The sequence below is a fragment of the Limnohabitans sp. JirII-29 genome (assembly GCF_003063395.1).
Classification (GTDB): Bacteria; Pseudomonadota; Gammaproteobacteria; order Burkholderiales; family Burkholderiaceae_C; genus Limnohabitans.
Window position 1 is genome coordinate 1 of record NZ_NESB01000002.1, and the last position, 51,807, is coordinate 51,807.

Here is a 51,807-nt window from a genome sequence, read left to right on the forward strand (position 1 = left end):
AAGAGATGGTGATGCCAGGTGACAACGTGTCGATCACGGTGAAGTTGATCCACCCGATTGCGATGGAAGAGGGCTTGCGCTTTGCTATCCGTGAAGGTGGCAAGACGGTTGGTGCCGGTGTGGTTGCTAAGATCATTGCTTAATTGAGGAATCACCATGTCCTCTAAGCAAAAAATCCGCATCCGCCTCAAAGCATTTGACTACAAGCTGATCGACCAGTCGGCTGCTGAAATTGTTGACACGGCTAAGCGCACAGGTGCAATTGTCAAAGGTCCTGTGCCTTTGCCAACCCGCATGAAGCGTTTTGACATCTTGCGTTCACCGCACGTCAACAAGACCAGCCGTGACCAGCTCGAAATTCGTACACACCAGCGTTTGATGGACATCGTGGACCCTACGGATAAAACCGTGGATGCTTTGATGAAGCTCGACTTGCCAGCAGGTGTGGACGTCGAAATTAAGTTGCAGTAATGCATTTTGGGGCAGGTCTAAAGCCTGCCCCAGCAGTCGCACACAAGGGTAGTTGCCCTTGGTGCGACTTTCGCGATATACTCGCGGGCTCTGCACATATTGTGTGGGGATTTATCAACCGTCTTTCACATCAAAACGTGGCTGCCAATTGAAGTGGCTACGGTGAGAGTTTTGGAGAAAACAATGAGTCAAAGCATCCGTTTGGGGTTGCTGGGCCGCAAGGTGGGCATGATGCGTCTGTTCACTGATGATGGGGACGCAGTTCCTGTCACGGTGTTGGATGTGTCCAACAACCGCGTGACCCAGGTGAAAACCCAAGAAAACGACGGCTATGTGGCCTTGCAGGTCACATTCGGTTCGCGCAAAGCTTCGCGCGTGACCAAGCCTATGGCTGGCCACCTTGCGAAAGCAGGCGTCGAAGCCGGCGAAATTATCCAAGAATTTCAAGTGTCCGCTGACACCGCTGCCAAGTACGCCATGGGCGCCACTGTGCCGGTGACAGATGTGTTTGCTGTGGGCCAAAAGGTGGACGTGCAAGGCACGACCATTGGTAAAGGATTTGCTGGCACCATCAAGCGTCACCACTTCAAGTCACAGCGCGCATCGCACGGTAACAGCCGTTCGCACAACGTGCCTGGCTCGATTGGTATGGCACAAGATCCTGGTCGCGTGTTCCCAGGTAAGCGCATGTCAGGCCACTTGGGCGCCGACATCGTGACCACTCAAAACCTCGACGTGATTCGCATTGACGAAGCGCGCCAACTGTTGTTGATCCGTGGCGCTGTCCCTGGTTCGGCCGGTGGCTTCGTGACTGTGCGTCCTGCCGTCAAAGCTAAAGGAGCGAACTGATGCAGCTCGAACTCCTGAACGACCAAGGTTTGGCCGCTTCCAAAGTGGATGCGCCTGAAACTGTGTTCGGTCGTGAATACAACGAAGATTTGGTTCACCAGATCGTGGTGGCTTACCAAGCGAATGCGCGTCAAGGCACCCGTGCCCAAAAAGACCGTGAGCAGGTCAAGCACTCCACCAAGAAGCCGTTCAAACAAAAAGGTACGGGTCGCGCTCGTGCTGGTATGACGTCTTCGCCTCTGTGGCGTGGCGGCGGTCGGATTTTCCCGAACAGCCCCGAAGAGAACTTCACCCAGAAGATCAACAAGAAGATGTACCGTGCTGGTATGGCTTCGATCTTCTCGCAGTTGGCCCGCGAAGGTCGTCTGGCTGTGGTGGATTCGCTCACAGTTGATGCCCCCAAAACCAAATTACTGGCGGCCAAATTCAAGGCGATGAACCTTGAGTCGGTGCTGGTGATTGCTGATGAAGTTGATGACAACTTGTACTTGGCCTCGCGCAACCTGCCTAACGTGCTGGTGGTTGAGCCTCGTTACGCAGACCCTCTGTCTCTGGTGCACTACAAAAAGGTGCTCGTGACCAAGGCTGCCATCGACAAACTCAAGGAGATGTTCGCATGAGCCACGGACACAAAAAAACCAAGTTTGACGAAGGTCGCTTGATGCAAGTGCTGGTCGCACCCGTGGTGTCTGAAAAGGCCACCACGGTTGCTGAAAAAAGCAATGCCGTGACGTTCAAAGTGCTGCAAGACGCCAGCAAGCCCGAGATCAAAGCAGCTGTTGAGCTGATGTTCAAGGTCGAAGTGCAAGGCGTTTCTGTGGTGAACACCAAAGGCAAAACCAAGCGTTTTGGCAAATCCATCGGTCGTCGCGACAACGTGCGCAAGGCCTATGTAACGCTCAAAGCCGGTCAAGAACTGAACATCTCTGGGGAGGCCGCTTAATCATGGCAGTCATCAAGATGAAACCTACCTCACCAGGCCAACGTGGCGTGGTGAAGGTTACCCGTGATCACCTGCATAAAGGTGAGCCCTACGCTCCGTTGCTGGAACCCCAGCACCAAAAATCGGGTCGTAACAACAACGGTCACATCACCACCCGTCACAAGGGCGGTGGCCACAAGCACCACTACCGCGTGGTGGATTTTCGTCGCACAAAAGACGGCATTCCTGCAAAAGTGGAACGCATCGAATACGACCCTAACCGTACTGCCCACATCGCTTTGGTGTGTTATGCAGACGGCGAGCGTCGCTACATCATTGCTCCCCGTGGTTTGGAAGTTGGCGCATCGTTGATGAGCGGTTCGGAAGCCCCGATCCGTGCAGGCAACACATTGCCCATCCGCAATATTCCTGTGGGTTCCACCATTCACTGCATCGAATTGCAAGTCGGCAAAGGCGCTCAAATCGCCCGCTCGGCAGGTACTTCGGCCACTTTGTTGGCGCGTGAAGGCACTTACGCTCAAGTGCGTATGCGCTCAGGTGAAGTCCGCAAAATCCACATCGAATGCCGCGCCACCATTGGTGAAGTTGCAAACGAAGAACACAGCCTTCGCCAATTGGGTAAAGCAGGTGTCAAGCGCTGGATGGGTATTCGCCCAACCGTGCGTGGCGTTGCTATGAACCCAGTCGACCACCCACACGGTGGTGGTGAAGGTCGCACCGGTGAAGGCCGTCATGCAGTCGATCCGTGGGGTAACCTGACCAAAGGCTACCGTACCCGTAACAACAAACGCACACAAGTGATGATTGTGTCGCGTCGCAAAAAGTAAGGGGTAACAAATGACTCGCTCTCTCAAAAAGGGTCCGTTTGTTGACCATCACTTGGTGGCCAAGGTCGACAAGGCTGTCACCAACAAAGACAAAAAACCAGTGAAAACTTGGTCGCGTCGTTCCATGATCTTGCCCGAGTTCATCGGCTTGACCATTGCTGTGCACAACGGCAAACAACACGTCCCTGTTTACATCACCGACCAAATGGTGGGCCACAAGCTGGGCGAATTCGCCTTGACGCGCACCTTCAAAGGTCACCCCGCGGACAAAAAAGTCCAGAAGAAATAAGGAAAGACCATGGAAACACGTGCAGTCCTTAGGGGCGTCCGTCTGTCGGTCGACAAAGGCCGTCTGGTAGCCGACATGATTCGCGGCAAAAAAGTTGACCAGGCTCTGAACATCCTGACGTTCACGCAGAAAAAAGCTGCAGGTATCGTCAAGAAGGTTTTGGAATCTGCGATTGCCAATGCTGAACACAACGATGGTGCTGACATCGACGAGTTGAAGGTGAAAACCATCTACGTCGAACAAGGTGCCACGCTCAAGCGCTTTACCGCCCGCGCCAAAGGCCGCGGCAACCGTATCAGCAAGCCCACGTGCCATGTGTACGTGACGGTTGGCAACTGAAAGGTATAGAAAGACATGGGACAGAAAATCCACCCCACAGGCTTTCGCCTTGCAGTTAGCCGCAACTGGGCAAGCCGTTGGTATGCCAACAACCGTGACTTCGCCGGGATGCTGGCTGAAGACATCAAAGTGCGTGAGTACCTCAAAGCGAAGTTGAAAAACGCCGCTGTGTCTCGCGTGCTGATCGAGCGTCCTGCCAAAAACGCACGCATCACCATTTTCTCGGCTCGTCCGGGCGTGGTGATCGGCAAGAAAGGCGAAGACATCGAGAACTTGAAGAAAGAACTCGCCATTCGCTTGGGCGTGCCTGTTGCCGTGAACATCGAAGAAGTGCGTAAGCCTGAAATCGATGCTCAATTGATTGCTGACAGCATCACCCAACAGCTCGAAAAGCGCATCATGTTCCGTCGCGCCATGAAGCGCGCCATGCAAAACGCCATGCGTCTGGGTGCCCAAGGCATCAAGATCATGTCGGCAGGTCGTTTGAATGGCATTGAGATCGCACGTACCGAGTGGTACCGTGAAGGTCGCGTGCCACTTCATACCCTGCGTGCAGACATCGATTACGCTACTTCTGAAGCTAAAACCACCTACGGCATCATTGGTGTCAAGGTGTGGGTTTACAAAGGCGATACCCTGGGTCGTAATGATCTGCCGGCCGCCGTGGAACCCCGTGCTGAAGAAGAGCGTCGTCCTCGCGGTCCTCGCCGTGATGCTCGCCCCACAGGCGATCGTCCAGCACGCAGCGGCGCACGCCGTCCTGCAGGGACCAATGCCGCACCAACGGATGGCAGCGATAAACCCGCTGAAGCCGCTGGTGCCCCTACAACTGCCGTCAAGCGCGTCCGCAAGGTTGCCGCGCCCGCATCCACTGGCACGGCTGCGGACGGAACAGGAGAATAAGCATGCTGCAACCAGCACGCCGTAAATACCGCAAAGAACAAAAGGGCCGCAACACCGGCATCGCTACTCGTGGCAACACCGTGGCATTTGGTGATTTCGGTCTGAAGTCCACCGATCGCGGCCGCTTGACGGCCCGCCAGATCGAGTCCGCACGTCGTGCGATCTCACGCCACGTCAAACGTGGCGGTCGTATCTGGATTCGTGTGTTCCCTGACAAACCGATTTCTCAAAAGCCTGCTGAAGTGCGTATGGGTAACGGTAAAGGTAACCCCGAGTACTACGTGGCAGAGATCCAACCCGGCAAGGTCCTCTACGAAATCGTAGGCGTTCCTGAAGAGTTGGCCCGTGAAGCCTTCCGTTTGGCCGCTGCAAAGTTGCCCTTGCGTACCACGTTCGTGGCTCGCTTGATCGGCCAGTAAATTCAGGAGAAATAAGAAATGAAAGCTGCTGAACTGCGCCAAAAAGACGTTGCAGGCCTCGAAGCCGAAGTCAAAGAGCTGCAAAAAGCCCATTTCGGCTTGCGCATGCAAAAAGGCACGCAACAACTCAACAACACGTCACAACTGCGTTCTACCCGTCGCAGCATCGCACGTGCCAAAACCATTCTTGCTGAAAAGCAAGCCGCCAAGTAAAGGAGCCCACATGACGGAAGCTAAGAAATCCCTCAAGCGCACCTTGATTGGCAAGGTGGTCAGCGACAAACGTACGAAGACAGTGACTGTGTTGGTCGAGCGCCGCGTCAAGCACGCGCTCTACGGCAAGATCGTTGCCAAGTCGAGCAAGTATCACGCGCACGACGAAACTGGTGAATACCATCTGGGCGACCTGATCGAAATCACCGAAAGCAAACCCATCTCCAAAACCAAAAACTGGGTTGCGACCCGTTTGGTTCAAAAGGCTGCTGCGGTTTAAGTCTTTAGGACCTAGGTTCTGCAAGACCTCTGAAAGCGACCCACAATGTGGGTCGCTTTTCTTTTTCCTGATCCCATTTCAATTGATAGGAGCATCCCATGATCAAAGTCGGAGACACCATTCCTCACACCACACTGATGGAATATTCTGAGGTAGAGGGTGAGGGCTGCAGCATTGGCCCCAATGCAGTGGATGTTGCCAAAGCTACTGCTGGAAAAACCATTGCATTGTTTGCATTGCCAGGTGCCTTCACGCCGACTTGCTCAGCCAAGCACGTGCCTGGTTACGTGGAAAAATTTGACCAACTCAAAGCAGCTGGCGTCGATGAAATTTGGTGCGTGAGTGTGAACGACGCATTTGTCATGGGTGCATGGGCGCGTGATCAAAAGTCCAACGGCAAAGTTCGCATGTTGGCCGATGGCAGTGCCGATTTCACCAAAGCAACAGGGTTGACGCTGGATTTGTCTGGACGCGGGATGGGCTTGCGTAGTAATCGTTATTCGATGCTGATCAAAGACGGCAAAGTTGCTGCACTGAATGTAGAGGCACCTGGTAAATTTGAAGTCAGTGATGCTGACACCATGCTGAGTTTGGCAAAAGCTTGAGTCCTGGTGCCCCAATAAAAAAGCCGCGCAATGCGCGGCTTTTTTTCATTCACTAAGGACTCAGCCGCCAAGCTGCACAAGTCGGTAGACAGCATAAGCACAAGCAACCAAAACACCAAGAGCAAATGCGCGTGACGTGATGCTGTCGCGGGAAGGGTGCGTGGTGCTAGGCAGTTGCTTATCACCGTCAATCATGGGCGTAATCAGATCTTCGTTTTTGAAAAATTTATAAAACAAAATAGAAGCAACATGCAAAACTAGTAGAAAAATAAGCAAAACTTTGCCGACTTCCGTGTGGTAATTCGTAGCAAAGGATACCCAGGCACCAGACACGAGTGACGTCAATGGTCCTGATATTGAAATCTCATCATCACTGATCAGCCCACTCGCTACTTGCAGCAACAAGATGGTCAACATCGCCAACACGGACAGTGCTCCCAGCGGGTTATGGCTGATGGACTTAGGCTGTTCTTTGCGGCGCAATGCTGCAACATAAATTTCCACGAGTTGTGGCGAAGGAAAGAAATTGACAAACCGAGACCAATGGCCACCAAACACTCCCCAGACGATGCGAAAGAAAACCAGGGTAAGAACCACATAGCCTAGCCAAAAATGAATGCGCATGGCGTCACCACCAACTTCGCCAGTGATGATGAGTCCAACGACTGACAAACCAAGGGTGAGGTGAAAAAGGCGTGTGGGCAGATCCCAAATCCGAACCGCTGATGTGGTGTGATTCATGGCAATTACCATTCCTATGTGCGCATAAGACAAAACGCCACAAAGTCCGTAAACTTAGTGCCGTCGAGCAATCCCCTATTTTGAACCTAAAGGATGACACCTATGAAGAAGTTGACCCTCGCTCTGTTGGTAGTAAGCGCCGCTACATTCAGCGTATCTGCCGCAGCACAATTTGCAAAACCGGAAGATGCCATCAAGTACCGCAAATCAGCCTTGACGGTGATGGGGGCCCATTTCGGTCGTCTAGGTGCCATGGCTCAAGGCAAGGTGCCTTTTGATGCCAAGGTCGCTGCAGACAATGCTGATATTGTGGCGAGCATGGCCAAACTGCCTTGGGCTGGCTTTGTGGAAGGATCTGACTCAGGCGATACCAAGGCCAAACCAGAAATCTGGAAACAATCTGCTAAGTTCAAAGAGGCCGCAGACAAGTTGCAAGCAGAGTCTGTGAAATTGGCTGCTGCTGCACACTCAGGAAAAGAAGATGCATTCAAATCTGCATTTAGCGCAACAGCAGGCACTTGCAAGGCCTGTCACGATGATTTCAGAGCTAAATAAACAGAGTTTCAATCATCACAGCGTAGCGCAGTCCAAGAGTACTTGCGTGAGCTCCTGCGGGGCACTGACCATTGGGTCGTGCCCCGTTGCCATTTCAACCGTACGCGAACCAGGTAACCACAACCCATCCCAAAACGCGGGATCCGTGACACGAGGCCAAATGGCATCCATTGTTGCCAAGCTCGGTTTCGTACAGCGAATGTAGGTTCGTGGGACAGAAGCGACCCGTTCGGGTGAAAAGTTCAAGACGTCGGTGTAAGGATGACCAGGATGGGGTGTTTGTCGACGACCGACCCAATCGGCGTCATCGCCACTCAAACCAAACAACTCAGGACCTGGGGCAGGAAAGCTATAGGTCGGGCTGGCTTTGGCAGCAGCCAAGCGGCCTTCACGCGTGGCACGCGTGTGTGTCGCACTCCAAGTTTCTCCTGGCTTGGGAACCATGGCGTCAACATACACCAAATGGCGCAGACGCTCATGCATGACATCTGCAACGCCAGTCCCCACCATGCCGGCATAAGAGTGAACCGCCAACACAACATCGTTGAGCTCTTCGGTGTCAATTGTGGACACGACATCTTGAATATGTGTGCTCAGGTGGATGTCCGGCGTTAACAAATGCGCGCGTTCACCGACACCTGTCAATGTGACGGCGTGGACACGGTGCCCTTGTTGTGTGAGTCGCTCTGTCACGCGTCGCCAGCACCAGGCGCCATGCCAGGCACCATGAACCAAGACAAAATTTGCCATGGGTGTACCTACTTCAAATGATGTGTTTGTTACGCAGCGTAGCCAACTCATCGGCGCTCAGATGCAGAACCTCTTGCAACACCTGCTCGGTGTGTTGTCCCAGCAAAGGTGGAGGCATGTCTCGGCGCACGGGCGTTGCACTGAGTTTGATAGGGCTCGATACCAACTCAACTGGACCGCTGGCGGGGTGTTGCCACGTGGTCACCATGTCTCGCGAACGTACATGGGGATCGGCAAATACTTCAGCCAAGTTGTTGATGGCCCCACAAGGAACTTTCGCGGCTTCTAGCGCGCTGAGCCAATCGGCTTTGCGGCGCGTCATGAAAATCGCTTCCAGTTGTGGGACCAAGATGTCGCGGTGGCGCACGCGATCTGCATTTTTAGCAAACCTTGGATCACTGGCCAATTCCGGATGACCCGCGACAGCACAGAACTTGGCGAATTGACCATCGTTGCCGACAGCCAAAATCAAATGGTCTTTGTGGCCATCTTCGGCGGGGGCCACTTCAAAGACTTGGTAGGGGACGATGTTTTGATGTGCGTTGCCAGAGCGTCCTGGTACTTTGCCTTCCTTTTGTCCGGCTACCAAATAATTGGCGCCCAGATTAGCCAGCATCGCCACCTGGGTGTCGAGCAAGGCCATGTCAACATACTGACCTTGCCCTGTCTTTTCGGCATGACGCAATGCAGCCAAGATGCCCACGGTGGCATACATGCCAGTGAACAAATCGGCAACAGCCACGCCTACCTTTTGGGGCCCACCGCCCAAGTCATCACGCTCGCCCGTGATGCTCATCAAGCCGCCCATGCCTTGTACTGCGTAGTCGTACCCTGCGCGCTCACGATAAGGGCCCGTTTGGCCGAAACCTGTCACGCTGCAATAGACCAAACGCGGATGCAGCTTGGACAACGAGGCGTAGTCCAGCCCATAACGCGCCATATCGCCCACTTTGAAGTTCTCGATGAACACATCACAAGACATGACCAGCTTGCGGATCAAGGCTTGCCCTTCAGGGGTGGCGATGTCACAGGTGACCGAGCGCTTGTTGCGGTTGGTACCCAGGTAATACGCAGCGTCTCGGGTATCCGCACCCGATGGGTCCTTGAGGAAAGGCGGGCCCCATCCACGTGTGTCATCGCCTGCGCCGGGGCGCTCGATCTTGATCACGTCTGCGCCTAAATCGGCCAAAGTTTGTGTGCACCAAGGACCCGCGAGTACGCGCGACAAGTCCAAGATGCGAATGCCTTCAAGTGAGTTCATGTGCAAATTGTCGGGCAAATTTTGTTTTGTCGGCTCTCAGCAGTCTCACATGTCATCTTTGAGCAGTTGGTTGTATCACTCGCACCAGATAATGTGCGCTATGACAAAAAGTTGGGTTTACTTGCTATGTGCCATGGCTGTGTGTGTTTGCACCGCCTGTACTCCGGCTTTGAATTGGCGTGAGGTACGGTTTGACGCAGGGGATGTCGTCGTGTTGATGCCATGCAAACCGGATCAAGCCGTGCGCAATATTTTGTTGCAGTCAGGACAAGATGCCCTTCCAGCCAGTCTGCAACTGCAGGGGTGTGAAGCCAGTGACTTGCAATTCACTTTTGGGCAAATCGCATTGCCCGCAGGAGTTTTGCCAGACGTGATGTTGAACGCCTGGCAACAAGCCAGCCTGACACCTTTGAGTGTGCGTACACAGGACGCGCTCACACAGCCCTGGGCTTTGGCTGGCGCCGTATCAGCGCCTCAGGCGGTACGCAGTCGGGTCAAAACAGCCGCGCTTCAAGTTGAATTTGGATGGTTCATGCATGGCAACAAGCTGTACCAAGTAGCGATGTATGGCGCGGCCAAAACGAAGTCGTTCGACGAAACCGCAGACGTTTATTTTTCAGGAATTAAATTGCAATGAACAACGATGTGTTGCCGCGTCGTGCGGCTGTCTGGGTGTTTGTGGCGTTTGCATCGGCTTACTTTTTGTCAGCGCTCTTGCGTGCGATCACTGCCACACTCTCGCCTGGACTGACCGTTGAGTTTGGCCTACACGCCCAAGACTTGGGGTTGTTGGCTGGGGGCTATTTCTTGGGCTTTGCTGCCACTCAGTTGCCGATGGGGCATTGGTTGGATCAGCGAGGACCCAAAAAAGTCGTGCAAGCTTTTTTGGGCGTTGCCGTGCTCGGCTGCCTGGCGTTTGCCTGGTCAACCAGCTTTAGCGGTTTGTTGTTGGCGCGTGTTTTGATTGGCGTTGGTGTCAGCGCCTGCTTGATGGCGCCTTTGACGGGCTATCGACGCTGGCTGGTATTGGACAAACAACAACGAGCAAATTCTTGGATGTTGATGACCGGCTCTTTAGGCATGTTGGCCTCTACTTTGCCCGTGCAGTGGTTGCTGCCTTTGACCGGATGGCGCTGGATGTTTGTGGGGTTGGCTTTTTTGCTGGTGCTCTCCATGTGGTTGATGCGCTGGCAAGTTCCCGAGTGGCGCACGGCACCGTCGCATACCACCGATGACCACGCTGCAAGTCGACCCGCGTCCAAAGGGATCTTGGCGAGTTATAGCCAAGTTTGGCAGACGCCTTATTTCAGAAGTTTGGTGCCCATGGGCTTTTTTAGCTACGGCGGGTTGATTGCAATGCAAACCCTGTGGGCCGGGCCTTGGATGGTCAAGGTCGCAGGCTACACCCCTTTGGAAGCCGCAACAGGTCTCTTTTGGGTGAACGTCTCGATGTTGGTCACCTTTTGGTTGTGGGGGTTGGTGACACCGAGTCTGTATGCGCGTGGCTTTACGGCCAATCAACTCATGACTTATGGCGTACCCATCAATTTTTGCGTTCAGCTCTACATCATCTTGTCTGGCGCAGATGCAGGTGCTTTGTCCTGGGCCTTGTTTTGCATCAGCAGCAGCTTCGTTGCGCTATCCCAACCTGCCGTGGGCATGTCATTTCCCCCGGCATTGGCTGGACGTGCTTTGTCAGCTTATAACTTGGTGTTGTTTTTGGGCGTCTTTGTTGTGCAATGGGGGATCGGCTTGATGATCGATGCATTCAAGTCGGGCGGCCTCGATGAGCCACAAGCGTTCAGGGCATCCATTGCAGTTTTTCTGGTCTGTTGCATTGTTGCTTATGCGTACTTTCTTAAACATAAGTCAGACCGTCGATAATCTGTTGTAACCGTCTATCTCGTTTATGAGCAACAGCATTTTTATCATCGCGCACGCACCCCTGGCTCAGGCCCTGCGTGATTGTGCTTTGCATGTGTATCCGGAGTGCGCTCAATCGGTGATTGCCATTGATGTGTTGCCCAACGCCGAGCCGGAAGAAACCTTGGTGGCCGCTCGCAAAGCACTTGCTGATGTTGCAGACGAGGGCGTATTGGTGTTGACCGATATTTTTGGTGCGACGCCTGCCAATGTGGCGCAAAAGCTGGTGGCGGGCAGCCATGCCAAGCTCATTGCCGGTGTGAATTTGCCCATGCTTTTTCGAACCGTTTGCTACAGGCATGAGCCCTTGGATGCTTTGGTGGCGCGTGCCTTGACCGGTGGCACCCAAGGCGTCATGCAAGTGGCCATCACCGCCCCTCAGAATCAGAATCAGAACCGTAGAACCCATGATCACAACCATCGCGACCATCAGCAATAAATTAGGCTTGCATGCCCGTGCGTCTGCCAAGCTCACCAAATTGGCCGGTAGTTTTCCGTGCGAGGTATGGATCAGCAAAGGCGACCGCCGCGTGAATGCCAAAAGCATCATGGGTGTGATGATGCTTGCTGCCGGAATAGGCAGCGAAGTGGAGCTCGAAACCGACGGCGAGCAAGCACAAGAAGCGATGGATGCTTTGTTGGCTTTGATCAACGACAAGTTTGGTGAAGGTGAGTAAGGTTCTCGCATGACATTTGCCATTCACGGTCTTGCAGTTGCACGCGGCATTGCCATTGGACGCGCCGTTCTTGTGGCGTCGAGTCGTGTGGATGTCGCACACTATTTCATTGAACCTACGCAGGTAGACGCAGAGTTGCGTCGTTTGGCCAAAGCACGCATGGCGGTGCAATCTGAGCTGCAAACCCTGCACGACACCTTGCCCAAAGATGCGCCACCAGAGCTGGCGGCTATCTTGGAGGTACACCTCATGTTGCTGCAAGACAGCATGTTGGCTGAGGGTGTTACACACTGGGTCAAAGACCGGCTCTACAACGCAGAGTGGGCTCTGACCTCGCAACTGGATGTGGTGGCGCGTCAGTTTGACGAGATGGATGATCCGTACTTGCGTGAGCGCAAGGGTGATTTAGAACAAGTGGTCGAGCGTTTGTTGCGGCACATCAAAGGCGTGGCACATCACGTGGTGCCTACGGTGGCACACAAGCGCCAAGGTGCATCGCGGCAACAAGACTTGCAGCTTGAAGACAGCATGGATGTGCCATTGGTTTTGGTGGCACATGACTTGTCGCCGGCTGACATGCTGCAATTCAAGCAAAGTGTGTTTACCGGATTCGTAACCGATGTGGGCGGTAAAACATCGCATACAGCCATCGTTGCGCGCAGTTTGGATATTCCTGCCGTGGTTGGTGCGCGTACTGCCAGTCAGTTGGTGCGGCAAGATGACTGGATCATCATCGACGGTGACGCGGGCGTGGTGATCGTCAATCCCTCGCCCATCATCTTGGCTGAATACGGCTTCAAGCAACGCCAGGCAGAGTTGGAGCGCGAGCGCCTTTCCCGGTTGCGACATACGCCTGCTGTGACCCTGGATGGGCAACGGGTGGAGCTGTTGGCGAACATTGAAATGCCCGAAGACTCTCCGGCTGCGCTGGATGTGGGTGCTGTGGGCGTGGGCTTGTTCCGCAGCGAGTTTTTGTTCATGGGGCGAGTCGGATCACTGCCTGATGAGCAAGAGCAATACCTGGCCTACCGTCGTGCAGTAGAAGGCATGAAGGGATTGCCCGTGACCATTCGAACCGTAGATATCGGCGCGGACAAACCCCTGGACCGATCGTTGAAAGACGAGTCGCATCTCAACCCCGCCTTAGGTTTGCGTGCTATCCGTTGGAGCCTCGCTGATCCAGCGATGTTTTTGACACAACTTCGCGCCATTTTGAGGGCTGCGGCACATGGGCAAGTGCACTTGTTGATTCCGATGTTGGCGCACGCCCGCGAGATCAAGCAAACCTTTGCCTTGCTTGAGCAAGCACGCGCTCAGTTGGATGCCCGCGGCGAAGCGTTTGGTCCGCTCAAGGTGGGGGCCATGATCGAAGTTCCCGCCGCCGCACTGAGCGTGAAAATGTTCTTGCGCTACTTCGACTTTTTGTCGATTGGCACCAATGACTTGATTCAATACACCTTGGCCATCGACCGTGCGGATGAGTCAGTGGCTCATTTGTATGACCCGCTGCATCCGGCGGTGCTGCGGCTAGTTGCCGACACCATGGCCGAATGCCGCGTTCAAGGAAAGAGCGTGAGTGTGTGCGGCGAAATGGCTGGAGACCCCGCACTCACTCGTCTATTGCTAGGTTTGGGGTTGCGCAGCTTTTCAATGCATCCCACCCAAATTCTCGCGGTCAAGCAAGAAGTGCTGCGTGCAGATACTAGCCGCCTGCAAGCTTGGGCTCAGCAAGTGCTCGCCAGCGAAGAGCCTGCAGAGTTGATGGGTGTCTAACGTCGCTGCACAAGCTCTTTTTAAACACCCGCTGCATGCGCTTGTTGGTCCGCGTGGTAACTCGAGCGGACCATTGCGCCTACGGCAGCGTGGCTGAATCCCATTTCATAGGCTTTGGCTTCAAACATTTTGAAAGTGTCTGGGTGCACATAGCGACGAACGGGGATGTGGCTGGTGCTGGGCGCTAAATATTGGCCAATCGTGAGCATGTCGATGTGGTGGGCCCGCATGTCTTGCATGACTTGCAAGATCTCTTCATCGGTTTCTCCCAGGCCCACCATCAAACCGCTTTTGGTAGGTACATGGGGGAACAAGGCTTTGAACTTCTTGAGCAAGTTCAGGCTGAATGCATAGTCGCTGCCGGGGCGCGCTTCTTTGTACAGACGCGGCACGGTTTCCATGTTGTGGTTCATGACGTCGGGTGGCGCAGCTTTCAAAATCTCTAGGGCACGGTCATCGCGGCCTCGGAAGTCAGGCACCAAAATCTCGATCTGTGTTTGAGGCGAGAGCTCACGTGTGCGACGAATGCAATCCACAAAATGCTGACTGCCGCCATCGCGCAAATCGTCACGGTCGACACTGGTGATCACCACGTATTGCAGTTTGAGTGCTGCAATGGTTTTGGCCAAGTTCTCAGGCTCACTCACATCCAATGGGTCTGGGCGTCCGTGGCCGACATCGCAAAATGGGCAGCGTCGTGTGCATTTGTCGCCCATGATCATGAACGTTGCCGTGCCTTTGCCAAAGCATTCGCCAATGTTGGGGCAGGAGGCTTCTTCGCACACGGTCACTAATTTGTTGCTACGCAACACGTCTTTGATTTCGTAAAAACGCGTGGAGGGAGAGCCCGCTTTGACGCGAATCCAATCCGGCTTTTTCAACACTTCACCTGCTTCCACCTTCACCGGAATGCGTGACAGCTTGGCTGCGGCTTTTTGTTTATCGGATGCGTTGTATGTGTCGACGCTTTGTACGTCGCGCACGACGCGGTTGTCAGGGGTGGGCATGGCAGTAAACCTGTTGTCAGGCCCGGTTCATGGGGCCAAGTAAGTGGCGAGTTTTTGACTCAAAACATCAGAGGCTTCTTGCCAACTGACCGATACGCCGATTGTAGAAAGATCGACTGTTTGTAGGCCCTGATAGCCGCAAGGGTTGATGCGCAGAAAAGGGGAAAGGTCCATGGCCACGTTGAGGGCAACGCCGTGGTACGTGCAGTGACGGCTGACTTTAATGCCTAGGGCTGCAATTTTTCCAAGGCCTTGAAAGTTGGGGGGCTGCGCGGCGTCTTTTTGAGGGCGCTGTGGTAAGAGAGCGTGACTGGCTGGGTCGTCGATGCGTACGTAAATACCCGGCGCTCCCGTCACGCGATGGCCCGTGACCCCGAAGTGCAGCAAACTTCGAATGACCGCTTCTTCAATGCGGTGGACATATTCTTTGACGTAATAGCCTGCACGTTGCAAATCGATCAATGGATACGCCACCACTTGACCCGGGCCATGGTATGTGACCTGCCCGCCCCGATTTGTTGCCACGATGGGGATATCGCCTGGTGCCAGTAAGTGACTAGCCTGTCCGGCCAAGCCTTGGGTGAAAGTGGGGGGGTGCTCGCAAACCCACAGAGTGTCTGGCGTTTGAGCGGTGCGGGTGGCCGTGAAGTCCTGCATGGCCTGGTAGGTCTGCAGGTAGGGCGTCAGGCCGCGCATGTCGATTTGCATGAACTAGGGGTGATGTTGGTTTTATAAAGCGATCTTGACCATGGGGTGCGTGGACAGCGTGCGGTACAACTCATCAAGTTGTTCGCGGCTTGTTGCGGTGATCATCAGGGTGATCCCTAGGTAATTGCCGTTTTTGCTATCGCGCAACTCCAACGTCGAGGCATCAAAGCTGGGGTCAAATTGCTCAGCAATCTGAGTCATGGCGTGGACAAATCCGTCCACTTTGCTACCCATGACTTTGATGGGAAAGCGGCATGGGTATTCAATCAACGAGTCTTGGCGCGAGGTGCCCGGGGGCAAGGGAGGGGATGTCATGTACTCAATTATCCTCTCTGGTGTGTTTATCCATCAAAACGTATGTGTTATCACGTACAATGGCAGGCTTTGCAGTATCGCGTGGATGTAACCTGGGCGTAAACAAACATGACCAGAATGCTTCCCGAAGATGAAGAGAATGCAAACCAAGAAGTGTTCGAGCCGCTAACGGCTGAACAAGTCCAGCAGTTACGGGAGCGTCAGCCTCTCTTGTCCGTGTGGCGAGTGGTGGGTGTTCAGGCGGTGGTGGGTGTCTTGGTCGCGCTATTGGCTTGGTGGATCTCTGGTCGCCAGGCGGTCGCTTACTCGGCGGCTTGCGGCGCGTTTGCGGTCATTCTTCCTGCTGCGTTGTTTGCCAGGGGCTTAACCAGTCCGGTGGCATCGGTCAACGCGGGAGCTGCAGTGTTTGGTTTTTTCCTGTGGGAGTTGGTCAAAATTGGCCTGACGCTTGCAATATTGTTTGCGGCCCCTCACTGGGTGAAAGATTTGAGCTGGCCTGCCATGTTGGTGGGCTTGGTGGTGACGATGAAGGTGTATTGGTTGGCACTTGGCATGCGCCGGGTGTTTTATCCAACGAGTCCAACTTAAAAAGAGCGAACGAATGTCAGTTGAACATGGTCCGACCGCTGGTGAATACATAGTTCACCACTTAACCCATCTGCAAAACAAGCCGATGGCTGGCGTCATTGACTTTTCTGTGTACAACCTTGACTCTATCTTCTGGTCGGTTGTGCTGGGTCTTGTGGCTAGCTTTTTCATGTGGAAGGCTGCGCGCGGCGCAACGGCTCATGCGCCGGGTCGTTTCCAGGCAGCTGTTGAAATCTTGGTCGAAATGGTGGACAGCCAGGCCAAAGGCATCATTCACAGTGCGGAGAGTCGCAAAATGGTGGCGCCTCTTGCTTTGACGGTGTTTGTCTGGATTTTCCTGATGAACGCCATGGACTTGTTTCCCGTGGACCTGTTTCCCAAAATCTGGGAAATGATTTACGGTGCCGCAGGGCATGATGCGCATCATGCGTTCATGCGCGTGGTGCCTTCGGCTGACCTGTCAACGACCTTGGGCCTGTCAACTTCGGTGTTATTGGTTTGTGTGTTTTACAACATCAAGATCAAAGGCATTGGTGGTTGGGTCCACGAACTGTTCTGTGCTCCCTTTGGTGCGCATCCCCTGTTGTGGCCTGTGAACTTCATCATGCAGATGATTGAATTTGCGGCCAAGACCGTTTCGCACGGCATGCGACTCTTCGGCAATATGTACGCTGGTGAGCTGGTGTTCATGCTGATTGCCTTGATGGGGGGCGCTGCGGCGGCCACTTTGCCGGGGGTATTGTTGCCTATCGGGCACGTCATCGCTGGTTCTATCTGGGCCATCTTCCACATCATGATCATCACATTGCAGGCCTTCATCTTCATGATGCTGACGCTTGTGTATGTGGGTCAGGCGCACGACGCCCACTGATTTCCTTTTCTTAACTTTCTCACTCATCCATTCATAGGAGCAACAAAAATGGAACACGTCCTCGGTTATGTCGCACTCGCAGCCGGTCTCATCATTGGTCTAGGCGCTATCGGCGCTTGTATCGGTATCGGCATCATGGGTAGCAAATACCTCGAAGCAGCCGCTCGTCAGCCTGAACTGATGAACGAATTGCAAACCAAAATGTTCTTGCTGGCTGGTCTGATTGACGCGGCTTTTCTGATTGGCGTTGGTATCGCCATGATGTTCGCTTTCGCGAACCCCTTCGTCCTGAAGTAATCCAGCAACAACCATAAGAAAGGTGTTGCCGTGAGCATCAATGCAACCCTGTTCGTCCAGATGATCGTATTTGCGGTTCTGGTGTGGTTCACGATGAAATTCGTGTGGCCCCCAATCGCAAACGCGCTTGACGAACGTTCAGAAAAAATTGCCCATGGATTGGCTGCGGCCGAACATGCCAAGATTGAACTCTCCAATGCACACAAAGAGGTGGAACTCAAGCTGGCTGAAACCCGCAATGAATCCACTACTTTGTTGGCTGACGCTGAGCGCCGCGCGCAACACTTGATCGACGAAGCCAAGGCTCGCGCCTCGGAAGAAGCGAAGAAAATTGTTGCTGCTGCTCAGGTGGAAGCCGAGCAACAAGTCGTGAAAGCCCGTGAAGCCTTGCGTGAGCAAGTTGCCGTGCTGGCTGTCAAAGGTGCTGAGCAGATTCTCCGTAAGGAAGTCAACGCCAGTGTCCATGCCGACTTGTTGGGCCGTCTCAAGACTGAGCTGTAAGAGGAAGACATGGCCGAACTTGCCACCATTGCCCGCCCTTACGCGGAAGCCTTGTACAAAGCTTCGCTGTCTGACTTGAGCGCCACTGCTGTTTGGCTTGATGAGCTGGCAGCGATTGGCGCCAACGCTCAGTTGCTACAGTTTGCTGACAATCCTAAAGTGACCGCTGAGCAAGTGTTTCAGCTGATCTCTGGCATTGCCAAATCCAAACTGCCAACAACTGCGCAAAACTTTTTGCGTGCCGTGATCGACAACGGTCGATTGAGCGCATTGCCAGAAGTCGCAGCTCAGTTCCGCGAGCATTTGAACAAACAAAATGGTTCATCAGATGCCGTGGTTTACAGCGCATACGACATCGATGCAGCCTCTCTTGCTCAAGTGAGCGACGCTTTGCAAAAGCGTTTTGGGCGTGCTTTGAACGTGTCCGTCAAGCTGGAGCCTGAGCTGATTGGTGGTATTCGTGTGGTGGTGGGTGATGAGGTGTTGGACACTTCTGTCAAAGCCCGTCTGGATCAAATGAAAGTGGCGTTGACCGCTTGAGCCGCCGGCTTCAGGAGCGTCAACCCTAACAAGAAAGAAGGAAAGAGTCATGCAACTCAATCCCGCAGAAATCTCTGAACTTATCAAGACCCGTATTGAAGGTCTGACGTCGAGCGCCGATGTTCGCAACCAAGGCACCGTGTTGTCGGTGACCGACGGTATTGTCCGTGTCCACGGTCTGTCTGATGTGATGCAGGGCGAGATGTTGGAGTTCCCAAACAACACTTTTGGCCTGGCCCTCAACCTTGAGCGTGACTCGGTGGGTGCGGTGATCTTGGGCGAGTACGAGCACATCTCCGAAGGCGACACTGTCAAATGTACCGGTCGCATCTTGGAAGTGCCTGTTGGCCCCGAGCTGATTGGCCGTGTGGTGAATGCATTGGGTCAGCCTATTGACGGCAAAGGCCCCATCAACGCCAAGATGACCGACGTGATTGAAAAAGTGGCGCCTGGTGTGATCGCTCGCGAATCAGTGAGCCAGCCCATGCAAACGGGTTTGAAGTCCATTGACTCCATGGTTCCCGTGGGTCGCGGTCAGCGCGAATTGATCATTGGTGACCGTCAGACTGGTAAAACCGCTGTCGCGATTGACGCCATCATCAACCAAAAAGGTCAGAACATGACCTGCGTTTATGTTGCGATTGGCCAAAAAGCCTCATCGATCAAAAACGTGGTGCGTGCCTTGGAACAAGCTGGCGCGATGGAATACACCATTGTGGTGGCGGCCTCGGCCTCTGAGTCTGCTGCCATGCAGTACGTGTCAGCCTACTCAGGTTGCACGATGGGCGAATACTTCCGCGATCGTGGTGAAGACGCCCTGATCGTGTACGACGATTTGTCCAAACAAGCCGTGGCTTACCGCCAAGTGTCTTTGCTGTTGCGTCGTCCTCCAGGCCGCGAAGCTTACCCTGGCGACGTTTTCTATCTCCACAGCCGCTTGCTGGAGCGTGCTGCCCGTGTGAACGCCGACTACGTCGAAGCTTTCACCAAAGGTGCAGTCAAAGGCAAAACAGGTTCATTGACGGCATTGCCTATCATTGAAACCCAAGCCGGTGACGTGTCCGCCTTCGTGCCAACCAACGTGATTTCGATCACTGACGGTCAAATCTTCTTGGAAACCTCGTTGTTCAACGCTGGTATCCGCCCTGCGATCAACGCCGGTATCTCGGTGTCTCGTGTGGGTGGCGCGGCTCAAACCAAGCTGATCAAGAATTTGTCCGGCGGTATTCGTACCGACTTGGCGCAATACCGTGAATTGGCCGCGTTTGCGCAGTTCGCTTCTGACCTGGACGAAGCCACACGTAAACAGCTCGACCGTGGTGCGCGTGTGACTGAGCTGCTCAAGCAAGCTCAATACAGCCCGCAACCGATCAGCTTGATGGGTGCCACGTTGTTCGCCGTGAACAAAGGCTTTTTGGATGATGTTGAAGTCAAGCAAGTGCTGCACTTTGAACATGAGTTGCATGCTTACCTCAAAGACAAGCATGCCGCTTTGTTGGCCAAACTCGAAGCCGACAAAGCCATGGACAAAGACGCTGAAGCTGAATTGAATGCAGCTGTTGCCGCATTCAAGAAAACTTTTGCTTGAACTTACCTGACCATACAAGGAGCCTCTGATGGCAGCAGGTAAGGAAATACGCGGCAAGATCAAATCGGTGGAAAACACCAAGAAGATCACCAAGGCCATGGAAATGGTGGCCGCGTCCAAAATGCGAAAAGCGCAAGACCGGATGCGTGCTGCGCGTCCGTACAGCGAAAAAATTCGTCACGTGGCCGCCAACCTGGGCAAAGCCAATCCTGAGTATGTGCATCCATTCATGGAGATCAACCAAGCTAAGGCTGCAGGCCTGATCGTGGTGACCACAGACAAAGGCTTGTGCGGTGGTTTGAATACCAACGTGCTGCGCGCTGTGACGCACAAGTTGCGTGACTTGCAAGCGGAAGGCATGTCAGCACAAGCTGTGGCCATTGGCAACAAGGGCTTGGGTTTCTTGAACCGCTCAGGCGTCAAAGTTGTATCGCAGGCCACTCAATTAGGCGACACGCCTCACTTGGACAAGCTGATTGGCCCCGTCAAAGTGTTGTTGGATGCCTATGTGAACGGCGAAATCAACGCGGTGTACCTGTGCTTCACGCGTTTCATCAACACGATGAAGCAAGAGTCCGTTGTTGAGCAATTGCTGCCTTTGTCTGCGGACAAACTCAAGGTGCACGAAGGCCAGCGCAGCTGGGATTACATCTACGAACCCGATGCACATGTCGTCATTGACGAGCTGTTGATTCGCTACGTAGAGGCCTTGGTTTATCAAGCCGTGGCTGAAAGTATGGCGTCCGAGCAGTCGGCACGCATGGTGGCGATGAAGTCCGCGACCGACAACGCTGGGAACGTGATCAACGAACTCAAACTGGTTTACAACAAGACGCGTCAAGCAGCGATCACGAAGGAACTCTCCGAGATCGTCGCTGGTGCGGCTGCTGTCTGATTTTAATTTTTGGAGCAAAGAGTATGGCTCATGAGACCACCCACATGAACGCTGGCGTTCAGGGCAAGATAGTTCAATGTATTGGCGCTGTGGTGGACGTCGAGTTCCCACGCGACCACATGCCCAAGGTGTATGACGCACTCAAGCTCGAGGGCACGGCCCTGACGCTGGAAGTGCAGCAGCAACTGGGTGACGGTATCGTCCGTACCATCGCACTCGGAACCTCTGATGGTTTGCGTCGCGGTTTGATGGTCACCAACACCGGTGCTGCGATCACGGTTCCTGTGGGTAAAGCCACGCTGGGCCGCATCATGGACGTGTTGGGTAACGCCATCGACGAACGTGGTCCTGTTGACATGACGCAAAGCGCGTCGATCCACCGCAAGGCACCTGCTTATGACGAACTCAGCCCCTCGCAAGAGTTGCTTGAGACCGGCATCAAAGTGATTGACTTGGTTTGCCCGTTCGCCAAAGGCGGTAAGGTCGGTTTGTTTGGTGGCGCCGGTGTGGGCAAGACCGTGAACATGATGGAGCTCATCAACAACATCGCCAAAGCGCACAGCGGTTTGTCCGTGTTCGCAGGTGTGGGTGAGCGTACCCGTGAAGGTAACGACTTCTACCACGAGATGGCTGACTCTGGCGTGGTGAACCTGGAAAACTTGGGTGAATCCAAAGTGGCCATGGTGTACGGTCAAATGAACGAGCCACCTGGTAACCGTTTGCGCGTGGCCTTGACGGGTCTGACCATCGCCGAGTCCTTCCGTGACGAAGGCCGCGACGTGTTGTTCTTCGTGGACAACATCTACCGTTACACCTTGGCTGGTACCGAAGTGTCAGCATTGTTGGGTCGTATGCCTTCTGCTGTGGGCTACCAGCCTACATTGGCAGAAGAAATGGGCCGCTTACAAGAGCGTATTACGTCTACCAAAGTGGGTTCGATCACGTCCATTCAGGCCGTGTACGTGCCAGCTGACGACTTGACCGACCCATCGCCTGCGACCACCTTTGCTCACTTGGATTCAACGGTTGTGTTGAGCCGTGACATTGCTGCACTGGGTATCTACCCCGCTGTGGATCCTTTGGACTCCACCAGCCGTCAGTTGGATCCGCTGGTTGTTGGTGAAGAGCACTACGCCACTGCGCGTGCCGTGCAAGGCACCTTGCAACGCTACAAAGAATTGCGTGACATCATTGCAATTTTGGGTATGGATGAGTTGGCTCCCGAAGACAAGCTGGCCGTTGCCCGCGCTCGTAAGATTCAACGCTTCTTGTCACAGCCTTTCCACGTCGCAGAAGTGTTCACTGGTTCGCCCGGTAAATACGTGACTTTGGCTGAAACAATTCGTGGCTTCAAGATGATCACCAACGGCGAGTGTGACCACCTGCCAGAGCAGGCCTTCTACATGGTCGGCACCATCGACGAAGCCTTCGAAAAAGCTAAAAAGATCTGAGAGATCCTATGAGTACCATCCACGTAGATGTCGTCAGTGCAGAAGAGTCCATCTTCTCTGGCGAAGCCACTTTTGTGGCTTTGCCAGGCGAAGCTGGCGAGCTCGGTATCTATCCGCGCCATACGCCACTGATCACGCGCATTCGACCCGGTTCGGTGCGCATCCAAACGGCTGATGGTGGCGAAGAATTCGTGTTCGTGGCTGGTGGCATTCTTGAAGTGCAGCCTGACTGCGTCACGGTCATGTCTGACACTGCGGTGCGCGGCAAAGACCTGGACGAAGAAAAAGCCAACCTAGCCAAGCAAGCGGCAGAAGAAGCCATCAAGAATGCAAAAAGCGATGTCGATATGGCGCGTGCGCGTTCTGAATTGAGCATCTTGGTTGCTGAGCTGGCTGCCTTGCGTCGCTATCGCGGCAAACGATAACCGACCTCAACGCTGAATATGAAAAGCCCCCGTCTTTGGACTGGGGCTTTTTTTCATGGAGGCACGAAATCAAGAGACAATTTGAGCTATGCCCAAAGCCAAATTACGCGCAGCCACAGTTGGCGGTTCTGCCGATGAGATCGAATCTTCGTTCTATGAGGCGCTGCAAACCGGCGACCTCGACAAACTCATGGCTTGCTGGTCCGATGACGATGACATCGTCTGTGTTCACCCCGGCGGGCCGCGTTTGATTGGCAGTACAGCCATACGCACAGCTTTTGAGGCCATGTTTGCAAATGGCACCATCAACGCAAAGCCCCAACAGGTGTGCAAGGTGGAGTCTTTGACCAGTGCCATGCACAACGTGGTTGAACGCATTGCCATTCTGACCAATGAAGGCGCGCAAGAGGCGCTAGTTGTCGCGACCAATGTGTACCAACGCACGCCACAAGGTTGGCGCATGGTCGCCCACCACGCCAGTCCAGGCACGGCGGCGGGTGTGGCCGATACACAGGGCGTACCTCAGGTGTTGCATTGACTTGGGCTTACCGATCTCCTGGGTGGCTGCCTGGGGGCAACCTCCAAACCATCTATGCCGCCAAACTGGCAACTGCACAATCATTGCCAGATGCAGCCTGGCAGCGCGAACGCTGGCCCACACCTGACGGCGACTTTGTGGATGTGGATTGGGTCAATCGCGACCTGACTGGACCCAGGCCGCTGCTGGTGCTCTTTCACGGCTTGGAAGGTTCTTCAAGCAGCCATTACTCACAATCCTTTGCAGCACAGGCCAAACAGCGTGGTTGGCGTATGGCGCTGCCGCATTTCAGAGGATGCAGCGGTGAAATCAATTTGGCTCCGAGGGCTTACCACTCGGGAGACTTTCAAGAAATTGATTGGATGTTGCAGCAGTGCAAACAGTTACACCAGGGCCCTTTGCTGGCCGCAGGCATTTCGCTCGGCGGTAACGCGTTGCTACGTTGGGCCGGAGAAGCAGGGCATGCGGCACACCACATGATTCAGGGCGCAGCATCTGTTTGCGCACCGCTAGATTTGACCGCCAGTGGACAAGCGATGGGTCAAGGCTTCAACCGGTGGGTCTACACGCGTATGTTTTTGCAAACCATGAAACCACGTGCTTTGGAAAAACTGGTGCAATACCCGAGCTTGTTTGACCGTGATGCACTGCTGGCAGCACACACCTTGTACGCGTTTGACGACGTCTTCACTGCGCCACTGCACGGTTTTAAAGATACGGATGACTATTGGCTGCGCGCCTCAGCCAAACCCGTTCTGGCGGACATCCGTGTCCCCGCATTGGTACTCAATGCGCGCAACGACCACTTTGTGCCTGCTTGGTGTTTGCCACGGGCGAATGAAGTCAGCAATTGCGTGACGCTGTGGCAACCGCAGACTGGCGGCCATGTCGGTTTTCCCGCAGGGCCTTTCCCCGCCCATGTGGACGCCATGCCCTGCGCCGTCCTAGACTGGCTGCAAACGACGTTGCCCTGAAAGACAGACATGGACGAACTGGTCAAACAAGCCATGGCCAAATGGCCCAACGTACCCGACTGCTATGGCTGGCTCGGGCTCGATGCACGCGGTGACTGGTACATGCGTGACGACAGCGTGCAAGCCTTGGGGCCTTTTTCACGAAACAAAGGCTCCAAGCTTCAGCACGACAAACTCAAGGCCTTCATTGCACGCAATTATTTGGCCGATGCACAAGGGCGGTGGTATTTTCAAAACGGTCCGCAGCGTGTCTTTGTGGAACTAGAAATCACACCGTGGGTGTGGTTGTTGCAACCCGATGGCTCGGTGCAGGCACACACAGGGCAGACCGTGCGCCCGCAACGTTGCTTTGTCGACGAACAAGGCCATGTGTACCTAGAAACCGATGTTGGTTTTGGCCTCGTCCACAGCCAAGATGTGGGCGTTGCGGCGCAGCACGTTGAAACGGGGCTGTGGGTGCCGCAGCACATACAGACACAAGATATGGCGCATCGATTTGGTTTTGTCCTGAGCCCACAGAACGCGCTTCAACAGCAGGCATAAAAAAACCGGCCTAGGCCGGTTTTTTGGAGAAAGCGTCAATCACTTGGCAGCTTCAGGCTTCTTGGGTTCTTTGAACTTGGCACCACCTGCGTTGGCCATATAGACCACCGCATTGCCGATTTCGATATCGTCAAAATCGCCACCACCTTGTGCGCCCATGGCGCCTTTGCCTTTGAGGGCCGAGTTCCACAAGGTATCAAAGCCCTTCGCAATACGTGGGCCCCAAGCACTGGCATCACCAAACTTGGGTGCGCCAGCAGCACCTGCTGTGTGGCAAGCTGTGCATTGCGCCTTGAACACTTCTTCGCCGGTTTTCATGGCGCGGTTGGCATCACGGATTTCAACCGAACCCACCTTTTGAATGCGCTCAGCCACTGCCTCAGGTGCATTGGACGAACCAGCTTGTGGTTTGTTGGCAGAGGTCACGTAAAAGACCAAACCGATGATGATGAACACCGGAAGAACAAACGAATAAAACACAGCCAGCAGCAATTGCTTGGGCGTCTTGATCGGGCCTGTGTGGTCTTCGTCGTGTGAATGGTCGCTCATGATGGATAGATCCTCTTGGAATGTCTTCAAAACAGCCGAAATTATAGCGGTGCCCCCTACAATAGCTTGGCTCAACGATGCGGCTGTAGCTCAGTGGATAGAGTATTGGCCTCCGAAGCCAAGGGTCGTGGGTTCGATCCCCGCCAGCCGCGCCACCTTCTCCTTGCGTAGATCGTTGTGAATCAACGACCTACCCTCAACAGCACCCCTCCCCCGATCTGTCTCCCCGCTTATTTTCAGGTGACTCGGGTGACAGCTGGGTGACAAGCTGTCGGGGCCGACTGTACCTCGGCTGCACCTAGGCAGCTTGTTGCGGCCTCAATCACACGGACCCCTGCCGCAGTGCCCAGAACGCGATGTGAGCCGTTCTAGTGGCCTTGCTGATGGATGCAACCTACAGCCACAACCCTGCGCGAAGGCTGGCGCACGGGCATGGCCTGATTTCCGTGAGGACGCGCAATCCCCAGCGTCGCCGTCCATGAGACCATGACCGCCAGTTGTTTCGCCTTCGCAGTCGGATCGAGCGGCGGTCTCGACGCCTGAAGGAGTGGGCCCAGTGTTCACCCGCCACGACCAGCTCGATGCCGTGTTCGCCGCAGTCATGACCTTCGCCCTCTTCGTCAAGGTGCTTCGGTCGTGTGACCACACCCAAGGCTGTTGTAAGGGGGGCAGGGGGGACTCTTGCTCAACCCCCCGGTCAGGACACCTCAGAGAAAAATGCTCTGGAGCTTTTCGTCCTCAAGCAACGCGCCAAGAGTCCACCTTGAAGCGGCCTTGATGACGTTGAACGGAGGGAAGTGGTCACCATGGACGCTGACAATCAATGTTCAACACCATCAAAGTCCAATAAACAAGGATGCCTACAGGTGACTTGTAGTTGATCTTCTTTGTTGGTGTTGTCTTGTCTATCTTGTCTTGTGCATTGCCCCGGCTATGCGGTGGCATTGCCATGGCATCAGCAGCAAGCGTCAGAACTCGTCGAATTTTGAATCAGTCAACGTGGCTGGTTCGCTCCGCACAGCTGCCCTCCTGGCATCCCAACCTGCCTTGGCGTTGGCACTCTGTTTGGCTTTGTACCCATTGACCTCCGTGAGGGCTTGATTCAACCGCTCATGTGTCCTTCGTTCACCACCAAAGAGTTGAGCAAGGATAAGGTTGAGGTTGTCAGCGGCCTTCTTGCCTTTGACGCCTAGTTTCATCTTCAACAGCTCATCACTGGGCAATGCGCAACCGCTCTCCCAGTAGATCGCCATCATTCGGATATACATACCCACGACGTCATCCGGCAACCCCATGGTCTCGGTCAAGAAGTGACCACTGTCAAACTTGAAGTAGGGGACCGTCGTCGTTGACTTAGTTACTGGCGTCATGTGTTCAACCTCCAACCCGTGCCATTTGCTGGCGCTGGTGCTCACCGAGGATGATGGACAGGGCCTGGTTGTTGGTGATCTTGATCGCGTGTGCCTTCTCGTAGGTTCGCTGAAAATCCTTGAGATGGTCGAACAAGGGAACTGGGATCGCAAAGCTGCGGTAGACGCATTTGAGGTGCTGCATGGTGAGATTCCTTCTTCAGTAGGGCATGAAAAAGCCGCCTGAGGGCTGCCCCTTCGGCGGCTCGTTGGTGATGCGCGGGTTGTCGCCGGCTTCTATAACCCTGCATTTAGACCATTAACCGGAAAGTTCTGCGGCATAGCACGGAAAGCAATGGGCATACGGTGGCGTGATTCGGAGTGACATACAAAGAGTGGTGTGCGGTACCATTTGCCACTCGTAAAGGAGAACATATTGAATAAGAGTACGAACGCCTTGATTTGCACCGTTGCCGTCACTCTTGGACTAACAGGTTGTGCAAGTTTTAGTGTTAAAGCCCCTGTTATCGGCGTGTTGGCTGATGACCTCTTTCTCGGCGAGGCAGTGGGCTACATGGATAGGACCGGCACTATTGACATCAAGTCAGCGTTGAACCCTGACACCCGATGCGTTGGCAGCTTCCGCTACACAGGCGCTAAAACAGGCGTTGCTAGCGTTCGCTGTAACGATGGTGAGGAAGCGGTGTTGAACTTCAACGCGCTGAGCACCCTGAGCGGGTACGGCATCGGGAAGACGTCGAAAGGTCCTGCCAGCTTCACTTTTGGATTGACACCAGAGGAAGCCGCCCAGTATCTGACGCTTCCAAAGGGAAAGAAACTAAGCAAACAACCTGCCGGTCCGCGCCTCTCCGACGTCTAAGCCCTTGGCCAAATGCAGTGGCGGTCTGGAGTCACTGAAAAATTCAAGTGAGTTTTTGGTTTTCGATCTGACCGGGGGCTTCGAATCGTTCCATCCTGCAAACGAGACAGATGGGTCAGGCACGGGCCCATAGCTTCGAAGCCAGTTCACCCGGGTCAATAGAGACGTACCGTTGCAGCATGTTGGCAGTGGTATGCCCAGAGATTGCCCTTAGCTCCAACACGGATAGCCCCAACTTTGCAAGTCGGGTAAGAGCGTCGTGCCTCAAGTCATGGAAGGTGAAGTCCTTGATGCCTGCTCTGAGCACAGCACGCTCGTAGGCTTGCTTCAAGGTCTCCACGGTTACCGGGAACACCATCCCGTCAAGGCTTCTCGGAAGACCCCTTAGAAGCTCAACACAAGTCGGGGATAGGGGAATCACACGCGAGCCGGTCTTTCCGTCTAGTTTCGCCGTGCAGCGGTCTAGGCTCACATCTGTCCACCGGAGGTTGAGGATTTCCCCCCTCCGGGCTGCTGTCTCCAGTGCAAACACCACCACCGGCTTTATCCATGGATTGCGACAGGCACCACAGGCATCAATCAGGGCCTGTCTCTCGGAGTCGTTCAGGGTGCGGTCACGAGACGCTGGCTGCGCTGGCTTCCTCACCATGCTGATGGGGTTGGCAGGTAGCGCCACCCCCCACTCCTTGATCGCCACAGAAAACACGTGGCTCAGTAAACCCATTTCCTTGGCTACCGTGCTTCCCGAGACCTGCTTGAGCCGTGAGTCCCGCCAAGCGGTAATCAGGGGAGCGCAGACTGCGGCCAACGAGTACTTCGCCAAGGATGCCTGTTTGATGGTCTTGATCCGACTGGCTTCCACGTAGGCACCTGGCTTATGCACGGTTACCTCAACAAGGTAGCGCTCGAGGAGTTGTTCAAGGGTGGTGTTCTTCGCTGGCGCTGTGTCAGACCAGTCCCCAGTGTCCATGAGGCGCTCTTGCTGCCTTCCCCACTTCTCTGCGTCTTTCTTCAGGTCAAAGGTGTTGCTGCGGGTGGGGTAGCCCTTGCGCTTAACGATGACCTGCCAGCGGTCGCCACGTTGACGGACGGTTGCCATGCTTATTGCTGCCTCTAGGGTGACAGCAGGGTGACAGGGCGGGGATGGTGCTCAGAGACACCGGAGCTACGTTGTTGATTTGCAAGGAGAAAGGCTGGCTAACAGTGGGAACACGTATTGGCCTCCGAAGCCAAGGGTCGTGGGTTCGATCCCCGCCAGCCGCACCATCTCAAGTGGCGTTTTTCAATGCCAGAGCGCGCTCATACAGCGCATTGCGTCCCTCGCCTGTCAGCTCTGAGGCGAGTTTGACCGCAGTTTTCAGTGGCAGTTCAGCCAACAACACGCGCAGCACACGGTCATGGTCTTGACCCGTTGGAGACACCTCGGCGCGGGCATGTACGACCAAGGCGAACTCACCTTTCAAGCGTTGCGGGTTCGCATCGAGCCAAGCGCTGAAGTCTTGTGCGGTCATGGTGGCAATTTCTTCAAACTGTTTGGTCAGTTCTCGTCCCACCGTCACTGGTCGTTCGCCCAATACGCCAAGTGCAGCCGCCAGTGCTTCTATGCGATGGGGTGCCTCCAGCAGCACCTGGGTGCGTGGGTCTTCGCTCAGGGCTTGCACCGCATGTTGGCGCTCCGTGGCTTTGCTGGAGAGAAAACCCACAAACACAAAACCAGAAGCATCGTGTGCCGGGGTACCGCAAGCACTCAACAGCGCTGTCACACTGCTCGCGCCTGGCAGAGGCACCACACGCAAATCAGCAGCACGCACTTGCCACGCTAAGCGTGCGCCTGGGTCGCTTACCGCAGGTGTGCCCGCATCGCTGACATAGGCCACGCGTTGACCTGCTTGCAGGCGTCGCACCACCTCTTGCGAGGCTTCAGCCTCGTTGTGCTGATGGACCGCCAACCATTGCGACGAGGCTTTGTCGATGCCGTAAGCGCGCACCATGCTTTGCGTGTGGCGCGTGTCTTCGCAGGCCAAGGTGTCACACAGTTGCAGCACATGCAGGGCGCGTAGGCTGATATCAGCCAAATTGCCAATCGGCGTGGCCACGACATAGAGGGCCCCGGTCGGATAATGTTGTGCCGAAGCCGCCGCATGCGCGGCCGACAAGGCTGAGTCAAAGTTGGCGCTCATCACGAAGGGGACTATGGATAACCTCAAGGTGCAAAAAACAGGTCACGCCACCACCAAGCAAACGGGGGATGCGGCAGAAGACCTGGCGTTGCGCCATCTGCAAGCCCAAGGCCTGCAACTGGTGCAGCGCAATTATCGGACCCCTGGACGAGGCGGCGGTGAAATTGACCTGATCATGCGCGACGCTGAAGGCACCTTGGTGTTTGTCGAAGTGCGCCAGCGCAGTCGCATCGACCATGGCGGTGCTCTGGCCAGCATCACACCGGGGAAGCAACGACGCATTATTTTTGCGGCCCGCCACTTCCTCATGCGCCTGGCCCATGAGCCGCCTTGCCGCTTTGATGTGGTGGCTTGCGAGCCTCAAGGCCTGCAATGGTTCCCTGCCGCCTTTGACGCAAGTTAAAGGCGGCGCAGGTATCATTGCCCCATGCTCGAACAACGCATTGAACAACACTTCATCGACAGCGCCGACCTGAAATACCAGGCTGCCCAAATGCTGTCTAAACCCATTGCTGCTGCGGTCTCGGCCATCTTGGCCAGCGTCACCAGTGGCGGCAAGGTCTTGGCCTGTGGCAACGGGGGCTCGGCCGCAGATGCACAGCACTTTGCTGCTGAATTTGTGGGACGTTTTGAGCGTGAGCGCCCAGAGCTGGGCGCCATTGCCTTGACCACCGACAGCTCCATCCTGACGGCCATTGCCAACGACTACAGCTACGACCACATCTTCTCCAAACAAGTCCGTGCGCTGGGTCAAGCGGGCGATGTCTTGTTGGCCATCACCACCAGCGGTAATTCCAGCAATGTGCTGGCAGCCATCCAAGCAGCCCATGAGCGCGAAATGACGGTGGTGGCTTTGACTGGCAAGGGCGGTGGCAAGATGGGCCAGGCCTTGCGCGAAACCGATGTGCACATTTGCGTGCCGCACGACCGCACGGCCCGTATTCAAGAAGTGCATTTGTTGGTCATCCATTGCATGTGCGATGGTGTCGACACCCAATTGCTTGGCGATCAAGAAAGTAGCGAATGAAAAAATTGAACACTTCAACCCAGGGCCTGTTGGCCGCATTGGTTTTGAGCTTCGGCTTGTCGGCGTGTGCACCCGTCATGGTTGGGGGCATGGTGGGCGGTGTCATGGTGGCGTCGGATCGCCGCACCTCTGGTGCGCAAGTCGAAGACGAAGGCATTGAGATGCGCAGCGCCAGCGCCATTCGCGAAAACTTTGGCAGCAATGTGCACGCCAACTTCACCAGCTACAACCGCCAAGTGCTCATCACGGGTGAGGTGCCCACAGCACGCGAACGCCAGCAAATTGAACAATTGATCGGTCGCGTCGAGAACGTGCGCAGCGTGGTCAATGAACTCGCAGTGGGCCCGGCTTCCAGCATTGGCGACCGTTCTGCAGATGCCTTGATCACTGCGCGCGTCAAAGCCGCCATGGTCGACAGCGAAGACGTGTTTGCCTCCATCTACAAAGTGGTGACAGAGCGTGGCACGGTCTATCTGATGGGCCGTGTGACCCAGCGTGAAGCCAACCGTGCCACCGATATTGCGCGCGGAGTCAGTGGCGTCAAGCGTGTGGTGCGCGTGTTCGAATACATCACCGATGCCGAGTTGCAAGCCTTGCGTCCTAAGTCGGTGTCTTTGGAGCCGACCCAATCCATGCCTGTGATGTCGGGTTCTGGTGCGCCTGTCACCTCTAACGTGCCAGTGGCCACCCCCATTAAGTGATCAGCGACACCGTTTGACGACGGTCTCGCCCATACAAAACGGCCTGCAAACTTGCAGGCCGTTTTGCTGTGGAGAGCAACGTTTTATTTCAAGCGCTTGATCAAACTGGACGTGTCCCAGCGCTTGCCGCCCATTTGCTGCACGTCAGCGTAAAACTGGTCGACCAGTGCCGTCACCGGCAAGCGAGCGCCATTGCGTTTGGCTTCGTCCATCACCAGGCCTAAGTCTTTGCGCATCCAGTCCACGGCAAAGCCAAAGTCAAACTTGTCGGCCACCATGGTCTTGCCACGGTTGTCGAGTTGCCAGCTTTGTGCGGCGCCTTTGCCAATCACATCCAGTACCAGGTTCATGTCCAAACCGGCACGTTGGCCAAAGGCAACGGCTTCGCTCAAGCCCTGTACCAAACCGGCAATGCACACTTGGTTGACCATCTTGGTCAACTGACCAGCGCCGGGTTCACCCATCAGCGTGAAGGCTCGCGAAAAGGCCATGGCGACGGGTTTGACACGTTCAAACACAGGCGCGTCCCCGCCGCACATGACGGTCAGCAAGCCGTTTTGTGCGCCACCTTGTCCGCCTGAAACGGGCGCATCAATGAAGTGGATGCCAATGTTCTTGGCGGCCGTGTAAATCTCGCGTGCCACGTCAGCCGATGCAGTGGTGTGGTCGACCAACACTGCGCCCGGCTTCATGCCTGCCAGCGCGCCATCGGCACCAAAAATCACCGAGCGCAAATCTGCATCGTTGCCCACGCAACAAAACACAATGTCGGCGTCTTTGGCGGCTTCGCGCGGCGTGGCTGCGCTCTTGGGGGCTTTGCTGTTGGCAAACTCGCTCACCCAGGCTTGGGCCTTGGCGGGCGAGCGGTTGTACACCGTCACGGCGTGCCCTGCACTGGCCAGGTGCCCGGCCATGGGGTAGCCCATCACGCCCATGCCAATGAAGGCCACATGGGTGGAGGGGGCGGATTCGTAGGTTTTGGCGTTGATGCTGGACATGTCTTGTCTCAAAGGTTGTGGAATGTGCGCTGAATCATAGGGGGTGCGCACATGCGCAGACTGTCACCCAAGCAACGGATCAAATGAAGACCTCCGTCTTGTTAAAGTCAGCCACAAGATGACAAACTTGAGCGACAACCTCCATACCGTGCAAACACGCATCGCCACTGCCTGCGTGGCGTGTGGTCGCCACCCCGACAGCGTGAAGCTGTTGGCCGTGTCCAAAACTTTCAGTGCCGACGACGTGCGTGCCGTGGCGACCTGTGACCAACGTGACTTTGGTGAAAACTACATCCAAGAAGGGGTCGACAAAATCGTGGCCCTGCGCGCTGACCCTCACGTCCCCGCCTTGGTCTGGCACTGCATCGGCCCCATTCAGAGCAACAAAACAAAATTGGTTGCCGAACATTTTGACTGGGTCCACACCATCGATCGCCTCAAAATTGCACAACGCTTGAACGACCAGCGCCCTGTGCATTTGCCGCCACTTCAAGTGTGTTTGCAGGTCAACATCGATGGGGGTGGCACCAAATCTGGTGTCGCGCCCGCCGACGTGTTGACGCTGGCGCTCGACGTGGCCAAGCTGCCCAGACTGAGCCTGCGCGGCTTGATGACCATTCCTGACCCTGCTGATGGCTTTGAGGCACAAGTGGCCGTACACAACAAAGCGCGCGCCTTGTTTGACGAGATGAAGGTTGTTTTGAATTTGCCGCAGTTCGACACCTTGTCGATGGGCATGACCAGCGACCTGGAAGCCGCCATCCACGCTGGCAGCACCATGGTGCGGGTGGGAACGGCGATCTTTGGTGGGCGTACTTACTCAGTTTGATGCGTAGTCATTGACATTAATCACGCGCCTCGTTACTATCCACGTATGGCGATCAAGTCTTTCAAATGCTTAGACACACAAAAGCTGTTTGATGGCAAACGCGTTGCGCGTTGGGCCAACATTGAACGCCCTGCTTTGCGCAAGTTGGAACAGCTGGATTGGTCACTGGTATTGGATGATTTGCGTGCGCCCCCCGGAAACAGGCTGGAAGCATTGAAGGGCAATCGAAAAGGTCAACACAGCATTCGCATCAGCGACCAATGGCGCGTCTGTTTTATGTGGCGTGCTGAAGGCGCGTTTGATGTGGAAATCGTGGACTACCACTGAGGTGAAATGACATGAGAAAAGTTGCACCCGTAACACCCGGCGAAATGCTGGAAGAAGAATTCCTCAAGCCTTTAGGTTTGAGCAAATATCGATTGGCTAAAGAAATTGGCGTGCCTGCTCAACGGATTGGCGACATCGTGGCGGGCAAACGGTCCATCACTGCGGATACAGATCTGCGTTTGTGTCGTTACTTTGGCTTGAGCGATGGTTGGTGGTTGCGTGGGCAGACCAACTACGACACAGTCGTTGCACGCGAAAAAATGGGGGAGGCCTTGGCAAAAATTCAACGCTGCACATTGTTAACAGCGTGAGTCAAAGAAACGTGCCGCGTGATTTCTCGCGTTAGACCGAAGCCAAATCAAAACCTTGGCAAATCCGGATGCTTGATTTGCCCGGCGCGCACCAGCATCTTGCCGTACTCGGCACATCGGTGCAGGGTCGGAATCACCTTGCCGGGGTTGAGCAGGCCCTTGCTGTCAAACGCACGTTTGACGCCAAACATCTGCTCGTTTTCGTCAGCGCTGAACTGCACGCACATGCTGTTGACTTTTTCAATGCCCACACCATGCTCGCCTGTCACCGTGCCGCCCATGGCCACGCTGGTTTCTAAAATTTCGGCACCAAACTGCTCGCAACGGTGCATTTGATCGGCGTCGTTGGCATCAAACAAAATCAGCGGATGCAAATTGCCGTCACCGGCGTGAAACACGTTCAAGCAACGCAGCTGGTATTTGTCTTCCATCTCTGAGATGGCTTGCAAGATGTCGGCCACGCGCTTGCGTGGGATGGTGCTGTCCATGCACATGTAGTCGGGGCTGATGCGGCCTGAGGCGGGAAACGCATTTTTGCGACCACTCCAAAACTTCAGGCGTTGTGCTTCATCGCGACTGACCGTGATGGCCGTGGCACCGCAGCCGCGCAACACGTCGCTCATGCGGCCAATTTCTTCTTCCACTTCTTCGGGTGTGCCATCGCTCTCGCACAGCAAAATCGCGGCCGCGTTCAGGTCGTAGCCCGCGTGCACAAAGTCTTCCACGGCCGCTGTCATGGGGCCGTCCATCATTTCTAAGCCTGCCGGGATGATGCCTGCAGCAATCACCGCCGCCACCGCGTCACCGGCTTTGCGCACATCGTCAAAGCTGGCCATGATGCAGCGTGCCAACTGGGGCTTGGGAATGAGCTTGACCGTCACCTCCATCGTCACCGCCAGCATGCCTTCGCTGCCCACCACCACTGGTAGCAGGTCCAAGCCCGGGGTGTCGAGTGCGGCGCTGCCAAACGTCACCGGGTCACCCTCGATGGTGAAGCCTTTGACTTGCAGCACGTTGTGCACCGTCAGCCCGTATTTCAAACAATGCACACCGCCTGAGTTTTCGGCCACGTTGCCGCCAATCGTGCAGGCAATTTGGCTCGACGGATCTGGTGCGTAATACAAGCCGTGTGACGCGGCGGCTTCGCTGATGGCCAAGTTGCGCACACCACACTGCACCACCGCTGTTCGTGCCACGGGGTCGAGGTTGAGAATTTGGTTGAACTTGGCCAGCGACAGTGTCACCCCGTCGGTGTGCGGCATGGCACCACCCGACAAGCCGGTGCCCGCACCACGCGCCACCACGGGCACGTCGAGCGTGTGGCAGGTTTTCAACACCGCTTGTACCTGAGCCTCGGTTTCTGGCAGGGCTACACACAAGGGGCGCGTACGGTAGGCGGTGAGCCCATCGCATTCATAAGGCACCGTGTCCTCGGCGGTGTAGAGCAGGGCATGTGCAGGCAGTACATGCAGCAAAGCTTGCACCACCTGGCGCTGTCGTTCGGCGCGCTGCATGTGTTGCGTCTGTTCGGTTGAGAGTGGTGCGTTCATGTGGCGCACTTTAAGGCAAAAGCGCTGACCGATGCGTGAAGAAAGTTACAGCCTCGTTTGAGGCGGATTACATGCGCTCAGGAGACCGACTTTTTGAGCCAGTCGGCAAATGCCGCACATTCCCAGCGGTCCATCGCGCCGGTGCGCCAACACAGGTAATGCCCATGCGGGCTGGGCACTTGGCGCTGGAAAAGACGCACCAAGGTGCCGTTCTCCAGCCAAGGTGCGCCCAGCTTCAAACGCACCAGACCCACCCCCAGGCCTTGGGCGGCGGCATCGCAGATCAGACCGATGTCGTTGAAGCACGAGCCATCCACGGGCTCCGGCCAGTCCAAGTCGTGGGCGGCAAACCAAGTGCGCCAGGGTTCCAGGGGACTGCGCAACAGCGTGACATCGGCCAAATCTTCTGGCGCCTCAAAGGGCCCATGCTCTCGGATGAAAGCGGGCGACGCCATGGGGGTCACCTCGTCTTTCATCAAGCACACATGTTCCACATCGGCATACCGACCGGTGCCAAAACGGATGGTCAGGTCGGCGTCTTCAGCCACCACATCCAACAGCGGAATGGTCACTTGCAAGGTCAGGTCAATCTCGGGGTAGGCCTCGGCAAAGTGGCGCAAGCGTGGCATCAAGATGGAACGCGCAAAAGTGGGCGTCACCGCCAAGCGCAGCTTGCGTTTGCCGCCGTTGCTGCTGCCATCTTTGCCTGGAAAACGCTCCAGGATCGACAGCCCTTCACGCACATGCGCCAGGTATTCGCTGCCCTCGGTGGTGAGCGAAAAATCTGCCCGCCCAAACAACTTCACCCCCAGCAACTGTTCAAGTTGCTTCACCCGGTGGCTCACCGCACTGGGTGTCACGCATTGTTCTTCAGCCGCCTGGGTGACCGAGCGCAGTCGGGCCAGCGCCTCAAACGTCAGCAAGCACTGAATGGGCGGGATACGGCTGGTCATGCCGGCTTATTTGAAGATCACGGTTTTGTGGCCATTGAGCAGCACGCGGTGTTCGCTGTGCCACTTCACGGCGCGGGCCAGCACCTGGCTCTCGGTGTCACGGCCTTGGGTGGTCAGGTCTTCCACGGTTTTGCTGTGGTCCACGCGCGCCACGTCTTGCTCAATGATGGGGCCTTCGTCCAAATCGGCCGTCACGTAATGCGCGGTGGCACCAATCAGCTTCACGCCACGGTCGTGCGCCTGGTAATAGGGCTTGGCGCCTTTGAAGCTGGGCAAAAAGCTGTGGTGAATGTTGATGGCGCGCCCGCTGAGTTTTTGACACAGGTCATCGCTCAAGATTTGCATGTAGCGCGCCAGCACCACCAGCTCTGCGCCCTCGCTTTGGATGATCTCGTACTGCTTGGCCTCCGCCTGTGCCTTGGTGGCTGCGGTGACCGCAATGTGGTGGAACGGCACGTTGTAGCTGGCCGCGAGCTGATAGAACTCGCGGTGATTGCTGACGATGGCACGAATGTCCAAAGGCAGCAAACCGCTCTTCCAGCGAAACAACAAGTCATTGAGACAATGGCCTTCCTTGCTGACCATGATCACGGTGCGCATGGGCTGCGTGGTGTCGTGCAAGGTCCAGCGCATGCCAAAGGTGTCGGCCAGGGTGGCGAGTTGGGTGCGCAAATCGTCTTGACTCAGGCTGTCACAGGCAAACTGCACGCGCATGAAAAACAGGCCGGTGGCGTGGTCGTTGTATTGGGCGGCTTCTTCGATGTTGCCTTGGCGTTCCAGCAAAAAGCCAGACACAGCGTGCACGATGCCTTGGCGGTCAGGGCAAGACAGGTTGAGGATGTATGCAGTCATGGCCGCGATTGTAGGTTTGCTCATGGCCACCTACGCGGCGCGAGGTCTCGCGGGCGCAGACGATCAGTGCACCACCACCGGGTTTTGAGCCAACTCGGCGTAACCGGCCAGGGTGTCTTCTACCTCTTCTTGCGAGGGCGAATTTTCTTGCCATGCGCGCAAATGGGCCTGAAACAGCTCCGCCCACGAACCTTCCAGGTACACCTCTTTGCCCGAGCGCTTGTCGACAATTTCAAACCCGTGGCGCGACAACACCGGCACATCAGGGCGTGCAGGCTCCAGGCCTTCATCCTGCGCCTTGAGGTGCATCACAGAAAAAGTATCAGAGTTGTAGAGCATGTCCATGGTGTCGGTCCGGGTCTAAAGGCTTTGGTGCCAGTGTGACACAACATATCGGCTCGAAACCCACGAATTCAAGACCCTGGCGCATCCACCGTGCGCAACAACTGGTCCACAAAGTCGCCATTTGCGTTGGTGATGCGCAGGCGTGCCGGCAAAAAACCCAGGCTGGGGGCCAGCCACAGCTCAATGCGCTGGTCAAACTCGCGCCGTGGATTGCGGTTCAACTTGATGGTGTGGAGCTCACCGTAGGGCAGGCGTAGCAGCTCTTCTTTCTCCACCACAAACTGCCACATCTCCGCTTCACGTTGGGACACCGTTTGAAACGACAGCATGGTGCCAGGCGGAAAACGATCTGGCTCTGCCCCCAGCAGGGCACCCAGTTGCAGCACCACACTCAGGCGGTCTTGCGCGCCTTTGAGCAGCGGCACATCGGGCGTGTTGGCGCTGAAGCTGATGATGTTTTTGTCGCGCTGAAAGTGCGCCGCCAACTCGCTGCGCGACTTGTCGCCAAAACGCAGCGGCATCAGCCCCTCGGCGCCCAGCAGTCCGGTGCTGGTTTGCACCCGTGAGCCCAGCAAAAACGCGCCAACCTCCAGCCGGGCCTCGTAATGTTGGCCATCTTGCTGCCAGCGCAAATCGGCCCAGGCCGAGTACCCGATGAAGCGTGCCTGCCCTTTCACGTCGTACTGCAAGCGGGCCGAGTTTGGCGCCTTGAACGCCGTCATCTGTGTCTGGCCTGATGCGTCAGAAGCGACCCGGTTGAACGGTGGCAAATCCACCGCTTCTGCGCTGCGCGCTGGCAGCGCCACCGGAGCGGTGAGTTGGGCATGCAAGTCTTCCAACTCTTGGGCTGAGGCCCACGCATGGGTGACCACGGGGGGGCGTGCGTGCACCGGTTCGCTGGCCAGAGCGGGGGACTGCGCTGGCGTTGTGGGTGCCAAGGTCGCGGCGACAGGTGTGGGCTTTTGCAGTGCGCGTGGTGTTGGGGTTTCAACTTCAACGTGGCGGGTGGTCAACACTTTGACTGTGGTGGTTTGGGGTGCGGTGGGCGAGAACCACCGTGCGCTGCCGCCCAGCAACCACAGGTGCACCAGCAACACGCCAGCCACCAACACGAATGGGTGTGTGCGTGACCACCAGCGTGGTGAGATGGTCTGTGCAGGGCGGCGCATGGCGGGCCGCGTCAAGCGCCAGCGGTGACTTGGCCCAACTCGGCGCTCAGTTGCTGGGCTGCATGACGCAGCGCCTTGGCCGGGGCGCCGTCCCACGACGCGTCAAAACTGGAGGTGGGCCCCAGCGACACCATGGCCAATGCCAAGTGCCCGTCTGAATCGAACACCGGGGCAGAAAAGCCAGCCACGCCAGGCAGCAACGCATCCACCACGCGCGCCAGTCCGCGCTCACGCACTTCGTCCAGCATGGCTTTGGCGTCGGCTTGGGTCAGGGGCACGTCGTGGCGTTTCATTTTTTGTGCGCGTGCCAATTCGGCCTTCAGCATGGGGCCAGTCAAGTCGCGCGGCATGTAGGCGGCAAAGCAACGCCCCGTGGCAGAGGTGAGCAAGGGCATCACATCGCCCAAGCGCAAAACTGTCATGGCGTGGGGTGACTCTTGCCAGTGCACGATGGTGGGGCCTTGGTTGCCCCACACCGCCAGTGCCACGGTGTGGCCAATCTTGGCCATCAACGGGGCCATGCGCTCACGGGCCAACTTGACCGGGTCTAGACGGGTGAGGGCGGCCAAGCCCAGTTGCAAGGCGGCAGGCCCCAAGTCGTAGCGAGTGCTGGCGTGGTCTTGGTGCACCAGGTTCAGGCGCTGAAAACTCACCAAATAGCGGTGGGCCTTGGCCGCGCTCATGCCCGCAGCACTCGCCAGGTCGCGCAGCATCAGCGCGCCTTCCGACTTGGCCAGCACCGCCAACAGTGCAAAACCGACTTCGACCGATTGGATGCCAGCACGTTCTTTCATGCGTCTAAGTATCTTATAGAATCAGGTTTAAAAATTACGTTTAGTTAAATTTGTTTACCTATACGTAATTATCTGATGTGTCTCGGGCCCGCCTGGCCTGGGCGGACTAACCTGGAGAAAGCCATGAAACTGGCCACCTACAAAGACGGATCACGCGACGGCCAATTGGTGGTGGTCTCGCGCGACCTCAGCACGGCACATTATGCGACGGGCATTGCCAGTCGCATGCAACAGCTGCTGGACGATTGGGGCTTCATCGCCCCCCAGCTGCAAGACCTTTATGAAACCTTGAACCAGGGCAAAGCACGCCACGCCTTCCCCTTTGACCCCAACTTGTGCATGGCACCGCTGCCGCGCGCTTACCAATGGGCAGATGGTTCGGCCTACATCAACCATGTGGAGTTGGTGCGTGCCTCACGTGATGCCTTGGTCCCCGAGAGCTTTTACGCCGACCCCTTGATGTACCAAGGCGGTAGCGATGACTTCATTGGCCCCACCGACGATGTGGTGTGCCCCAGTGAGTCGTATGGCATTGACTTCGAAGCCGAACTGGCGGTGATCACGGGTGACGTGCCGATGCAAGCCACGCCTGAGCAAGCGCTCGAAGGCATTCGTTTGCTCATGCTGGCCAACGATGTGTCATTGCGCAACCTCATTCCCAATGAACTTGCCAAGGGCTTTGGCTTTTTTCAAAGCAAACCCGCCACGGCCTTCAGCCCCGTTGCCGTGACGCTCGACGAGTTGGGCGACGCCTGGGATGGCGGACGTTTGCACCTGACCATGCAATCCACTTGGAACGGTCGCAAGGTGGGCATGTGCGATGCCGGGCCCGACATGACGTTTCACTTTGGTCAACTGATTGCACACCTCTGCAAAACCCGCCGCGCGCGTGCAGGCTCCATCGTGGGCAGCGGCACCATCAGCAACCAAGGGGTAGAAGTCAAGGGCAAGAAAGACTGGCCCAAGGGCTACAGCTGTATTGCCGAGAAGCGCGCCATCGAGACCATTCTGGACGGCCAGCCCAGCACCGAGTTCATGCGCTATGGCGACACCATCCGCATCGAAATAAAGGGCAAAGATGGCCAAAGCGTGTTTGGTGCCATCGATCAAAAAATTGTGCCCCTGGCCTGACGGGCAGGCAGCGCTTTAGGCGTTGTAAATCGTGTCGAGCGACGCGAACCCTTTGACCTCGATCGGGTTGCCAAAGGGGTCGCGGAAAAACATGGTCCATTGCTCGCCTGGCAGACCCTCAAAGCGCAAATGAGGCTCCACCACAAACTGCGTGCCAGCGGCGCGCAGGCGCTCGGCCAGCGCGTTCCAGTCGGGCAAGTTCAGCACCAAGCCAAAGTGCGGCATGGGCACCAAGGTGTCTCCGACATGGCCGGTGTTGGCCGTGAGGAAGGGTTCTCCCAAATGCATGGAAATTTGGTGACCAAAAAAATCGTAGTCCACCCAGGTGTCGGTGCTGCGTCCCTCTTTGCAGCCGAGCACGCCGCCATAGAAACGGCGTGCGGTGTCGAGGTCGGTGATGTTGAAGGCGAAATGAAACAGGCTTTTCATGCGCCCAAGAATACCAGTTGACCTCAGTGGCGGGTGTGTTCTGCTTTTTCTTGGCAGGGGATGCAGCGCGCGGCTTCGGGTGTGGCCTCCAGGCGGGCTTGCGGAATGTGTGCGTCGCAGGCAATGCAGCGACCGTAGGTGCCTGCTGCAATGCGTGCCAAGGCCGCATCGAGGGCAGTCAGCTCTTCGGCTTCACGTTCATTGAGCGCGAATTCCAACTCCCGCTCAGTGGCCACTTGTGCCGTGGAGTCTTCGCTGTGGGCAAAGTGCTCGGTGGCCACTTCGGCGCGGCCTATGGTGCCGCCACGTTGCTCGGCAATTTGGGTCAATAAATTGGTGCGCAGTGTTTCAAGGGCTTGCTTGAAAGCGTTGGCATGCGATGCGTCCATGTGTTTATCTCCTGTTGTAACAAGCCCATCATGCGCCCATCATGGGCGGCTGTCATTGCGCTTCATCAAGTCAATAAAAACGAATCCGTGTGCTGAGCCTGACACTGCGTGGCTCTGCCGGGTGCACGTGGCTGTCGGTGACGGCCACTGACTCGCCCGCCACCTGCGAGCTATAGGCGTATTGAATGTCGTTGTTGTGTCGGTTGGCCAGGTTCAGCACATCGAGCGACACGTCCAGCGCCGCGCTCATGCGCCGTGTCACGCGCAAGTTGCTGGTGATGTTGGCACGCGACGACACACTGGCGTCGGTGGTCAGCGCTGCCGGCCCGATGTAGCGCAGTCCCCAGCTGCCCGACCACGGGCCCAGCTGGCGCACTGCCGCTGTGACGTGCGCCACTTTGCGCACGGCATTGGGAATGGCGTTGCCTTCTGAACTGCTGTCGCTGTAGCGGGGGCGTGTCCAGGCCATGCTGGCGTCCAGCCAGAACGTGTCGCTGGGCGTCCAGTGGTTGTTCCACTCCAGCCCCGTGCGCACGCTGGGTCGCCCGGCTTCGGTGGTGCCTGCGTCTCCCACGTAGACCAGCTCTGAGTCAAAGCGCAAACGCCACAGGGCCAACGCGGTTTGCCACTGTGGCGTGGCTTGGCTGCGCAGCCCCACTTCATGACCGCGCGAGCTCACCAAGCCGGGCACCATGTCCACAGCGGTGCCTGTGCGTGGGTCCACACGCGCCGTGGTGCCGCGTGCGTCGTTGCTGTGAAAACCACGCCCTGCGTTGACAAACACCTCGGTTTGCGCCCACGGGCCCAAGATCAGCGACAGCTTGGGCGACACCTTGTGGCTAGTGCTGACGCCCGAGTTTTCGGCCTGCAAGTGGCTGTCCACATGGGCGGTGAATTGGTCCACACGCAAACCCAGCACCGTGCGTACGCTGTCGTGCCAGCTGCTGTCGTTTTGCCCATACACGCCCAGCAGTTGTTGTCGCACGGCGTCATCGCGCACGGTGTGGGTGATGCGCCTCTGCGTGGTGTCAAACAAGCCCACCCGAATCAGGTCTTGCCGCACCTGCACGCCGAGCGTGTTGACCATGGGGGTGTGATTCACGCCCTCCAGTGACCAGGCCTGTGAGGCTTTGCCGCCATAGACCGTGCGTTGGTCCCGTTGCCCAAACTGGTCGCTGTTGCCGTTGCCATTGGACGCGGTTTGGTAGGTGAAGTTGGAATACAAGTCCAAGTCGTAGCGCATGGCGTACCAGCTCATGTGCGTGGCTTGTGCGGCGTCGCGGTCATGCCATTCGCCCGACAGGCTGTGGCGCGAGGTGCTGCCACCGTCGCTCGCATCCATGGCATCAAAGCGACCAAAGGGCAGGCCTTGGTAACTGCCTGCATCGATCAAGCGTTGTGGCACTTGGTCGGTGGCTGTCCAGTGGGCGCTGTAGGCCGTCAAGCTGGTGGACCAGCCACGCGCGGTGCTGCCGCCGCTCAGCGTGAGCAGCGCATTGCGCTTGCGCAAACCCTCGGCCACGGTCCACGGCCCGTTGTGGTTGAGCACTTCGATGGCGCTGAGCAAGTGCAGGTCGTCGCCGACCTGGCTGGAGCCGGCGCTCAGTGCCCGTCGGTAGCCGCGTTGACCCACTGTGAGGTCCGCAAAGGGTTGGTCCAGCCGCGTGCGGTAGACAAAGTTGGCAGAGCCTGCGGACGAGAAGTCGCCCTGCTCAGCGAAGTACGGCCCCTTGCTGTAGTCCACGCGCTGTACCAGCTCAGGGATCAAAAAATTCAAATCGCTGTAGCCCTGCCCATGGGCATGGCTGGGCATGTTGACAGGCACACCGTTGACGGTGGTGGCGAAGTCGCTGCCATGGTCCAAGTTGATGCCACGCAAAAAGTACTGGTTGGCTTTGCCGTCGCCTGAGTGTTGTGTGACCACCATGCCGGGGATGTGCTCCAGCACATCGGCCGGGCGCAGCAGCGCACCGGCTTGCAGTTGTTGCGCATGAATCACACCTTGCGACGCCGCCTCGCTGGTGCCCAAGGCGTTGCGGCGCTCGGCGGTGACCTCGACCTCGGTCAACAGCGGCAAAAGGGGGGGTGTCAGCGACACACCATCCGCACGCGCACCCAGACATAGACACAGCAAGCCACCCAGCAGGCTTGTCTGTGGGTGTGTGAAAAAGGGGTGTTTGCGCAGCATGAGGAAAGCGAGTGTCTTGGATTTTCAGTCAAAACAAAAAGGGGCTCCGTGCTGTCAGGCAGGCATCTGAAACAATCCCCCCATGAAATTATTTTTGTCTGCTTGGCTGATGGTGTGCGTGGTGCTGTCTGCGCATGGCTTTGAAAACACCATGGCCGAGCGCACCCGTGCCTGCACCGCCTGCCATGGCGAGCAGGGCAAAGCCGGGCCCGATGGCTATTACCCGCGTTTGGCGGGCAAGCCTGCGGGTTATCTGTACAACCAGTTGCAAAACTTCAAACAAGGGCGACGCCATTACGACCTGATGGCGCGCTTGATCGACCCCCTGTCTGACGCCTATTTGCAAGACATGGCGCAGTACTTCTCTGCTTTGAAGGTGCCCTACCCAGCGCCAGCCTTGCAGGCCAACAGTGCTTCGCCTGCGTTGCTCGCGCGTGGTCAAGTGCTGGCCCGTGAGGGCGACGCCAGCAAAGGTTTGCCGGCCTGCGTGGCATGCCACGGCGACAAGCTCACTGGGGTAGCGCCTGCGGTGCCCGGCTTGCTGGGGTTGCCACTCGATTATTTGAACGGACAGCTGGGTGCCTGGCAGTCGGGCCAACGCCGCGCCCACGCGCCAGACTGCATGGCGCAGGTGGTGCAACGCTTGAGTCCTGAGGACGTGATGGCCGTGGCCCACTACCTGGCGCGGCAAGCGCTGCCCAGCGACGCCACCCCCGCGGCTGCGGCACAAGGTGCCGTGCGTGCCAAACTGGCAAGCACCAGCGACACCTGGCGCTGTGGCAGCGCCCCATTGGCAAAGGGGCAGCCATGATGCAACGTGTGTTGGGTCTTGTGCTGGCCCTGTGCCTAGCCACCACCGCTTGGGTGGTGTTTGACAACTATGCCGATGGTGTGGAGGTGAGCCCTTCTGCCAGCTCGTCTGCCAGCGTGCCGGACAGTGCGCAGCAGATAGCCCAAGGCGCTTACTTGGCGCGTGCGGGCAACTGCATGTCGTGCCACACCGTGCCGGGCCAAGTGCCGTTCTCGGGAGGACGTGCCATTGAGACACCCTTTGGCAAGGTCTACGCCAGCAATCTCACGCCGGATGACGCCACCGGCTTGGGGCGCTGGAATGCCCAGCACTTCTGGCGTGCGTTGCACCATGGCCGCTCCTACGACGGGCGCTTGCTGGCCCCAGCGTTTCCCTACAACCACACCAGCTTGGTCACGCGTGCCGATGCCGACGCCTTGTTCGCTTATTTCAAAAGCCTGGCGCCTGTGGCACAGGCTACCCCCGTTGCTGAGCTGCGTTGGCCTTTTGGCACCCAGGCCGCCTTTGCGGTGTGGCGCAGTCTGTACTTCAAGCCAGCCCGCTTCACGGAGCAGCCGCAGCACAGCGCCGAATGGAACCGTGGAGCCTATTTGGTCGAAGGCTTGGGCCACTGTGCCGCCTGCCATGGCCCGCGTGACGACTTGGGTGGCAGCGGCGCGTTGGATGACTTGAGTGGTGGCTTGATCCCCGTGGTCAACTGGTACGCGCCGTCGCTGCTGAGCGCACGTGAAACGCGCTTGGGCGATGTGCCCGTGCAAGACACGGTGCGCTTGTTGCAAACCGGTCATGCCCCACACGCCTGGGTGAATGGGCCCATGCGTGAGGTGGTGCAAAACAGCACCCAACACCTCAGCGTGGCTGACTTGACGGCCATGGCCACCTACTTGCAAGCGCGTGCCCGTGCCCATGTGCGAGCGGATGACGTGCCACGCCCCACGCCGCGCGCGCCCAGCCTGCGCGCCAGCCAACGCGGCGCGGCCTTGTACGACGACCACTGTGCCGTGTGCCACGGCAAGCAAGGCCAGGGCGTAGCGCAGGCGTATCCCGCTTTGGCAGGCAATCTGGCGGTGCAAATGGCCCACACCACCAACCTGGTGCAAACCGTCATGTACGGCGGGTTTTCGGTCACTACATCTGCCCAACCACAGCCGTTTGGCATGCCGCCGTTTGTGTTGACCCTGAGCGACCGTGACATGGCCGATGTGCTGACCCACATTCGCACCCAATGGGGCAACGCAGCAGGCGCGGTCACCGAGTTTGATGTGGCGCGTGTGCGCGAAATGCAAACCCGCTGAAATCGCGTTTAGGTTGAACTTGGGCAAGCTGGTGAAAGTGCTTCGTTAGAATCCGTCGCCATGCAACACCTGCGCCACGCCATCCTCCTCACCCGCTGTGTGCTGGTGTGGTTTGTGTTGTCGGTTGGTGTGGCCGTGGCCTCGCCCATGGTGAGCCCCAAGGCCATGGACTTGGTGTGTACCAGCAGCGGCAGCATGAAGCTGGTGGTGCAGGGCGACGATGACGCCACCACCAGCCACACCCTGGATTGCCCCTTGTGTGCCTCTGTCGTGGCACCACCGCCCGCGTTCAACACGGGCTTGACCCAGCCCTCTCCTCTGGCGCATGCGCTGCTTGCCCTTGAAGCCGCGCACATCGCGTCTGTCACCGCCCCGCCACTGCCGTCGCGCGGGCCGCCTGCACTTTTCCTCTGACCTTTGACGTGGGTCTCGGGCGCTAGCGCTCGGACCTTTTTCGTTGGATTGACTGTGACGCTTTGCGCGTCGTCAAGCCTTCGCGTGAGCAGGAAAATTTTTCATGGAACAAGACAAACACCTCAGGCGAGGTTTTTTCGGCGCATCACTTGCGCTGGCGCTTTCAAGTGCAGCGATGGGGCAAGATGCCTCTCAAACCAAAGAGCTGGGCGTGGTGGTGGTGACATCGGGTCACCCTTCATCGTTGCCCACACACATCCCCACCACGATGGAGTCGGTCACGGCCAAACAGATCGCCGAAACCATCAACGCCACCGACAGCGAAGACGCCCTGAAGTATTTGCCCAGCTTGTCGGTGCGCAAGCGCTATATCGGCGACTACAACCATGCCGTGTTGGCGAGCCGTGCGTCTGGGGCCAACAACCCAGCGCGCAGCGCGGTGTATGCCGATGGCATTTTGTTGTCCAACTACTTGGGCAATTCCGCCACCAATGCGCCGCGTTGGGGCTTGGTGACGCCAGAAGAAATTGAGCGGGTTGACGTGATGTACGGCCCGTTCTCTGCCGCCTATCCTGGCAACTCGGTGGGGGCGGTGGTCGACTACGTCACGCGCATGCCCACGGCATTTGAGGCGCACATGAAAGTCAGTGCCTTCAACCAACACTTTGACGCCTACAACACCAACAGCCACTTCGGCGGTGCCAATGCCAGCGTCACCTTGGGCAGCAAGGTGGGGGACTGGTCTTACTGGTTCAACGTGAACCGCTTGGACAGCAGCGGTCAGCCCATGGTGTTTGTGCGCGCAACGCCCACAACGGGGGTGACGGGTACACGCGTCAATGGCATCGTCAGCGCCTTGAGCACCACGGGGACAGCTTTGGATGTGTTGGGCACCACCACCCAGTACCACACCGTGCAAGACCACGCCAAATTGAAACTGGCTTACGACTTGTCGTCCACCCTGCGCGCCTCGTACACGCTGGGGTACTGGCAAAACACAAGCAATGGCAGCCCGGCAACATATCTGCGCGATGCGTCCACGGGTGCCGCTGTCTATACCGGGACGGTGAATAACGGTGTCAACGCCTACTCGGTTCCTGCATTCACGGCGTCACAAGAGGCGCTGACACATGTCATGCACGGGCTATCGCTCAAGTCCAATACCCAAGGGGTTTTTGATTGGGAAATGAAGGCGAGTTTGTACAACTACCAAACCGACTTGAACCGGGCCTCAGGCACCCAAAGCAGCGACACAACGTATTCAAGCGCAGGAAAAATCACCGACCAAAGCGGCACAGGCTGGAACAACCTAGCGCTCAAAGGCACCTGGCGACCCGAGGGTGTGAAGGGCACGCACGTGGTGGACTTTGGCTTGCAGCAAGACCACTACACGCTCAAGACACTCACCCAAAACACGGGCATCAACTGGGAGGCAGCGGCACCAGCAAGCCTGGCCAGCAAAGCCGGTGGCAAAACTGAGATGCAAAGTTTGTACGCGCAAGACGCGTGGCGCTTTGCGCCGCTTTGGAAAACGGTGCTGGGCTTGCGTGCAGAAGACTGGAAAGCCCACAGTGGTGATGTGGCCACGGCGACGTCGAGCAGCAGCTATGCGTCGCGGCAGGAAACGCACTTTTCTCCCAAGGCGGCCATCTCACACCAGTGGGCGCCTGATCTGTTGTTGAAGGCATCCACAGGGCGTTCTTTGCGCATGCCCACCACGCAAGAGATGTATGGCAACACCTCGCTGTCTGGTTCGACCACCACGTTCTTGAACGATCCCAATTTACGGCCCGAGCGTTCATGGACAAGCGAGTTGACGGCGGAAAAAGACTCAGGCTCGGGCTTGTGGCGTGTGACCGCGTTCTTTGAAAACACGCGCGACGCCATCTATTCGCAAACCAATACCTTCTCAGACGGAAGCAGTCGCACCTTTGTGCAAAACATCAAGCGCATAGAGAGCAGCGGTTTGGAAGTGGCCTACGCTGGCAACGATGTCCTCACGCGTGGCCTCGACTTGTTGGGGAGCGTGACCTATGTGGACTCACGCATCAAAGAAAACGATGGTTATGTCGTCAGTGCAGGCGATACGATCAATCAATACCAGCCGCGCGTGCCTGCATGGCGTGGCAATGTGTTGGCCAACTACCGCTGGGACGACACGCTCAGCACCTCCATCGGTGCGCGTTACAGCGGTCACCAGTTTGGAAGCTTGAACAACGCCGATAGCAATGGCTATTCCTACACGGGCGTGAGCAAGTTCTTTGTGGTGGATGCGCGCGCGGTCTACAAAGTTGACCGGCAATGGACGGTGGCAGGCGGCATCGACAACCTGAACAACTACAAATATTGGAATTACCACCTGTATCCCATGCGCACCTTCTTTGCTGAACTGAAGTACGACTTGACGTAACACCACGCGCTGTATGAATTTTGAAAGTTGAACCATGACAAATAAACATCTGATAGGGGCTCTTTGCAGCGGACTTTTCGCACTTGCGCAAGCAGCCCAAGCGCACATCGTGTTGACCGAGCCTCAAGCGGTCGCGGGCACTTACTACAAAGCCACCTTGCGTGTGGGGCACGGCTGCAATGGGTCTGCCACCACCAGCCTGGCGGTGCAAGTGCCCACGGGTTTTGAAGGTGCCAAGCCTCAACCCAAACCCGGCTGGAGCTTGAGCTCGCGTACCGCCAAGCTGGCGCAGCCCTACACCAGCCACGGCAAAACCGTGACCGACGATGTGGTGGAGTTGCGTTGGGCTGCGAGCACCCGAGAGGCGGCGTTGCCCGATGACCAGTTTGATGAATTTGCCTTCATGGGCCGCTTGCCCGACCTTGCCGGTCCGATGTGGGTCAAAGTTTTGCAGACCTGCGAGAGCGGTCAAAATGATTGGTCTGATATTCCGGCCCACGGCACATCGACGCGCGGCTTGAAACTGCCAGCCGCTTTGCTGGATGTGCAGCTCGCCCCGGTCCACCAACACCACAACCATTGATCCCAAGGAGTTCCCATGAAATTTTCTAAATGCTTGATTGCCGTGTCGCTCACCACGGTGTTGGCTGCCAGCGCTTTCGCGCAAAACGTCACCATCACCGACGCTTGGGCCCGTGCCACCGTGCCCGGTCAAAAAGCCACCGGTGCTTTCATGAAGCTCACCGCCAAAGACAGCGCCAAGCTCGTAGGGGTGAGCAGCCCCGCTGCCGGCGTGGCCGAGATTCATGAAATGAAGATGGACAAGGACGTCATGAAGATGGCGGCCTTGCCCAATGGCTTGGACTTGCCTGCTGGCAAGGTGGTGGAGCTCAAGCCGGGCAGCTACCACGTGATGTTGATGGACCTCAAAGCCCCCTTGACCAAAGACAGCACGGTCCCCGTGACCTTGGTGTTTCAAGATGCCAAAGGCGTCAAAACAAATCTTGAGCTCAAGCTGCCCGTGAGCGCACAAACGCCGATGATGGGGCAGGGCATGGAGCACCAGCACGGCGATCACAAGCATTGATTTGTCAGTTTCGTGATCGCTCGGGTTTGGTTTAATCCCAGCACACACTTCCACCAGGAGACACCCATGAGCAACCCCAGCGGTTTTGATTTCACCAAGTTCGTTCCGGGCTTTGACTTTTTGAAAAACCTCACCCCTGGTGCGGGCGCGGCCTCAACGGCTGCGCCAGGCTGGGTGGCGCCTACGCTGGATCCTGAAGAGTTGGACAAGCGCATTCAAGAGCTGAAGACGGTGCATTTCTGGTTGGACCAAAACACCAAGGCGGTAAGTGCCACCATCCAGGCCTTGGAGGTTCAGCGCATGACCCTGGCTACCTTGCAAGGCATGAACCTGAGCTTTGCAGAGCTGGCCGAGTCGCTCAAGGTCAAACCCCAACCGGATGCAACGCCTACAGCGTCTGAGCCGGCCCCGGCGTCTGAGCCAACGCCAGAGCAGGCCGCAGCGCAACAAGCCGCGAAAGCCGCGAAACAGCAGAGCAAGCCCACCGCCAGCGCTTCTGCTGGAGTAGATCCCGCGCACTGGTGGAGTTCGTTGACCGATCAGTTTCAACACATTGCCAACAAAGCCATGCACGACATGGCGCACAACGCCGCCGCACATGCAGGGGCACCTGCCAAAAAAGCCGCAGCGCCCAGCGCCCCGGCCAAGCCAAAAGCTGCACGCAAGACAACGCGCCAAACCGCGTCCAAAGCAACGGCCAAAACGGCTGCACGACGCAAAGCCTGATGAAGCTCTTCCCCTACGGCCACGCCACCCATCCGCAATGGCGCATGGCCGCCGGTTTGGTGCTGGCGCAACTGCGTGCCCACATGGCTTTGCCCGAGTACGCCAGTGCGCCGCCTTTGGGCCTGCTCTACATCACCGACCATTACGCGCCGCACGCCAAAGAATTGCTGGGCTATTTGAGCGCCGAACTGCCCGAAGTCACTGACTGGGCTGGCACCGTGGGCGTGGGCGTGGCAGCCAACAACGTGGAATATTTTGACGAGCCCGCGCTGAGCGTGATGCTGTGCGACATTTCGCCCGAGCACTACCGCGTGTTCAGCGGCGTGGCACCGCTGGCGCAAGGCGGACAAGGCGGCAGCAACTTTGTGCCGCACACCGCGCTGTTGCACGCCGATGCCCAAACGCCTGACGTGCCAGAGCTGATTGCCGAACTGGCACAACGCACGGTCAGTGGCCATGTGTTTGGTGGCTTGGCCTCCAGCCGCCAACAGGTGGTGCAGTTTGCACAGCGTGGTGACGGCAACATGGCCGGACAGGGCCAGGCCGATGGCGTGTTTTCGGGCGGCTTGAGCGGTGTGGCCTTTGATGCCGAAGTGGCCATGGTGTCGCGCGTGACGCAAGGGTGTTTGCCCATTGGCCCGGTGCACACCATCACGTCGGTGGACAACCATGTGGTGCTGACCCTGGACGACGAACCCGCCTTGGATGTCTTGGTGCGTGACCTGCACATTGACCTGGAACAACGCCAACAGGCCCTGACCAAAGTGCGCGCCACCTTGGTGGGGCTGGCGCCCGCGCATGACGCAGCCATCAAGCGCACCGGCGAGTTTGACGATGCGGTGTTGGTGCGTCACATCATTGGCTTGGACCCGACGCTGCGTGCGGTGGCGGTGGCCCAGCCGGTGGAGGTGGGCATGCGGCTGACGTTTTGCGAACGCAACATGACTGCTGCGCGGGCGGACCTGATGCGCATTGGCGCTGAAATTCGTGAAGCGCTAGAGCCCGAAGAAATGACAGCAGAACTGGCCGGTGTGCTGAGCGCTGAAACCTCGGC

67 protein-coding genes, 1 tRNA gene and 1 pseudogene (1 of these 69 only partly in view) are annotated in these 51,807 nt (G+C 56.9%); 48 read left to right on the forward strand and 21 right to left on the reverse strand.

Translation table 11 applies throughout. The annotated features are described in order from the left end of the window. The 13 genes and pseudogenes from B9Z39_RS02595 to B9Z39_RS02655 all read left to right on the forward strand — a co-directional run. Positions 1-143 (forward strand): annotated as a pseudogene (locus B9Z39_RS02595) (elongation factor Tu); the annotation flags it as partial. A 13-nt stretch (positions 144-156) separates the two neighbouring features. Beyond that, on the forward strand, positions 157-471 hold the full coding sequence (gene rpsJ, locus B9Z39_RS02600; protein ID WP_019426908.1) for a 30S ribosomal protein S10: 315 nt from the start codon (positions 157-159) through the stop codon (positions 469-471). Positions 472-654: 183 nt separating this feature from the next. Beyond that, a complete protein-coding gene (gene rplC / locus B9Z39_RS02605; protein WP_100147408.1) occupies positions 655-1,320 on the forward strand; it encodes a 50S ribosomal protein L3 in 666 nt (221 codons plus the stop codon). Continuing rightward, on the forward strand, positions 1,320-1,940 hold the full coding sequence (rplD, locus tag B9Z39_RS02610) for a 50S ribosomal protein L4 (protein ID WP_100147409.1): 621 nt from the start codon (positions 1,320-1,322) through the stop codon (positions 1,938-1,940). The genes rplC and rplD overlap by 1 nt, the downstream gene beginning before the upstream one ends. Next, positions 1,937-2,263, forward strand: a complete 327-nt coding sequence (gene rplW, locus B9Z39_RS02615) for a 50S ribosomal protein L23 (protein ID WP_108300637.1) — start codon at positions 1,937-1,939, stop codon at positions 2,261-2,263. The genes rplD and rplW overlap by 4 nt, the downstream gene beginning before the upstream one ends. Positions 2,264-2,265: 2 nt before the next feature. After that, positions 2,266-3,090: a 50S ribosomal protein L2 gene (rplB, locus tag B9Z39_RS02620; RefSeq protein WP_100147411.1), complete on the forward strand. Its 825-nt coding sequence runs from the start codon at positions 2,266-2,268 to the stop codon at positions 3,088-3,090. A gap of 10 nt (positions 3,091-3,100) precedes the next feature. Beyond that, the gene (gene rpsS / locus B9Z39_RS02625; RefSeq protein ID WP_100147412.1) at positions 3,101-3,379 is read left to right on the forward strand and encodes a 30S ribosomal protein S19; all 279 of its coding nucleotides are present in this window, start codon (positions 3,101-3,103) and stop codon (positions 3,377-3,379) included. Between the two features lie 9 nt (positions 3,380-3,388). Then, entirely contained in the window at positions 3,389-3,718 is a 330-nt protein-coding gene (rplV, locus tag B9Z39_RS02630; protein WP_100147413.1) for a 50S ribosomal protein L22, read from the forward strand. 15 nt (positions 3,719-3,733) lie between these two features. Beyond that, entirely contained in the window at positions 3,734-4,621 is an 888-nt protein-coding gene (rpsC, locus tag B9Z39_RS02635; RefSeq protein WP_100147414.1) for a 30S ribosomal protein S3, read from the forward strand. 2 nt (positions 4,622-4,623) lie between these two features. Further along, entirely contained in the window at positions 4,624-5,040 is a 417-nt protein-coding gene (gene rplP / locus B9Z39_RS02640; RefSeq protein ID WP_100147415.1) for a 50S ribosomal protein L16, read from the forward strand. A gap of 18 nt (positions 5,041-5,058) precedes the next feature. Continuing rightward, the gene (gene rpmC / locus B9Z39_RS02645) at positions 5,059-5,253 is read left to right on the forward strand and encodes a 50S ribosomal protein L29 (protein ID WP_100147416.1); all 195 of its coding nucleotides are present in this window, start codon (positions 5,059-5,061) and stop codon (positions 5,251-5,253) included. Between the two features lie 10 nt (positions 5,254-5,263). Next, positions 5,264-5,533 carry a 30S ribosomal protein S17 gene (gene rpsQ / locus B9Z39_RS02650; RefSeq protein ID WP_100147417.1) on the forward strand — a complete coding sequence of 90 codons (270 nt, stop codon included), beginning with the start codon at positions 5,264-5,266 and terminating at the stop codon, positions 5,531-5,533. A gap of 98 nt (positions 5,534-5,631) precedes the next feature. Continuing rightward, positions 5,632-6,138 carry a peroxiredoxin gene (locus tag B9Z39_RS02655; RefSeq protein ID WP_100147418.1) on the forward strand — a complete coding sequence of 169 codons (507 nt, stop codon included), beginning with the start codon at positions 5,632-5,634 and terminating at the stop codon, positions 6,136-6,138. A gap of 60 nt (positions 6,139-6,198) precedes the next feature. On the opposite strand, the gene B9Z39_RS02660 is transcribed toward B9Z39_RS02655, so the two are convergent. After that, entirely contained in the window at positions 6,199-6,879 is a 681-nt protein-coding gene (locus tag B9Z39_RS02660; RefSeq protein ID WP_108300927.1) for a cytochrome b/b6 domain-containing protein, read from the reverse strand. A gap of 102 nt (positions 6,880-6,981) precedes the next feature. Here B9Z39_RS02660 and B9Z39_RS02665 point away from each other — a divergent pair, with 102 nt between their 5' ends. Further along, positions 6,982-7,434: a cytochrome c gene (locus B9Z39_RS02665; protein ID WP_100147419.1), complete on the forward strand. Its 453-nt coding sequence runs from the start codon at positions 6,982-6,984 to the stop codon at positions 7,432-7,434. 15 nt (positions 7,435-7,449) lie between these two features. On the opposite strand, the gene B9Z39_RS02670 is transcribed toward B9Z39_RS02665, so the two are convergent. After that, positions 7,450-8,184: an alpha/beta fold hydrolase gene (locus B9Z39_RS02670; RefSeq protein ID WP_100147420.1), complete on the reverse strand. Its 735-nt coding sequence runs from the start codon at positions 8,182-8,184 to the stop codon at positions 7,450-7,452. 13 nt (positions 8,185-8,197) lie between these two features. Next, complete coding sequence (locus tag B9Z39_RS02675) at positions 8,198-9,445, reverse strand: CaiB/BaiF CoA-transferase family protein (RefSeq protein ID WP_108300638.1); 1,248 nt, start codon at positions 9,443-9,445, stop codon at positions 8,198-8,200. A 100-nt stretch (positions 9,446-9,545) separates the two neighbouring features. Here B9Z39_RS02675 and B9Z39_RS02680 point away from each other — a divergent pair, with 100 nt between their 5' ends. Genes B9Z39_RS02680 through ptsP form a run of 5 tightly spaced genes read left to right on the forward strand, consistent with a single transcriptional unit; the run spans position 9,546 to position 13,818 of the window. Further along, the gene (locus B9Z39_RS02680; protein WP_158269442.1) at positions 9,546-10,082 is read left to right on the forward strand and encodes a hypothetical protein; all 537 of its coding nucleotides are present in this window, start codon (positions 9,546-9,548) and stop codon (positions 10,080-10,082) included. Further along, positions 10,079-11,329, forward strand: coding sequence for an MFS transporter (locus tag B9Z39_RS02685; protein WP_108300640.1), 1,251 nt, complete (start codon positions 10,079-10,081; stop codon positions 11,327-11,329). Before B9Z39_RS02680 ends, B9Z39_RS02685 begins: the two co-directional genes overlap by 4 nt. A gap of 25 nt (positions 11,330-11,354) precedes the next feature. Continuing rightward, complete coding sequence (locus B9Z39_RS02690) at positions 11,355-11,807, forward strand: PTS sugar transporter subunit IIA (protein WP_100147424.1); 453 nt, start codon at positions 11,355-11,357, stop codon at positions 11,805-11,807. Next, on the forward strand, positions 11,776-12,045 hold the full coding sequence (locus tag B9Z39_RS02695) for an HPr family phosphocarrier protein (protein ID WP_100147425.1): 270 nt from the start codon (positions 11,776-11,778) through the stop codon (positions 12,043-12,045). Before B9Z39_RS02690 ends, B9Z39_RS02695 begins: the two co-directional genes overlap by 32 nt. 9 nt (positions 12,046-12,054) lie before the next feature. Continuing rightward, positions 12,055-13,818 (forward strand): phosphoenolpyruvate--protein phosphotransferase, encoded by a 1,764-nt coding sequence (gene ptsP / locus B9Z39_RS02700; protein ID WP_100147426.1) that lies wholly within the window; start codon positions 12,055-12,057, stop codon positions 13,816-13,818. Positions 13,819-13,838: 20 nt separating this feature from the next. Here ptsP and lipA read toward each other — a convergent pair whose 3' ends face one another. Genes lipA through B9Z39_RS02715 form a run of 3 tightly spaced genes read right to left on the reverse strand, consistent with a single transcriptional unit; the run spans position 13,839 to position 15,848 of the window. After that, positions 13,839-14,825: a lipoyl synthase gene (gene lipA, locus B9Z39_RS02705; protein ID WP_108300641.1), complete on the reverse strand. Its 987-nt coding sequence runs from the start codon at positions 14,823-14,825 to the stop codon at positions 13,839-13,841. A 27-nt stretch (positions 14,826-14,852) separates the two neighbouring features. Then, positions 14,853-15,533, reverse strand: coding sequence for a lipoyl(octanoyl) transferase LipB (gene lipB / locus B9Z39_RS02710; RefSeq protein WP_100147428.1), 681 nt, complete (start codon positions 15,531-15,533; stop codon positions 14,853-14,855). A gap of 21 nt (positions 15,534-15,554) precedes the next feature. After that, positions 15,555-15,848 (reverse strand): YbeD family protein, encoded by a 294-nt coding sequence (locus B9Z39_RS02715; RefSeq protein WP_100147429.1) that lies wholly within the window; start codon positions 15,846-15,848, stop codon positions 15,555-15,557. Between the two features lie 108 nt (positions 15,849-15,956). Between B9Z39_RS02715 and B9Z39_RS02720 the strand changes: the two genes are divergently transcribed. The 12 genes from B9Z39_RS02720 (at position 15,957) to B9Z39_RS02775 (ending at position 25,059) form a co-directional block, all read left to right on the forward strand. Further along, on the forward strand, positions 15,957-16,436 hold the full coding sequence (locus B9Z39_RS02720) for an ATP synthase subunit I (protein WP_108300642.1): 480 nt from the start codon (positions 15,957-15,959) through the stop codon (positions 16,434-16,436). A 13-nt stretch (positions 16,437-16,449) separates the two neighbouring features. Then, a complete protein-coding gene (atpB, locus tag B9Z39_RS02725; protein ID WP_100147431.1) occupies positions 16,450-17,307 on the forward strand; it encodes a F0F1 ATP synthase subunit A in 858 nt (285 codons plus the stop codon). 48 nt (positions 17,308-17,355) lie between these two features. Further along, on the forward strand, positions 17,356-17,604 hold the full coding sequence (atpE, locus tag B9Z39_RS02730; protein ID WP_100147432.1) for a F0F1 ATP synthase subunit C: 249 nt from the start codon (positions 17,356-17,358) through the stop codon (positions 17,602-17,604). Positions 17,605-17,634: 30 nt separating this feature from the next. Then, positions 17,635-18,105 (forward strand): F0F1 ATP synthase subunit B, encoded by a 471-nt coding sequence (locus B9Z39_RS02735; protein ID WP_100147433.1) that lies wholly within the window; start codon positions 17,635-17,637, stop codon positions 18,103-18,105. 9 nt (positions 18,106-18,114) lie between these two features. Continuing rightward, entirely contained in the window at positions 18,115-18,645 is a 531-nt protein-coding gene (locus B9Z39_RS02740; protein ID WP_108300643.1) for a F0F1 ATP synthase subunit delta, read from the forward strand. A gap of 49 nt (positions 18,646-18,694) precedes the next feature. Further along, on the forward strand, positions 18,695-20,233 hold the full coding sequence (gene atpA, locus B9Z39_RS02745; RefSeq protein WP_100147435.1) for a F0F1 ATP synthase subunit alpha: 1,539 nt from the start codon (positions 18,695-18,697) through the stop codon (positions 20,231-20,233). A 28-nt stretch (positions 20,234-20,261) separates the two neighbouring features. After that, entirely contained in the window at positions 20,262-21,128 is an 867-nt protein-coding gene (atpG, locus tag B9Z39_RS02750; protein ID WP_100147436.1) for a F0F1 ATP synthase subunit gamma, read from the forward strand. A gap of 23 nt (positions 21,129-21,151) precedes the next feature. Next, on the forward strand, positions 21,152-22,579 hold the full coding sequence (gene atpD, locus B9Z39_RS02755; protein ID WP_100147437.1) for a F0F1 ATP synthase subunit beta: 1,428 nt from the start codon (positions 21,152-21,154) through the stop codon (positions 22,577-22,579). Between the two features lie 8 nt (positions 22,580-22,587). Next, a complete protein-coding gene (locus B9Z39_RS02760) occupies positions 22,588-23,004 on the forward strand; it encodes a F0F1 ATP synthase subunit epsilon (RefSeq protein ID WP_100147438.1) in 417 nt (138 codons plus the stop codon). An 88-nt stretch (positions 23,005-23,092) separates the two neighbouring features. Further along, the gene (locus B9Z39_RS02765) at positions 23,093-23,542 is read left to right on the forward strand and encodes a nuclear transport factor 2 family protein (RefSeq protein WP_100147439.1); all 450 of its coding nucleotides are present in this window, start codon (positions 23,093-23,095) and stop codon (positions 23,540-23,542) included. Beyond that, positions 23,539-24,516 carry a YheT family hydrolase gene (locus B9Z39_RS02770; RefSeq protein WP_108300644.1) on the forward strand — a complete coding sequence of 326 codons (978 nt, stop codon included), beginning with the start codon at positions 23,539-23,541 and terminating at the stop codon, positions 24,514-24,516. Before B9Z39_RS02765 ends, B9Z39_RS02770 begins: the two co-directional genes overlap by 4 nt. A gap of 9 nt (positions 24,517-24,525) precedes the next feature. Continuing rightward, complete coding sequence (locus tag B9Z39_RS02775; RefSeq protein WP_108300645.1) at positions 24,526-25,059, forward strand: DUF2946 family protein; 534 nt, start codon at positions 24,526-24,528, stop codon at positions 25,057-25,059. A 39-nt stretch (positions 25,060-25,098) separates the two neighbouring features. On the opposite strand, the gene B9Z39_RS02780 is transcribed toward B9Z39_RS02775, so the two are convergent. Further along, on the reverse strand, positions 25,099-25,608 hold the full coding sequence (locus B9Z39_RS02780; RefSeq protein WP_100147442.1) for a cytochrome c5 family protein: 510 nt from the start codon (positions 25,606-25,608) through the stop codon (positions 25,099-25,101). A gap of 79 nt (positions 25,609-25,687) precedes the next feature. Between B9Z39_RS02780 and B9Z39_RS02785 the strand changes: the two genes are divergently transcribed. Next, positions 25,688-25,763 (forward strand) — tRNA-Arg (locus B9Z39_RS02785). A gap of 813 nt (positions 25,764-26,576) precedes the next feature. On the opposite strand, the gene B9Z39_RS02790 is transcribed toward B9Z39_RS02785, so the two are convergent. Both B9Z39_RS02790 and B9Z39_RS02795 read right to left on the reverse strand, forming a co-directional pair. Beyond that, positions 26,577-26,978: a DUF1376 domain-containing protein gene (locus B9Z39_RS02790; protein ID WP_108300646.1), complete on the reverse strand. Its 402-nt coding sequence runs from the start codon at positions 26,976-26,978 to the stop codon at positions 26,577-26,579. 4 nt (positions 26,979-26,982) lie between these two features. Further along, the gene (locus B9Z39_RS02795) at positions 26,983-27,162 is read right to left on the reverse strand and encodes a hypothetical protein (protein ID WP_108300647.1); all 180 of its coding nucleotides are present in this window, start codon (positions 27,160-27,162) and stop codon (positions 26,983-26,985) included. A gap of 231 nt (positions 27,163-27,393) precedes the next feature. Here B9Z39_RS02795 and B9Z39_RS02800 point away from each other — a divergent pair, with 231 nt between their 5' ends. After that, entirely contained in the window at positions 27,394-27,837 is a 444-nt protein-coding gene (locus B9Z39_RS02800) for a hypothetical protein (protein ID WP_146183266.1), read from the forward strand. A 115-nt stretch (positions 27,838-27,952) separates the two neighbouring features. Here B9Z39_RS02800 and B9Z39_RS02805 read toward each other — a convergent pair whose 3' ends face one another. Both B9Z39_RS02805 and rsmI read right to left on the reverse strand, forming a co-directional pair. Then, on the reverse strand, positions 27,953-28,936 hold the full coding sequence (locus B9Z39_RS02805; protein ID WP_108300649.1) for a site-specific integrase: 984 nt from the start codon (positions 28,934-28,936) through the stop codon (positions 27,953-27,955). Positions 28,937-29,105: 169 nt separating this feature from the next. Continuing rightward, positions 29,106-30,017 carry a 16S rRNA (cytidine(1402)-2'-O)-methyltransferase gene (gene rsmI, locus B9Z39_RS02815; RefSeq protein WP_108300650.1) on the reverse strand — a complete coding sequence of 304 codons (912 nt, stop codon included), beginning with the start codon at positions 30,015-30,017 and terminating at the stop codon, positions 29,106-29,108. A 13-nt stretch (positions 30,018-30,030) separates the two neighbouring features. On the opposite strand from rsmI, the gene B9Z39_RS02820 reads away from it, so the two are divergent. From B9Z39_RS02820 to B9Z39_RS02830, 3 genes are read left to right on the forward strand one after another with little or no spacing between them, the layout of a single operon-like run. Then, a complete protein-coding gene (locus B9Z39_RS02820) occupies positions 30,031-30,420 on the forward strand; it encodes a YraN family protein (protein WP_100147444.1) in 390 nt (129 codons plus the stop codon). Between the two features lie 24 nt (positions 30,421-30,444). Further along, entirely contained in the window at positions 30,445-31,044 is a 600-nt protein-coding gene (locus tag B9Z39_RS02825) for a phosphoheptose isomerase (RefSeq protein WP_108300651.1), read from the forward strand. Continuing rightward, on the forward strand, positions 31,041-31,745 hold the full coding sequence (locus B9Z39_RS02830; RefSeq protein WP_108300652.1) for a BON domain-containing protein: 705 nt from the start codon (positions 31,041-31,043) through the stop codon (positions 31,743-31,745). Before B9Z39_RS02825 ends, B9Z39_RS02830 begins: the two co-directional genes overlap by 4 nt. Before the next feature lie 83 nt (positions 31,746-31,828). Here the strand turns inward: B9Z39_RS02830 and B9Z39_RS02835 are convergent, their stop codons facing one another. Next, positions 31,829-32,743: an NAD(P)-dependent oxidoreductase gene (locus B9Z39_RS02835; protein ID WP_100147544.1), complete on the reverse strand. Its 915-nt coding sequence runs from the start codon at positions 32,741-32,743 to the stop codon at positions 31,829-31,831. A 118-nt stretch (positions 32,744-32,861) separates the two neighbouring features. Here B9Z39_RS02835 and B9Z39_RS02840 point away from each other — a divergent pair, with 118 nt between their 5' ends. Genes B9Z39_RS02840 through B9Z39_RS02850 form a run of 3 tightly spaced genes read left to right on the forward strand, consistent with a single transcriptional unit; the run spans position 32,862 to position 34,210 of the window. Next, complete coding sequence (locus tag B9Z39_RS02840; protein ID WP_108300653.1) at positions 32,862-33,572, forward strand: YggS family pyridoxal phosphate-dependent enzyme; 711 nt, start codon at positions 32,862-32,864, stop codon at positions 33,570-33,572. 45 nt (positions 33,573-33,617) lie between these two features. Continuing rightward, a complete protein-coding gene (locus B9Z39_RS02845; RefSeq protein ID WP_108300654.1) occupies positions 33,618-33,899 on the forward strand; it encodes a type II toxin-antitoxin system RelE/ParE family toxin in 282 nt (93 codons plus the stop codon). Between the two features lie 11 nt (positions 33,900-33,910). After that, positions 33,911-34,210 carry a HigA family addiction module antitoxin gene (locus B9Z39_RS02850; RefSeq protein WP_100147449.1) on the forward strand — a complete coding sequence of 100 codons (300 nt, stop codon included), beginning with the start codon at positions 33,911-33,913 and terminating at the stop codon, positions 34,208-34,210. 47 nt (positions 34,211-34,257) lie between these two features. On the opposite strand, the gene B9Z39_RS02855 is transcribed toward B9Z39_RS02850, so the two are convergent. The 6 genes from B9Z39_RS02855 to B9Z39_RS02880 all read right to left on the reverse strand — a co-directional run bounded on the left by B9Z39_RS02855 (position 34,258) and on the right by B9Z39_RS02880 (position 39,873). Continuing rightward, a complete protein-coding gene (locus B9Z39_RS02855) occupies positions 34,258-35,760 on the reverse strand; it encodes an FAD-linked oxidase C-terminal domain-containing protein (RefSeq protein WP_108300655.1) in 1,503 nt (500 codons plus the stop codon). A gap of 77 nt (positions 35,761-35,837) precedes the next feature. Further along, a complete protein-coding gene (locus B9Z39_RS02860) occupies positions 35,838-36,713 on the reverse strand; it encodes a LysR substrate-binding domain-containing protein (protein WP_108300656.1) in 876 nt (291 codons plus the stop codon). Positions 36,714-36,719: 6 nt separating this feature from the next. Then, positions 36,720-37,565 carry a formyltetrahydrofolate deformylase gene (gene purU, locus B9Z39_RS02865; RefSeq protein WP_108300928.1) on the reverse strand — a complete coding sequence of 282 codons (846 nt, stop codon included), beginning with the start codon at positions 37,563-37,565 and terminating at the stop codon, positions 36,720-36,722. Between the two features lie 63 nt (positions 37,566-37,628). Next, positions 37,629-37,910: a DUF3567 domain-containing protein gene (locus B9Z39_RS02870; RefSeq protein ID WP_108300657.1), complete on the reverse strand. Its 282-nt coding sequence runs from the start codon at positions 37,908-37,910 to the stop codon at positions 37,629-37,631. 68 nt (positions 37,911-37,978) lie between these two features. Continuing rightward, complete coding sequence (locus B9Z39_RS02875) at positions 37,979-39,079, reverse strand: DUF3108 domain-containing protein (protein ID WP_100147453.1); 1,101 nt, start codon at positions 39,077-39,079, stop codon at positions 37,979-37,981. Between the two features lie 11 nt (positions 39,080-39,090). Next, positions 39,091-39,873: an IclR family transcriptional regulator gene (locus tag B9Z39_RS02880; RefSeq protein WP_100147454.1), complete on the reverse strand. Its 783-nt coding sequence runs from the start codon at positions 39,871-39,873 to the stop codon at positions 39,091-39,093. Between the two features lie 123 nt (positions 39,874-39,996). On the opposite strand from B9Z39_RS02880, the gene B9Z39_RS02885 reads away from it, so the two are divergent. Next, entirely contained in the window at positions 39,997-41,004 is a 1,008-nt protein-coding gene (locus B9Z39_RS02885) for a fumarylacetoacetate hydrolase family protein (protein WP_108300658.1), read from the forward strand. A 15-nt stretch (positions 41,005-41,019) separates the two neighbouring features. On the opposite strand, the gene B9Z39_RS02890 is transcribed toward B9Z39_RS02885, so the two are convergent. The 3 genes from B9Z39_RS02890 to B9Z39_RS02900 all read right to left on the reverse strand — a co-directional run bounded on the left by B9Z39_RS02890 (position 41,020) and on the right by B9Z39_RS02900 (position 44,010). Then, the gene (locus B9Z39_RS02890) at positions 41,020-41,433 is read right to left on the reverse strand and encodes a VOC family protein (RefSeq protein WP_100147455.1); all 414 of its coding nucleotides are present in this window, start codon (positions 41,431-41,433) and stop codon (positions 41,020-41,022) included. A gap of 23 nt (positions 41,434-41,456) precedes the next feature. Further along, positions 41,457-41,822, reverse strand: coding sequence for a TraR/DksA C4-type zinc finger protein (locus B9Z39_RS02895; protein WP_108300659.1), 366 nt, complete (start codon positions 41,820-41,822; stop codon positions 41,457-41,459). 70 nt (positions 41,823-41,892) lie between these two features. Continuing rightward, positions 41,893-44,010: a TonB-dependent receptor gene (locus tag B9Z39_RS02900; RefSeq protein ID WP_199221161.1), complete on the reverse strand. Its 2,118-nt coding sequence runs from the start codon at positions 44,008-44,010 to the stop codon at positions 41,893-41,895. Positions 44,011-44,092: 82 nt separating this feature from the next. On the opposite strand from B9Z39_RS02900, the gene B9Z39_RS02905 reads away from it, so the two are divergent. The 8 genes from B9Z39_RS02905 to B9Z39_RS02940 all read left to right on the forward strand — a co-directional run. Further along, positions 44,093-44,821, forward strand: a complete 729-nt coding sequence (locus B9Z39_RS02905; RefSeq protein ID WP_108300660.1) for a c-type cytochrome — start codon at positions 44,093-44,095, stop codon at positions 44,819-44,821. Then, on the forward strand, positions 44,818-46,116 hold the full coding sequence (locus B9Z39_RS02910; protein WP_369908105.1) for a c-type cytochrome: 1,299 nt from the start codon (positions 44,818-44,820) through the stop codon (positions 46,114-46,116). The genes B9Z39_RS02905 and B9Z39_RS02910 overlap by 4 nt, the downstream gene beginning before the upstream one ends. A 60-nt stretch (positions 46,117-46,176) precedes the next feature. Continuing rightward, positions 46,177-46,530 carry a DUF2946 family protein gene (locus tag B9Z39_RS02915; RefSeq protein WP_100147458.1) on the forward strand — a complete coding sequence of 118 codons (354 nt, stop codon included), beginning with the start codon at positions 46,177-46,179 and terminating at the stop codon, positions 46,528-46,530. Between the two features lie 103 nt (positions 46,531-46,633). Further along, positions 46,634-48,940 carry a TonB-dependent receptor gene (locus B9Z39_RS02920; RefSeq protein WP_108300661.1) on the forward strand — a complete coding sequence of 769 codons (2,307 nt, stop codon included), beginning with the start codon at positions 46,634-46,636 and terminating at the stop codon, positions 48,938-48,940. Positions 48,941-48,974: 34 nt separating this feature from the next. Further along, complete coding sequence (locus B9Z39_RS02925) at positions 48,975-49,523, forward strand: YcnI family protein (RefSeq protein ID WP_108300662.1); 549 nt, start codon at positions 48,975-48,977, stop codon at positions 49,521-49,523. Positions 49,524-49,538: 15 nt separating this feature from the next. Further along, positions 49,539-50,027 carry a copper chaperone PCu(A)C gene (locus B9Z39_RS02930; protein ID WP_108300663.1) on the forward strand — a complete coding sequence of 163 codons (489 nt, stop codon included), beginning with the start codon at positions 49,539-49,541 and terminating at the stop codon, positions 50,025-50,027. 66 nt (positions 50,028-50,093) lie between these two features. Then, a complete protein-coding gene (locus tag B9Z39_RS02935) occupies positions 50,094-50,753 on the forward strand; it encodes a PhaM family polyhydroxyalkanoate granule multifunctional regulatory protein (RefSeq protein ID WP_108300664.1) in 660 nt (219 codons plus the stop codon). Further along, positions 50,753-51,807 carry the 5' portion of an FIST N-terminal domain-containing protein gene (locus tag B9Z39_RS02940; protein ID WP_108300665.1) on the forward strand. It continues 217 nt past the right edge of the window, so 1,055 of the gene's 1,272 nt are visible here — the first part of the coding sequence; the start codon lies at positions 50,753-50,755; its stop codon lies beyond the right edge, outside the window. The genes B9Z39_RS02935 and B9Z39_RS02940 overlap by 1 nt, the downstream gene beginning before the upstream one ends.

What these genes read in the sequence shown, in the direction of transcription:
- rpsJ (WP_019426908.1), top strand. Translation starts at nt 157, where the DNA reads ATGTCCTCTAAGCAAAAAATCCGCATCCGCCTCAAAGCATTTGACTAC.
- rplC (WP_100147408.1), top strand. Translation starts at nt 655, where the DNA reads ATGAGTCAAAGCATCCGTTTGGGGTTGCTGGGCCGCAAGGTGGGCATG.
- rplD (WP_100147409.1), top strand. Translation starts at nt 1,320, where the DNA reads ATGCAGCTCGAACTCCTGAACGACCAAGGTTTGGCCGCTTCCAAAGTG.
- rplW (WP_108300637.1), top strand. Translation starts at nt 1,937, where the DNA reads ATGAGCCACGGACACAAAAAAACCAAGTTTGACGAAGGTCGCTTGATG.
- rplB (WP_100147411.1), top strand. Translation starts at nt 2,266, where the DNA reads ATGGCAGTCATCAAGATGAAACCTACCTCACCAGGCCAACGTGGCGTG.
- rpsS (WP_100147412.1), top strand. Translation starts at nt 3,101, where the DNA reads ATGACTCGCTCTCTCAAAAAGGGTCCGTTTGTTGACCATCACTTGGTG.
- rplV (WP_100147413.1), top strand. Translation starts at nt 3,389, where the DNA reads ATGGAAACACGTGCAGTCCTTAGGGGCGTCCGTCTGTCGGTCGACAAA.
- rpsC (WP_100147414.1), top strand. Translation starts at nt 3,734, where the DNA reads ATGGGACAGAAAATCCACCCCACAGGCTTTCGCCTTGCAGTTAGCCGC.
- rplP (WP_100147415.1), top strand. Translation starts at nt 4,624, where the DNA reads ATGCTGCAACCAGCACGCCGTAAATACCGCAAAGAACAAAAGGGCCGC.
- rpmC (WP_100147416.1), top strand. Translation starts at nt 5,059, where the DNA reads ATGAAAGCTGCTGAACTGCGCCAAAAAGACGTTGCAGGCCTCGAAGCC.
- rpsQ (WP_100147417.1), top strand. Translation starts at nt 5,264, where the DNA reads ATGACGGAAGCTAAGAAATCCCTCAAGCGCACCTTGATTGGCAAGGTG.
- B9Z39_RS02655 (WP_100147418.1), top strand. Translation starts at nt 5,632, where the DNA reads ATGATCAAAGTCGGAGACACCATTCCTCACACCACACTGATGGAATAT.
- B9Z39_RS02660 (WP_108300927.1), bottom strand. Translation starts at nt 6,879, where the DNA reads ATGAATCACACCACATCAGCGGTTCGGATTTGGGATCTGCCCACACGC.
- B9Z39_RS02665 (WP_100147419.1), top strand. Translation starts at nt 6,982, where the DNA reads ATGAAGAAGTTGACCCTCGCTCTGTTGGTAGTAAGCGCCGCTACATTC.
- B9Z39_RS02670 (WP_100147420.1), bottom strand. Translation starts at nt 8,184, where the DNA reads ATGGCAAATTTTGTCTTGGTTCATGGTGCCTGGCATGGCGCCTGGTGC.
- B9Z39_RS02675 (WP_108300638.1), bottom strand. Translation starts at nt 9,445, where the DNA reads ATGAACTCACTTGAAGGCATTCGCATCTTGGACTTGTCGCGCGTACTC.
- B9Z39_RS02680 (WP_158269442.1), top strand. Translation starts at nt 9,546, where the DNA reads ATGACAAAAAGTTGGGTTTACTTGCTATGTGCCATGGCTGTGTGTGTT.
- B9Z39_RS02685 (WP_108300640.1), top strand. Translation starts at nt 10,079, where the DNA reads ATGAACAACGATGTGTTGCCGCGTCGTGCGGCTGTCTGGGTGTTTGTG.
- B9Z39_RS02690 (WP_100147424.1), top strand. Translation starts at nt 11,355, where the DNA reads ATGAGCAACAGCATTTTTATCATCGCGCACGCACCCCTGGCTCAGGCC.
- B9Z39_RS02695 (WP_100147425.1), top strand. Translation starts at nt 11,776, where the DNA reads ATGATCACAACCATCGCGACCATCAGCAATAAATTAGGCTTGCATGCC.
- ptsP (WP_100147426.1), top strand. Translation starts at nt 12,055, where the DNA reads ATGACATTTGCCATTCACGGTCTTGCAGTTGCACGCGGCATTGCCATT.
- lipA (WP_108300641.1), bottom strand. Translation starts at nt 14,825, where the DNA reads ATGCCCACCCCTGACAACCGCGTCGTGCGCGACGTACAAAGCGTCGAC.
- lipB (WP_100147428.1), bottom strand. Translation starts at nt 15,533, where the DNA reads ATGCAAATCGACATGCGCGGCCTGACGCCCTACCTGCAGACCTACCAG.
- B9Z39_RS02715 (WP_100147429.1), bottom strand. Translation starts at nt 15,848, where the DNA reads ATGACATCCCCTCCCTTGCCCCCGGGCACCTCGCGCCAAGACTCGTTG.
- B9Z39_RS02720 (WP_108300642.1), top strand. Translation starts at nt 15,957, where the DNA reads ATGACCAGAATGCTTCCCGAAGATGAAGAGAATGCAAACCAAGAAGTG.
- atpB (WP_100147431.1), top strand. Translation starts at nt 16,450, where the DNA reads ATGTCAGTTGAACATGGTCCGACCGCTGGTGAATACATAGTTCACCAC.
- atpE (WP_100147432.1), top strand. Translation starts at nt 17,356, where the DNA reads ATGGAACACGTCCTCGGTTATGTCGCACTCGCAGCCGGTCTCATCATT.
- B9Z39_RS02740 (WP_108300643.1), top strand. Translation starts at nt 18,115, where the DNA reads ATGGCCGAACTTGCCACCATTGCCCGCCCTTACGCGGAAGCCTTGTAC.
- atpA (WP_100147435.1), top strand. Translation starts at nt 18,695, where the DNA reads ATGCAACTCAATCCCGCAGAAATCTCTGAACTTATCAAGACCCGTATT.
- atpG (WP_100147436.1), top strand. Translation starts at nt 20,262, where the DNA reads ATGGCAGCAGGTAAGGAAATACGCGGCAAGATCAAATCGGTGGAAAAC.
- atpD (WP_100147437.1), top strand. Translation starts at nt 21,152, where the DNA reads ATGGCTCATGAGACCACCCACATGAACGCTGGCGTTCAGGGCAAGATA.
- B9Z39_RS02760 (WP_100147438.1), top strand. Translation starts at nt 22,588, where the DNA reads ATGAGTACCATCCACGTAGATGTCGTCAGTGCAGAAGAGTCCATCTTC.
- B9Z39_RS02765 (WP_100147439.1), top strand. Translation starts at nt 23,093, where the DNA reads ATGCCCAAAGCCAAATTACGCGCAGCCACAGTTGGCGGTTCTGCCGAT.
- B9Z39_RS02775 (WP_108300645.1), top strand. Translation starts at nt 24,526, where the DNA reads ATGGACGAACTGGTCAAACAAGCCATGGCCAAATGGCCCAACGTACCC.
- B9Z39_RS02780 (WP_100147442.1), bottom strand. Translation starts at nt 25,608, where the DNA reads ATGAGCGACCATTCACACGACGAAGACCACACAGGCCCGATCAAGACG.
- B9Z39_RS02790 (WP_108300646.1), bottom strand. Translation starts at nt 26,978, where the DNA reads ATGACGCCAGTAACTAAGTCAACGACGACGGTCCCCTACTTCAAGTTT.
- B9Z39_RS02795 (WP_108300647.1), bottom strand. Translation starts at nt 27,162, where the DNA reads ATGCAGCACCTCAAATGCGTCTACCGCAGCTTTGCGATCCCAGTTCCC.
- B9Z39_RS02805 (WP_108300649.1), bottom strand. Translation starts at nt 28,936, where the DNA reads ATGGCAACCGTCCGTCAACGTGGCGACCGCTGGCAGGTCATCGTTAAG.
- rsmI (WP_108300650.1), bottom strand. Translation starts at nt 30,017, where the DNA reads ATGAGCGCCAACTTTGACTCAGCCTTGTCGGCCGCGCATGCGGCGGCT.
- B9Z39_RS02820 (WP_100147444.1), top strand. Translation starts at nt 30,031, where the DNA reads ATGGATAACCTCAAGGTGCAAAAAACAGGTCACGCCACCACCAAGCAA.
- B9Z39_RS02825 (WP_108300651.1), top strand. Translation starts at nt 30,445, where the DNA reads ATGCTCGAACAACGCATTGAACAACACTTCATCGACAGCGCCGACCTG.
- B9Z39_RS02830 (WP_108300652.1), top strand. Translation starts at nt 31,041, where the DNA reads ATGAAAAAATTGAACACTTCAACCCAGGGCCTGTTGGCCGCATTGGTT.
- B9Z39_RS02835 (WP_100147544.1), bottom strand. Translation starts at nt 32,743, where the DNA reads ATGTCCAGCATCAACGCCAAAACCTACGAATCCGCCCCCTCCACCCAT.
- B9Z39_RS02840 (WP_108300653.1), top strand. Translation starts at nt 32,862, where the DNA reads ATGACAAACTTGAGCGACAACCTCCATACCGTGCAAACACGCATCGCC.
- B9Z39_RS02845 (WP_108300654.1), top strand. Translation starts at nt 33,618, where the DNA reads ATGGCGATCAAGTCTTTCAAATGCTTAGACACACAAAAGCTGTTTGAT.
- B9Z39_RS02850 (WP_100147449.1), top strand. Translation starts at nt 33,911, where the DNA reads ATGAGAAAAGTTGCACCCGTAACACCCGGCGAAATGCTGGAAGAAGAA.
- B9Z39_RS02855 (WP_108300655.1), bottom strand. Translation starts at nt 35,760, where the DNA reads ATGAACGCACCACTCTCAACCGAACAGACGCAACACATGCAGCGCGCC.
- B9Z39_RS02860 (WP_108300656.1), bottom strand. Translation starts at nt 36,713, where the DNA reads ATGACCAGCCGTATCCCGCCCATTCAGTGCTTGCTGACGTTTGAGGCG.
- purU (WP_108300928.1), bottom strand. Translation starts at nt 37,565, where the DNA reads ATGACTGCATACATCCTCAACCTGTCTTGCCCTGACCGCCAAGGCATC.
- B9Z39_RS02870 (WP_108300657.1), bottom strand. Translation starts at nt 37,910, where the DNA reads ATGGACATGCTCTACAACTCTGATACTTTTTCTGTGATGCACCTCAAG.
- B9Z39_RS02875 (WP_100147453.1), bottom strand. Translation starts at nt 39,079, where the DNA reads ATGCGCCGCCCTGCACAGACCATCTCACCACGCTGGTGGTCACGCACA.
- B9Z39_RS02880 (WP_100147454.1), bottom strand. Translation starts at nt 39,873, where the DNA reads ATGAAAGAACGTGCTGGCATCCAATCGGTCGAAGTCGGTTTTGCACTG.
- B9Z39_RS02885 (WP_108300658.1), top strand. Translation starts at nt 39,997, where the DNA reads ATGAAACTGGCCACCTACAAAGACGGATCACGCGACGGCCAATTGGTG.
- B9Z39_RS02890 (WP_100147455.1), bottom strand. Translation starts at nt 41,433, where the DNA reads ATGAAAAGCCTGTTTCATTTCGCCTTCAACATCACCGACCTCGACACC.
- B9Z39_RS02895 (WP_108300659.1), bottom strand. Translation starts at nt 41,822, where the DNA reads ATGGACGCATCGCATGCCAACGCTTTCAAGCAAGCCCTTGAAACACTG.
- B9Z39_RS02900 (WP_199221161.1), bottom strand. Translation starts at nt 44,010, where the DNA reads ATGCTGCGCAAACACCCCTTTTTCACACACCCACAGACAAGCCTGCTG.
- B9Z39_RS02905 (WP_108300660.1), top strand. Translation starts at nt 44,093, where the DNA reads ATGAAATTATTTTTGTCTGCTTGGCTGATGGTGTGCGTGGTGCTGTCT.
- B9Z39_RS02910 (WP_369908105.1), top strand. Translation starts at nt 44,818, where the DNA reads ATGATGCAACGTGTGTTGGGTCTTGTGCTGGCCCTGTGCCTAGCCACC.
- B9Z39_RS02915 (WP_100147458.1), top strand. Translation starts at nt 46,177, where the DNA reads ATGCAACACCTGCGCCACGCCATCCTCCTCACCCGCTGTGTGCTGGTG.
- B9Z39_RS02920 (WP_108300661.1), top strand. Translation starts at nt 46,634, where the DNA reads ATGGAACAAGACAAACACCTCAGGCGAGGTTTTTTCGGCGCATCACTT.
- B9Z39_RS02925 (WP_108300662.1), top strand. Translation starts at nt 48,975, where the DNA reads ATGACAAATAAACATCTGATAGGGGCTCTTTGCAGCGGACTTTTCGCA.
- B9Z39_RS02930 (WP_108300663.1), top strand. Translation starts at nt 49,539, where the DNA reads ATGAAATTTTCTAAATGCTTGATTGCCGTGTCGCTCACCACGGTGTTG.
- B9Z39_RS02935 (WP_108300664.1), top strand. Translation starts at nt 50,094, where the DNA reads ATGAGCAACCCCAGCGGTTTTGATTTCACCAAGTTCGTTCCGGGCTTT.